The 57563-nt window shown below is 72.3% G+C and carries 50 protein-coding genes and 1 pseudogene (1 of these 51 only partly in view); 17 read left to right on the top strand and 34 right to left on the bottom strand.

Going from position 1 to position 57563, the window contains the following annotated elements:
* From DT019_RS10905 to DT019_RS10835, 15 genes are all read right to left on the bottom strand, one after another.
* A partial coding sequence (locus DT019_RS10905; RefSeq protein ID WP_189389406.1) for a flavodoxin-dependent (E)-4-hydroxy-3-methylbut-2-enyl-diphosphate synthase occupies positions 1-223 on the bottom strand: 223 nt, incomplete at its 3' end.
* 4 nt (positions 224-227) lie between these two features.
* Positions 228-1250 carry an adenosyl-hopene transferase HpnH gene (gene hpnH, locus DT019_RS10900; protein ID WP_114036505.1) on the bottom strand — a complete coding sequence of 341 codons (1023 nt, stop codon included), beginning with the start codon at positions 1248-1250 and terminating at the stop codon, positions 228-230.
* Between the two features lie 5 nt (positions 1251-1255).
* Positions 1256-1906 (bottom strand): 1-hydroxy-2-methyl-2-butenyl 4-diphosphate reductase, encoded by a 651-nt coding sequence (locus tag DT019_RS10895; protein WP_114036504.1) that lies wholly within the window; start codon positions 1904-1906, stop codon positions 1256-1258.
* Entirely contained in the window at positions 1906-3900 is a 1995-nt protein-coding gene (gene shc / locus DT019_RS10890) for a squalene--hopene cyclase (RefSeq protein ID WP_114036503.1), read from the bottom strand. Before shc ends, DT019_RS10895 begins: the two co-directional genes overlap by 1 nt.
* A 108-nt stretch (positions 3901-4008) precedes the next feature.
* Positions 4009-5118 (bottom strand): polyprenyl synthetase family protein, encoded by a 1110-nt coding sequence (locus tag DT019_RS10885; protein WP_114036502.1) that lies wholly within the window; start codon positions 5116-5118, stop codon positions 4009-4011.
* Positions 5115-6497 (bottom strand): hydroxysqualene dehydroxylase HpnE, encoded by a 1383-nt coding sequence (gene hpnE, locus DT019_RS10880; RefSeq protein WP_114036501.1) that lies wholly within the window; start codon positions 6495-6497, stop codon positions 5115-5117. Before hpnE ends, DT019_RS10885 begins: the two co-directional genes overlap by 4 nt.
* Before the next feature lie 136 nt (positions 6498-6633).
* On the bottom strand, positions 6634-7584 hold the full coding sequence (gene hpnD / locus DT019_RS10875; RefSeq protein WP_189389403.1) for a presqualene diphosphate synthase HpnD: 951 nt from the start codon (positions 7582-7584) through the stop codon (positions 6634-6636).
* Positions 7581-8492, bottom strand: a complete 912-nt coding sequence (hpnC, locus tag DT019_RS10870; protein ID WP_114036499.1) for a squalene synthase HpnC — start codon at positions 8490-8492, stop codon at positions 7581-7583. The genes hpnD and hpnC overlap by 4 nt, the downstream gene beginning before the upstream one ends.
* 401 nt (positions 8493-8893) lie before the next feature.
* On the bottom strand, positions 8894-9703 hold the full coding sequence (locus tag DT019_RS10865; protein ID WP_114036498.1) for an ABC transporter ATP-binding protein: 810 nt from the start codon (positions 9701-9703) through the stop codon (positions 8894-8896).
* The gene (locus DT019_RS10860) at positions 9696-10577 is read right to left on the bottom strand and encodes an ABC transporter permease (protein ID WP_114036497.1); all 882 of its coding nucleotides are present in this window, start codon (positions 10575-10577) and stop codon (positions 9696-9698) included. Before DT019_RS10860 ends, DT019_RS10865 begins: the two co-directional genes overlap by 8 nt.
* Before the next feature lie 62 nt (positions 10578-10639).
* Complete coding sequence (locus DT019_RS10855; protein WP_388973959.1) at positions 10640-11512, bottom strand: glycosyltransferase family 2 protein; 873 nt, start codon at positions 11510-11512, stop codon at positions 10640-10642.
* An 8-nt stretch (positions 11513-11520) separates the two neighbouring features.
* Positions 11521-12300, bottom strand: coding sequence for a CDP-alcohol phosphatidyltransferase family protein (locus DT019_RS10850; protein ID WP_114036561.1), 780 nt, complete (start codon positions 12298-12300; stop codon positions 11521-11523).
* Positions 12278-13339, bottom strand: coding sequence for an iron-containing alcohol dehydrogenase family protein (locus DT019_RS10845; RefSeq protein ID WP_114036495.1), 1062 nt, complete (start codon positions 13337-13339; stop codon positions 12278-12280). The genes DT019_RS10850 and DT019_RS10845 overlap by 23 nt, the downstream gene beginning before the upstream one ends.
* Positions 13327-14064 carry a sugar phosphate nucleotidyltransferase gene (locus DT019_RS10840; protein WP_114036494.1) on the bottom strand — a complete coding sequence of 246 codons (738 nt, stop codon included), beginning with the start codon at positions 14062-14064 and terminating at the stop codon, positions 13327-13329. The genes DT019_RS10845 and DT019_RS10840 overlap by 13 nt, the downstream gene beginning before the upstream one ends.
* The gene (locus DT019_RS10835) at positions 14061-15866 is read right to left on the bottom strand and encodes a DUF5941 domain-containing protein (RefSeq protein ID WP_114036493.1); all 1806 of its coding nucleotides are present in this window, start codon (positions 15864-15866) and stop codon (positions 14061-14063) included. Before DT019_RS10835 ends, DT019_RS10840 begins: the two co-directional genes overlap by 4 nt.
* A 411-nt stretch (positions 15867-16277) precedes the next feature.
* Here DT019_RS10835 and DT019_RS10830 point away from each other — a divergent pair, with 411 nt between their 5' ends.
* Complete coding sequence (locus DT019_RS10830; protein ID WP_114036492.1) at positions 16278-17219, top strand: cation diffusion facilitator family transporter; 942 nt, start codon at positions 16278-16280, stop codon at positions 17217-17219.
* Between the two features lie 116 nt (positions 17220-17335).
* Complete coding sequence (gene idi / locus DT019_RS10825; RefSeq protein WP_114036491.1) at positions 17336-17938, top strand: isopentenyl-diphosphate Delta-isomerase; 603 nt, start codon at positions 17336-17338, stop codon at positions 17936-17938.
* Here idi and DT019_RS10820 read toward each other — a convergent pair.
* A complete protein-coding gene (locus DT019_RS10820) occupies positions 17913-18413 on the bottom strand; it encodes an ATP-binding protein (RefSeq protein WP_114036490.1) in 501 nt (166 codons plus the stop codon). The two genes, idi and DT019_RS10820, sit on opposite strands and share 26 nt — an antisense overlap.
* A 135-nt stretch (positions 18414-18548) precedes the next feature.
* On the bottom strand, positions 18549-19226 hold the full coding sequence (locus DT019_RS10815) for an HdeD family acid-resistance protein (RefSeq protein ID WP_114036489.1): 678 nt from the start codon (positions 19224-19226) through the stop codon (positions 18549-18551).
* Positions 19227-19300: 74 nt separating this feature from the next.
* Between DT019_RS10815 and DT019_RS10810 the strand changes: the two genes are divergently transcribed.
* The gene (locus DT019_RS10810; protein WP_114036488.1) at positions 19301-20068 is read left to right on the top strand and encodes an enoyl-CoA hydratase/isomerase family protein; all 768 of its coding nucleotides are present in this window, start codon (positions 19301-19303) and stop codon (positions 20066-20068) included.
* Here the strand turns inward: DT019_RS10810 and DT019_RS10805 are convergent.
* Positions 20040-20678 (bottom strand): DJ-1/PfpI family protein, encoded by a 639-nt coding sequence (locus DT019_RS10805; RefSeq protein WP_114036487.1) that lies wholly within the window; start codon positions 20676-20678, stop codon positions 20040-20042. The genes DT019_RS10810 and DT019_RS10805 overlap by 29 nt on opposite strands.
* 19 nt (positions 20679-20697) lie before the next feature.
* Complete coding sequence (locus DT019_RS10800) at positions 20698-21660, bottom strand: GlxA family transcriptional regulator (protein WP_114036560.1); 963 nt, start codon at positions 21658-21660, stop codon at positions 20698-20700.
* A gap of 120 nt (positions 21661-21780) precedes the next feature.
* On the opposite strand from DT019_RS10800, the gene DT019_RS10795 reads away from it, so the two are divergent.
* Both DT019_RS10795 and DT019_RS10790 read left to right on the top strand, forming a co-directional pair.
* On the top strand, positions 21781-22644 hold the full coding sequence (locus tag DT019_RS10795; protein ID WP_114036559.1) for an SCO6745 family protein: 864 nt from the start codon (positions 21781-21783) through the stop codon (positions 22642-22644).
* 66 nt (positions 22645-22710) lie between these two features.
* On the top strand, positions 22711-25143 hold the full coding sequence (locus tag DT019_RS10790) for a Tex family protein (RefSeq protein ID WP_114036486.1): 2433 nt from the start codon (positions 22711-22713) through the stop codon (positions 25141-25143).
* 132 nt (positions 25144-25275) lie between these two features.
* On the opposite strand, the gene DT019_RS10785 is transcribed toward DT019_RS10790, so the two are convergent.
* From DT019_RS10785 to DT019_RS10765, 5 genes are all read right to left on the bottom strand, one after another.
* Entirely contained in the window at positions 25276-26604 is a 1329-nt protein-coding gene (locus DT019_RS10785; protein WP_114036485.1) for a glycosyltransferase, read from the bottom strand.
* A gap of 60 nt (positions 26605-26664) precedes the next feature.
* The gene (gene wecB, locus DT019_RS10780; protein ID WP_114036484.1) at positions 26665-27792 is read right to left on the bottom strand and encodes a non-hydrolyzing UDP-N-acetylglucosamine 2-epimerase; all 1128 of its coding nucleotides are present in this window, start codon (positions 27790-27792) and stop codon (positions 26665-26667) included.
* A 165-nt stretch (positions 27793-27957) separates the two neighbouring features.
* Complete coding sequence (locus DT019_RS10775) at positions 27958-28650, bottom strand: response regulator transcription factor (protein WP_114036483.1); 693 nt, start codon at positions 28648-28650, stop codon at positions 27958-27960.
* Positions 28647-29774, bottom strand: coding sequence for a sensor histidine kinase (locus tag DT019_RS10770; RefSeq protein ID WP_223279396.1), 1128 nt, complete (start codon positions 29772-29774; stop codon positions 28647-28649). Before DT019_RS10770 ends, DT019_RS10775 begins: the two co-directional genes overlap by 4 nt.
* A 78-nt stretch (positions 29775-29852) precedes the next feature.
* Positions 29853-31490, bottom strand: a complete 1638-nt coding sequence (locus DT019_RS10765) for an ABC-F family ATP-binding cassette domain-containing protein (protein ID WP_114036481.1) — start codon at positions 31488-31490, stop codon at positions 29853-29855.
* A 412-nt stretch (positions 31491-31902) separates the two neighbouring features.
* Between DT019_RS10765 and DT019_RS10760 the strand changes: the two genes are divergently transcribed.
* Together DT019_RS10760 and DT019_RS10755 are read left to right on the top strand one after the other, a co-directional pair.
* A complete protein-coding gene (locus tag DT019_RS10760) occupies positions 31903-32661 on the top strand; it encodes a thioesterase II family protein (protein ID WP_114036480.1) in 759 nt (252 codons plus the stop codon).
* Between the two features lie 66 nt (positions 32662-32727).
* On the top strand, positions 32728-33654 hold the full coding sequence (locus DT019_RS10755; protein WP_189389401.1) for an FAD-dependent oxidoreductase: 927 nt from the start codon (positions 32728-32730) through the stop codon (positions 33652-33654).
* A 1-nt stretch (position 33655) separates the two neighbouring features.
* Here DT019_RS10755 and DT019_RS10750 read toward each other — a convergent pair whose 3' ends face one another.
* On the bottom strand, positions 33656-34933 hold the full coding sequence (locus tag DT019_RS10750) for a M14 family metallocarboxypeptidase (protein ID WP_114036479.1): 1278 nt from the start codon (positions 34931-34933) through the stop codon (positions 33656-33658).
* Positions 34930-36915 (bottom strand): Xaa-Pro dipeptidyl-peptidase, encoded by a 1986-nt coding sequence (locus DT019_RS10745; RefSeq protein ID WP_114036478.1) that lies wholly within the window; start codon positions 36913-36915, stop codon positions 34930-34932. The genes DT019_RS10750 and DT019_RS10745 overlap by 4 nt, the downstream gene beginning before the upstream one ends.
* Positions 36916-37127: 212 nt before the next feature.
* Here DT019_RS10745 and DT019_RS10740 point away from each other — a divergent pair, with 212 nt between their 5' ends.
* Positions 37128-38678, top strand: coding sequence for a M1 family metallopeptidase (locus tag DT019_RS10740; RefSeq protein WP_114036477.1), 1551 nt, complete (start codon positions 37128-37130; stop codon positions 38676-38678).
* A gap of 615 nt (positions 38679-39293) precedes the next feature.
* The gene (locus DT019_RS10735) at positions 39294-40319 is read left to right on the top strand and encodes a LacI family DNA-binding transcriptional regulator (protein ID WP_114036476.1); all 1026 of its coding nucleotides are present in this window, start codon (positions 39294-39296) and stop codon (positions 40317-40319) included.
* A 161-nt stretch (positions 40320-40480) separates the two neighbouring features.
* Here DT019_RS10735 and DT019_RS10730 read toward each other — a convergent pair.
* Both DT019_RS10730 and DT019_RS10725 read right to left on the bottom strand, forming a co-directional pair.
* Positions 40481-41180: pseudogene (locus DT019_RS10730) on the bottom strand (oxygenase MpaB family protein).
* Positions 41181-41349: 169 nt separating this feature from the next.
* Positions 41350-41823, bottom strand: coding sequence for a hypothetical protein (locus DT019_RS10725; RefSeq protein ID WP_114036475.1), 474 nt, complete (start codon positions 41821-41823; stop codon positions 41350-41352).
* Between the two features lie 172 nt (positions 41824-41995).
* On the opposite strand from DT019_RS10725, the gene sph reads away from it, so the two are divergent.
* Positions 41996-42982 (top strand): sphingomyelin phosphodiesterase, encoded by a 987-nt coding sequence (gene sph / locus DT019_RS10720; protein ID WP_114036474.1) that lies wholly within the window; start codon positions 41996-41998, stop codon positions 42980-42982.
* A gap of 200 nt (positions 42983-43182) precedes the next feature.
* On the top strand, positions 43183-43941 hold the full coding sequence (locus DT019_RS10715; RefSeq protein WP_114036473.1) for a MerR family transcriptional regulator: 759 nt from the start codon (positions 43183-43185) through the stop codon (positions 43939-43941).
* Between the two features lie 150 nt (positions 43942-44091).
* Here DT019_RS10715 and DT019_RS10710 read toward each other — a convergent pair whose 3' ends face one another.
* The 4 genes from DT019_RS10710 to DT019_RS10695 are packed head-to-tail and all read right to left on the bottom strand — an operon-like array spanning position 44092 to position 49892.
* On the bottom strand, positions 44092-46284 hold the full coding sequence (locus tag DT019_RS10710; RefSeq protein ID WP_114036472.1) for a 3-hydroxyacyl-CoA dehydrogenase NAD-binding domain-containing protein: 2193 nt from the start codon (positions 46282-46284) through the stop codon (positions 44092-44094).
* A gap of 40 nt (positions 46285-46324) precedes the next feature.
* Positions 46325-47539: an acetyl-CoA C-acetyltransferase gene (locus DT019_RS10705; RefSeq protein WP_114036471.1), complete on the bottom strand. Its 1215-nt coding sequence runs from the start codon at positions 47537-47539 to the stop codon at positions 46325-46327.
* A 60-nt stretch (positions 47540-47599) separates the two neighbouring features.
* Positions 47600-48742, bottom strand: coding sequence for an acyl-CoA dehydrogenase family protein (locus tag DT019_RS10700; protein ID WP_114036470.1), 1143 nt, complete (start codon positions 48740-48742; stop codon positions 47600-47602).
* Position 48743: 1 nt separating this feature from the next.
* Positions 48744-49892: a CaiB/BaiF CoA transferase family protein gene (locus tag DT019_RS10695; RefSeq protein WP_223279395.1), complete on the bottom strand. Its 1149-nt coding sequence runs from the start codon at positions 49890-49892 to the stop codon at positions 48744-48746.
* Between the two features lie 284 nt (positions 49893-50176).
* On the opposite strand from DT019_RS10695, the gene DT019_RS10690 reads away from it, so the two are divergent.
* A complete protein-coding gene (locus DT019_RS10690; protein ID WP_223279394.1) occupies positions 50177-51358 on the top strand; it encodes a saccharopine dehydrogenase family protein in 1182 nt (393 codons plus the stop codon).
* A gap of 22 nt (positions 51359-51380) precedes the next feature.
* Here DT019_RS10690 and DT019_RS10685 read toward each other — a convergent pair whose 3' ends face one another.
* The gene (locus DT019_RS10685) at positions 51381-52088 is read right to left on the bottom strand and encodes an endonuclease V (protein ID WP_114036467.1); all 708 of its coding nucleotides are present in this window, start codon (positions 52086-52088) and stop codon (positions 51381-51383) included.
* A 121-nt stretch (positions 52089-52209) separates the two neighbouring features.
* Here DT019_RS10685 and DT019_RS10680 point away from each other — a divergent pair, with 121 nt between their 5' ends.
* A complete protein-coding gene (locus DT019_RS10680) occupies positions 52210-52629 on the top strand; it encodes a GNAT family N-acetyltransferase (RefSeq protein WP_114036466.1) in 420 nt (139 codons plus the stop codon).
* Positions 52630-52671: 42 nt separating this feature from the next.
* The gene (locus DT019_RS10675) at positions 52672-52971 is read left to right on the top strand and encodes a YciI family protein (protein WP_114036465.1); all 300 of its coding nucleotides are present in this window, start codon (positions 52672-52674) and stop codon (positions 52969-52971) included.
* Here DT019_RS10675 and DT019_RS10670 read toward each other — a convergent pair.
* Complete coding sequence (locus DT019_RS10670) at positions 52968-54041, bottom strand: WD40/YVTN/BNR-like repeat-containing protein (protein WP_114036464.1); 1074 nt, start codon at positions 54039-54041, stop codon at positions 52968-52970. The genes DT019_RS10675 and DT019_RS10670 overlap by 4 nt on opposite strands.
* 347 nt (positions 54042-54388) lie before the next feature.
* On the opposite strand from DT019_RS10670, the gene DT019_RS10665 reads away from it, so the two are divergent.
* The 3 genes from DT019_RS10665 to DT019_RS10655 form a co-directional block, all read left to right on the top strand.
* Entirely contained in the window at positions 54389-54805 is a 417-nt protein-coding gene (locus DT019_RS10665; protein ID WP_114036463.1) for an SsgA family sporulation/cell division regulator, read from the top strand.
* 354 nt (positions 54806-55159) lie between these two features.
* The gene (locus DT019_RS10660) at positions 55160-56800 is read left to right on the top strand and encodes an ABC-F family ATP-binding cassette domain-containing protein (RefSeq protein WP_114036462.1); all 1641 of its coding nucleotides are present in this window, start codon (positions 55160-55162) and stop codon (positions 56798-56800) included.
* 244 nt (positions 56801-57044) lie between these two features.
* Positions 57045-57563, top strand: the 5' portion of a protein-coding gene (locus DT019_RS10655; RefSeq protein WP_114036461.1) for an acyl-ACP desaturase. 450 nt of this gene lie beyond the right edge of the window; only the first 519 of its 969 coding nucleotides appear in the window; it begins with the start codon at positions 57045-57047; its stop codon lies beyond the right edge, outside the window.

Raw genomic sequence — 57563 nt, 5'->3', positions numbered from 1 at the left:
CCACCCGCACGATCTGACAGCCCGACGCCGTCAACTCGGCGATCTGCTGCAACGTCGCACCAATGTCCGACGTCCGCGTCGTCGTCATGGACTGCACCGAGACGGGTGCGTCCCCGCCCACCGCCACCGACCCGACCTGGATGCGCCGCGAGGTGCGGCGCACCGCCGGCGGCCGGGCCGGCAGCACGGGGAGCCCCAGGGAGACCGGCTCTCCGAGGCTCATCACATCACCCGCGGTTTCCCTGGACGGTCTCGCGGACCGCCCTGATCGACTCCTTCAGCGACCCCATGGTCGCGAGCACGGCGGTCGGCTCGTAGCCGCAGTGCGCCATGCAGTTCGCGCACCGCTCGTCCTTGCCGCGGCCGTACTTGTCCCAGTCGGTCTCCTCGACCAGCTCCCGGTACGTCGGCACGTACCCGTCGCTCATCAGGTAGCAGGGCCGCTGCCAGCCGAAGAGCGAGTAGTTGGGGATCGCCCACGCCGTGCACGGGAAGTCGGCCTTGCCCTCCAGGAAGTCCAGGAAGAGCGGCGAGTGGTTGAGCCGCCAGCGGGCGCGGTTGCCGCCCGCGAACGCCTTCTTGAAGAGCTCCCGCGTCTGCTCGACGCCCAGGAAGTGCTCCTGGTCGGGCGCCTTCTCGTAGGCGTACGCGGGCGAGATCATCATCTCGTCGACCTTGAGGTCGTCGTTGAGGAAGTTGAGCACCTCGATGATGGTCTGCGGGGTGTCGGTGTTGAAGAAGGTCGAGTTGGTGGTGACCCGGAAGCCGCGGCGCTTGGCCTCCTTGATCGCCTCCACCGCCTCGTCGAACACGCCCTCCTTCGCCACCGACTCGTCGTGCCGCTCGCGCAGCCCGTCGATGTGCACGGCGAAGGCGAAGTACGGCGAGGGTGTGAACTTCTCCAGCTTCTTGCGCATCAGGAGCGCGTTGGTGCAGAGGAAGACGTACTTCCTCTTCGCCACCAACTGCCGCACGATCTCGTCGATCTGAGGGTGCATCAGGGGCTCGCCGCCCGCGATGGAGACCATCGGCGCACCGGACTCCAGCACCGCCCCGACGGCCTGGGCCACCGGCATGCGCTGCTTCAGGATCCCGGCCGGATGCTGGATCTTTCCGCAGCCCTCGCATTTCAGGTTGCAGGCGAAGAGCGGTTCCAACTCGACGATCAGCGGGAACTTGTCACGCTTGCGCAACTTCTGTTCAAAGAGATAGGTCCCGACCCTGATGGACTGACGAAGCGGCATGGCCATCTGGCTCACCTCCTGGGGAGCAGCAAAGAACGGTGCCATTCAAAGAAAGCGGGAAGGACGGCACGAAGAACGCGGAAGGCTGATATTCCACCGCGCACCGTGCCAATCCGGACGAGTTCATGTTCTGGAGCGTCCACGACCACCCGTACGGCCGCAACCGGGCGGGCTCCGGCCTGCTGGGCGGCCCAGAGCGTGGCGGCGGACTCCATGTCCACCGCGATCGCCCCGGTCGCCCGCAGATCGGCCCGCTCGGGGCCCCGTACGACGTGGTCGGACCCGGTGAGCGGCCCGGTGTGGACGGTGCGGCCCGGCAGCGCCTCGGCGAGCGCCTTGGCCAGCACCTCGGTGTCGGTGCACACCGTGGTGCCCCGCGGGTCGCGGGTTTCCTCGGCGACGACCAGGTCCCCGGGGTGCATTCCGGGGACGAGGCCGGCGCAGAAGCCTGAGGCGATGACCGCCGCGTCGCGCGTCGCGGCCTCGCCGAGGGTGCGCAGGACGGCGCGCTCGGCGGCCCTGGGGCCCATGCCGCTGCGCAGCACGGTGACCGGCGGGCCCGTGCCCGCGCCGGCGCGGGCGCCGCGCAGCGCGAGCCGCTCGATGGTGAGCGCACAGGCGATCACCATCGGTACGGGTTGCGACGCCTGGGGTGTGTCCATCAACTCCCCTTGGTGCTGTTGAGGGAGAACGGTTCTCCATGGACGTAGCGCCCGAGCGCCGTCAGCGGGAACACCTGCCGGTAGAGGTGGTAGTTGATCGAGAAGTCCCACGGGAAGCCCGTACCGGTGAAGTACGGCTCGTCCCAGGAGCCGTCCTCGCGCTGGTTCTCGGCGAGCCAGGCGATGCCGCGCTCGGCCGCCCTGCCGTCCCGCTCCCCCGCGGCGAGGAGCGCCAGCAGCGCCCAAGCGGTCTGCGAGGCGGTCGAGGGGCCCCGGCCCATCCACTCGGTCTCGCCGTAGGAGCGCAGGTCCTCGCCCCAGCCTCCGTCGTCGTTCTGCACGGATTCGAGCCAGCCGACCGCGCGGCGGATCGCGGGGTGCGCGGAGGGGATCCCGGCCGCGATCAGCGCGGGCACCACCGACCCGGTGCCGTAGACGTAGTTGACGCCCCAGCGCCCGAACCAGGCGCCGTTGGCCTCCTGTTCGGCCAGGAGCCACTCGATGCCGCGCCGGGTGCGCGGATCGTGCGCCCTGCCTTCGTAGGCGAGCATCTCCACGACGTGCGCGGTGACATCGGCCGACGGCGGGTCGATGACCTCGCCGAAGTCGCAGAAGGGCAGCCGGTTGGGGAAGGCGCTGGTGTTGTCGGCGTCGAACGCGCCCCAGGCTCCGTTCTTCGACTGCATGCCGAGGTTCCAGCGCACCCCGCGCGCGATGGCGGCCTCGACCTTGTCCTGCTGCGGGTGCTTGACGCGGCGCAGCGCCAGGATCACCTCGGCGGTGTCGTCGATGTCCGGGTAGTTGTCGTTGTGGAACTCGAACGCCCAGCCCCCCGGGGCGAGTTGGGGCCTGCGCACGGCCCAGTCGCCGGGCCGGGTGATCTCCTCGCCCAGCATCCAGTCGGCGGCTCTGACGAGGGCGGGGTGGTCGGCCGGCACACCGGCGTCGGCCAGGGCGATGGCGGCCAGGCAGGTGTCCCACACCGGGGACTGGCAGGCCTCGATCATCCGGGCGCCGTCCTCGCGCCACACCGCGAACCGGTCGAGGGACTCCAACCCGGCCCGCATCACGGGGTGTTGGAGGTCGTAGCCGAGCAGGTGCAGGGCGATCACGGAGTACACGGCGGGCGGCTGGATGCCGCCCCAGCAGCCGTCGTTCTCCTGGCGTTCGATGATCCAGCGGGCGGCGGAGCGCATCGCGGCCCGGCGCAGCTTGCGCGGCGCCACCTTGTGGTAGGCGTGCAACACCTTGTCGAGCCGCTGGAAGGCCCCGTCCCAACTCGCCACGGGGGCAAGGGGTTTGGCCGGATTGGGGTGGCGGGCGTCGGTGTGCAGCTCGTCGAGCGCGAAGGGCGCGGGCCGCACCGGCCGCTTGGCCGAGACCACCGTGAGCGGCACGATGGTCTGGCGGGCCCAGCAGCCGAAGTCGTAGATGTTGAGCGGGACCCACTTGGGCAGGAAGATCAGCTCGGGCGGCAGCTCGGGCAGGTCGTCCCACTTCCACCAGCCGAACAGGGCCAGCCAGATGCGGGTGAACACCCGGCACGCGGCGATCCCGCCGTTGGCCCGGATCCAGGCGGAGGCGCGGGCCATGTGCGCGTCCTCGGGCCGGTCCCCGGCCAGTCGCAGCGCGACATACGCCTCGACGGTGGTGGAGAGCTCACCCGGTCCGCCGTAGAAGGTGGCCCAGGTGCCGTCGTCGCGCTGCTCACCCCGGATGTACAGGGCGGCCGCGTGCAGGGTCTTCTCGTCCTGCACCCCGAGGAACTGACGCAGCAGCAGGTCCTCGGCGTCCATGGTGACGTTGGTCTCCAGGTCGCCCTTCCACCAGCCCTGGGCGTCCTGGCGCGCGAGCAGGTGCTCGACCCCGCGCTCCGCGGCCCGGCGCGCGGCGTCGAGTACCGCCTCCGGGCCGGCCGCGGTCCCGGTTGTCCTTCTGGCCGCGGCGGCCCGGGGCCGCGGGGCCCCGGTGCTTCCGTCGGTCGTCGCTGTCATGGCTTCCCCTTCGTGCAGTAGCTACTTCTGCTGTGCTGGGGTCTCCGTCGGAAGGGGGCCCGGTCTCCCGGGCCCTTCCGGCGACTGCGAGTCATATGGGAATGGTGATCATCTCTTTCGTACGACGACGAAGTCCGCCAGCGCGGTGAGCTGCGCGCGGACCTGTTCCGGCATGTCGACGGCGCTCAGCGCCTCGATCGCGATGGCGTGCTGCCTGCGCGCCTCCTGGGAGGTCCACTCGCGGCCGCCGGCCTCCTCGATCAGGGCGGCCCGGGTGGCGAACTCCGCCTCGGAGAAGCTGTCGAAGTCATTGCTCTTGGCGTCGGCGGCGAGCAGCTCGCCGAGCCGGAGGGAGGCCGGGCCGCCCGCGGCGAGCGCGGCGACGACCGGCAGCGACTTCTTGCGCTGGCGCAGGTCGCTCCAGGTCTGCTTGCCCGTGGCGTCCGGGTCGCCCCAGATGCCGAGCAGGTCGTCGACGGCCTGGAAGGCGAGCCCGAGGTGGTAGCCGTAGGCCTCCAGGGTGTCGGCCGTCCGGTCGTCGGCCCCGCCGAGCACCGCGCCGATGGAGACGGCGCAGGCGAGCAGCGCGCCCGTCTTGTTGCCCTCCATCTCCAGGCACTCCTCGACGGTGACCCGCTCGCGGTGCTCGTAGGAGATGTCCTGGGCCTGACCGTCGATCAACTTCCGTGTGGCGGTGGTGAGTCGGCGGGTGGCGCGGCCCGCCTCGACCGTGCCGAGTTCCAGGAGGACCTCGTTGGCGAGCGCGAACAGGGCGTCGCCCACGAGGATCGCCTGCGCCGGGCCGTGCACCTTCCACACCGTGTCGCGGTGGCGGCGCTGCTCGTCACCGTCCATGAGGTCGTCGTGCAGGAGCGAGAAGTTGTGCACGAGCTCCACCGCGACCGCGCCGGGCACCCCGACCTCGGCGGCGGCCCCCGCCGCCTCCGCGGAGAGCAGCGCGAGCGCGGGCCGGACGGCCTTGCCGCCGTCGCCGGCCGCCGGGCGGCCCTGGGCGTCGATCCACCCGAAGTGGTAGGCGGCGACGGTGTCCATGGGAGCCGCGAGCCGGTCGACGGCCGCGCGCAGCTCCGGTGTCGACAGCGCACGCCCCCGCTCCAGCAGGGCGTTGACGTCCACGGTGTCCACAGCCGGATTCGCCGAAGCCGAAGGCACAGTCGGCACAGTCTCTCCTCTTGTTCCAGTACTGCTAACAGTCATGCCGCCTCCTGAAGCGGATGAACGTGGGGGCGGCCGAGGGCGGAGAGAGCGGCACCGGCGGCGCTGAACCCGCTGCGCACGGCGCCCTCCATGGTCGCGGGCCAGCCGGTCGCGGTCCACGCGCCGGCCAGGTACAGGCCCTGCGCGCGGGTCCGCGCCGACGGCCGTAGCCGTCCTACGCCGGGGGTGGGGGCGAACGTCGCTGTCCGCTCCCGGGTGACGAAGAAGTCGAGGATCTCCGCGCCGCGCGCCGCGGGCAACAGCTTTTCCAGCTCCGGGAGGTAGCGCCCGCGCAGTTCGGCCACGGGCAGGTCGATCTCGTCCTCGGCGGCCGACTGGGAGATGGCCAGATACTGCCCCTCGCCCTGGAGGCCGGAGGAGTCCGTGCGGTCGAAGACCCACTGCACCGGGCTGCCGAGCGCGGCGAAGAAGGGCCGGCGCAGCACCTTGCGGTCGTAGACGACATGGACGTTGAGGATCGGCGCGGTCCCGATGTCGAGCAGCTTGCCCGGGTCGTCGAGCGCGCCCTCGGGCAGCAGGTCGTACGTCTCGTGCTGGGGCACGGCGAGCACCACGACCTCGGCGTCCAGCGTCTCGCCGGCCATCCGGACCTGCCAGCCGCCGCCCTCGGTACGGGAGACGGACTCGGCCTTGGCGCGTGTCTCGGTGCGCACGCCCGCCGATTCGAGGGCCTTGCGGGCCAGCGTGTCGTGGAGGTGGCCGAGCGGCACGCGGGCCCATCCGATGTCGGCCGCGCCCGCCTCGGAGAGCAGGCCGGTCTTGAAGACCATGGCGGCCAGGCCCAGCGAGGCGTGCGGCGCGGTGGCGTTCAGGGTCGCCACGCCGACCAGGTCCCACAGGGCCTCGATGGTGCGGTCCGACTGGCCGTGCCGGCCCAGCCAGGTCGCGAAGTCCACGCCGTCCAGGGCCGGGTCGGCCGGGTCCAGGCGCTTGAGGGCGAGGGCGGCGCGCCCGACGGAGGCCCGCTCGGCGAGCGAGAGGTGCGGGTAGGTGGCCAGGCTGCGCCCCAGGTGCAGCGGTACGGGCAGCGCGTCGCGGCGCAGCCGGCCGAGCCGGGGGCCCCTGGGGTGCGCCACGTCCAGGACGGGAACGTCCAACCTGGCCTGGACCGGGGCGAGTTCGGCCCCGCCGACGCGGTCGAGGAACCACCGGTAGGCGGTGCAGCAGCGCAGGTAGACGTGCTGCCCGTTGTCCACGGTGAGTTCGCCGCGCCGGAAGGAGAACGCCAGGCCGCCCAGACGCGGGCGGCCCTCGATGAGGGTCACGTCCAGGCCGGCGTCGGCGAGTTCGAGCGCCGCGGTGATCCCGGCGAGCCCGCCGCCGATCACCACCGCGCGTGTGGGCCGCGCGTCGTTCATGCGCCCTCCCCTGGTGCCGCGCCGGCGGGGTGCGCACGGCGGGCGGATGCAGTCAGGGACGTCTCGAAGCGCCGGGAAGTTGCACGTCGGGCCTGCGTAATGGTCCTCAGCCCTTCGTCCGGGTACGCGTGGTGCATCAGGCGCGCCTCCTGGCGGTCTGACGGGAGACATGCCGCGTGTCCAGACCCGACAGTCCGCGTACCGCGACGTACGCCTTCTCCCGGCCGGGCAGGGAGACCCGCCCGCGCAGCACCGCCTCGGGATCGCGCTCGATGCGGTCGAGCAGCCGCCGGTAGATTCCGGCCATGGCGGCCACGCAGGCGCCGCTGCGCCGGTCCAGCATGGGAAGCAGCCGGTAGCCCTCGGCGAACAGGGCCCGGGCGCGCCGCACTTCGAAGTGGACGAGCCCGGCGAAGTCGGAGCCGGCCGGCGGCACGGAGCTGTTGAAACCCGTGGAGCAGCCGAACTTGGCGAGGTCGTCGGAGGGAAGGTAGGTCCGCCCGTTCCCGGCGTCCTCGCGAACGTCCCTGAGGATGTTGGTGAGTTGCAGGGCGAGCCCCAGCGTGTCGGCGTACTCGGGGGCGCGTTCGCTGCCCGGCGCGCCCGGTTGTGTGCCGAAAACGCCCAGGGAGAGGCGGCCGATGGCGCCTGCGACACACCGGCAGTAGACCTTCAGGTCGTCCCAGGTCTCGTAGCTCTCGCCGCGCACGTCCATGAGGACGCCGTCGATGAGCTCGTCGAGGCCGCCGAGCGGGATCGGGAAGCGGCGCGCCGCATCCGCGAGCGCCACCGCGACCGGGTCGGTGTCGTCCTCGTCGACCTCGCCGTCGCGGATGCGCCCGAGCAGGGCCCGGGTCTCCTCCAGGCGGGACGTCTTGGCGTCGTGGGCCAGCGTCCCGTCACCGATGTCGTCGACCCGGCGCGAGAACGCGTACAGCGCCGACATGGCCTGCCGCTTGTCGGCGGGCAGCAGCCTGATGCCGTACGCGAAATTGCGCGCCTGCTGACCGGTCACGGCCTCGCAGTAGCTGTATGCGGCCTGTACCGGTGCGGACACGGGTGCCTGTGCCTCCACTGTCCGGCTCACCCCTCTCTACGCGCTCTTCGCAAGACGGCTCCCACCTCGCGCATCAGCCTTGCCTTGGTGGGCTTGGGCGGCCCCGGGAGTACGTCGTGGCCGGCGGCAGCGACCGCGTCGAGCGCGGCGCGTCCTCCGGCCACGAATCCGGCCAGCAGCAGCTTGAGTCTGCCGTGGACGCTACCCACCAGGGGGGTGCCTTCATTCAGCAACGACCCGGCGCGTTCCGCTTCGAACGCGACCAGGGCACGCACCGAGGCGCTCCCGCTGGGGGCGGCCAGATCGGCCCGCGTGACGTGGAACCGTGCCATGTCCTCGGCGGGCAGATAGATCCGGTCCCGGCCGAGGTCCTCCTTCACGTCCTGGAGGTGCTCGACGATCTGCAGCGCCGTGCAGACGGCGTCGGAGCGGCGCACGCGTTCCGGGCTCGCGGTGCCGGTGATGGCGAGGACGAGCCGCCCCACGGGGTTGGCCGAGAGCTCGCAGTAGGCGAGGAGGTCCTCGTACGTCTCGTACCGCCGGACCCGCTGGTCCTGGCGGTTGGCCGCGATCAGCCCGAGGAACGGCTCGGGGGTCAGCGCGCAGCGGCGCACGGTCGGCCGCAGGGCGGCGAGCAGGGGGTGGCGCGGGCTCCCGTCGAAGACGCGGCGCAGATCCGTCTCGAAGGCGTCGAGCAGGGCGAGCCGGTCGTCCGCGTCGGCGGGGTCCACTCCGAGGTGGCGGGCGTCGGCGCCGCCGGGGGCGAGGTCGCCGTCACCGATGTCGTCGACGAGCCGGGCGAAGCCGTAGACGGCCATCAGGTCGTCGCGCCAGGCGCGCGGCAGGAAGAAGGGGGCCACCGGGAAGTTCTCCTCCGTGGCCTTGTCGAGCGTGGTGCGCGAGGAGGGTCCGGTGCGCGCGTCCCGGACTGGGGTCACCGGGTACCGCCCGGCGCGGGAACGGCGGCCGTCCCTTTGAGCTGGAGATTTTCCGTAGCCATGGCCGTCACATCTCCCGTTCTACACCGCCGACCCAAAACATCCTATTTCGGACACGCCGCCTGACCTCCCCGGACGGGGCGGCCCGTCACGCGAGGAGCCCGGGGCGTATTACCCCACTTGCCGCGAATCAGCACCGGTACAGCTTACGTTGTACAACGGCCGACAACACGTCGGGGTGTTGCGAGCATTACAACAACACTCCAATCCGGCCCAACCTTCCCCGCACACTGGCAACTTGACGGGATCTTGACTGTCCGGGCACACCCTAGGACGCGGAAACCCCTGCCGGGGTTGATCGACAGGGGCTCCGGATCACGTGTGGACCGGGTGACGGGGCGTCAGCGGCCGGATTCCTTCTGGTAGGCCTTGACGACCTCGTCGGTCGGCCCGTCCATGAGGAGCTCGCCGCGCTCCAGCCACAGGACCCGGTCGCAGGTGTCCCGGATGGAGCCGATGCTGTGGCTCACCAGGAAGACCGTTCCGGCGTGCTTGCGCAGCTCCCGGATGCGCTCCTCGGAGCGGATCTGGAACTGGCGGTCACCGGTGGCCAGCGCCTCGTCGATCATGAGGACGTCGTGGTCCTTGGCCGCCGCGATGGAGAACCGCAGCCGGGCCGCCATGCCGGAGGAGTACGTCCGCATCGGCAGGGAGATGAAGTCGCCCTTGTCGTTGATGCCGGAGAAGTCGACGATCTCCTCGTAGCGGGCCTTGACCTCCTCGCGCGACATGCCCATGGCCAGGCCGCCGAGGATCACGTTGCGCTCGCCGGTCAGGTCGTTCATCAGCGCCGCGTTCACGCCGAGCAGCGAGGGCTGGCCGTCGGTGTAGACCCGGCCGCTCTCGGGCGGCAGCAGGCCCGCGATGGCCCGCAGCAGCGTCGACTTGCCCGAGCCGTTGGAGCCGATCAGGCCGATCGCCTCGCCGCGGTAGGCGGTGAACGACACGCCCTTCACCGCGTGCACCCGGCGCATGCCCCGGGAGGCTCCGCCGGTCTTGTCCCGCTTGACTATGCGGCTCAGGGCGGCGGTCGCGCTGCCCTTCCCGCCGCCGCCACCGTTGACGGTGTACACGATGTGCACGTCGTCGCAGATGACGGTGGGAATGCGCGCGTCCTCGACCGCGACGCGGTCCTTGATGTCCTCAGCCACGGCCGTACCGCTCCTCAGCCTTCCAGAAGTACACGAAGCCCAGCCCGCCGACGACGACCGCCCAGCCGACCGCGAGGGCCCACACGTGCGGGGGCAGCGCGTGGCCGCCGTAGCCGTCCATCAGGGCGTAGCGCGCCAGGTCCATGTAGACCGCGGCGGGGTTGCACTGAAGGATGTCCTTCAGCCAGTGGGGTTTGCCCTTGAGCACCGTGGCGAGGCTGAACATCACGCCGGACGAGTACATCCACGTACGCATGATGAACGGCATCAGCTGGGCGAGGTCGGGCGTCTTGGCGCCGAGCCGGGCGAAGATCAGCGCCAGGCCGGTGTTGAAGACGAACTGCAGCGCGAGCACCGGAATGATCAAGGGCCAGGTCATGCCCGGCATGAAGCCGGAGGAGACCACCACGATCATCAGGACGATCATCGAGAAGAGCAGCTGCTGGAGCTGCTGCAGCGCGAAGGAGACGGGCAGCGAGGCGCGCGGGAAGTGCAGCGCCCGCACCAGGCCCAGGTTGCCCGAGATCGCCCGTACGCCGGCCATCAGCGAGTTCTGCGTGAAGGTGAACAGGAACACGCCGGTGACCAGGAACGGGATGTACGCGTTCGCGTCGATGCCCCGCTTCGCGTTCATCAGGACGCCGAAGATGAAGTAGTAGACCAGCGCGTTCAGCAGGGGCGTCGCCACCTGCCAGATCTGGCCGAGCTTCGCCTCGCTGTACTGCGCGGTGAGCTTGGCCGACGAGAACGACAGGATGAAGTGGCGCCGGCCCCACAGCTGCTTGATGTAAGCGGAGAGCCCGGGCCGGGCCCCGCTCACCGACAGCCCGTGCTTGGCGGCGAGGTCCGCCGGGGACAGGGTTGTGTCACTCACAAGTGAAAACTTTCGTGTTCAAGAAGTACCCGATGGTCTCAGAGGTCTCAGAGCCGAGAGTCTCAGATGACGGGGGGACGGCCCAGCCGGGTCAGCCTGAAGACCGTACGCCACTTCATGGGCCGCCTCGGTCCGCAGGGCGTCGTCCAGCCCTCCTTGAAACCGCCGAACCACGCCTTGAGCGCCGGGCCGGACGGCTTGCGCGCCAGTGTCAGCAGGAGCCAGACGCCGAGGTAGACCGGGACGAGCGGCGCGGGCAGGTTGCGCCGGGCCAGCCAGACCCGGTTGCGGGCCACCATCCGGTGGTAGACCGCGTGCCGGGAGGGGGCGGTCGCCGGGTGGTGCAGGACCATGTCCGCGCGGTAGTCGATCATCCAGCCCGCGTCGAGCGCCCGCCAGGCGAGGTCGGTCTCCTCGTGGGCGTAAAAGAACTCGTCGGGCAGCCCGCCGACCTCCGCGAACACCCGGGTGCGCACGGCGTTGGCGCCGCCGAGGAAGGTCGTCACGCGCGAGGAGCGCATCGGATCGGCGGCGCGCAGCCTCGGCACGTGGCGGCGCTGGGTGACCCCGGTCTCCGGGTCGGCGATCCGGAAGCTGATGATGCCGAGCTCCGGGTCGGCCGCGAAGGCCTGGCGGCACAGCTCGGCGGTGTCGGTGTGGGCGAGCAGGCCGTCGTCGTCGAGGAAGAGCAGCACGTCGACCTGGGCGCCCGAGGGGCCGAACGCCTCGATGCCGACGTTGCGTCCGCCGGGGATGCCCAGGTTCTCGGGCAGTTCGACGGTGCGTACGCCCTCGGGGACGTCCGGGACGGGCGCGCCGTTGCCGACCACGACGACCTCGACAGGGTCGCCGTCCTGCTTGGCGACCGAGTCGAGCAGGGCGCGCAGCTCGGCGGGGCGGTTGCCCATGGTGATGACGACCGCGCCGACCTTCATCGGGGCGCTCACTTCAGCCTGCTGGAGGCGAGGATGGACACGAGGTGCAGCAGCGTCTGCAGGAGCGCGATGCCGGCCAGCACCGCCACGCCCAGGCGCGAGAAGTACAGGTCGCCCCGGATCTGGTCCACGATCGCGAGGACCAGGATGAGCAGCGACGCCTCGATGCCGAGGACCAGCCGGTGGAACTTCAGCGCGGCGGCGGCCCTGCGGGCGAGCGCGACGCCGGAGGAGCGCGGAGTCGCCGCCGCGTCCTTGACCACGGGCAGCCCGCCCTGGTGCCGGGCGACGCCGACGAGGTCGGTCTCGGCCTTGATCAGGATCGCGCCGAGCGCCGCGAGCGTACCGAGGAAGGCCCACAGCCAGTCGATCCGGCCGCCGCCCCAGAGATCGGCGGCGCGCAGGCCGAAGCCGACCAGGACCGCCGCGTCGCACAGATAGGCCCCGACCCGGTCCAGGTAGACCCCGGAGAGCGAGAACTGCCGCTTCCAGCGGGCGACTTCGCCGTCGACGCAGTCGAGCAGCAGATAGCCCTGGACGGCCACGACGCCGAGAACAGCACCCCACACGCCCGGCACGAGCAGCGCCGGGGCGGCGAGGACACCGCTGAGGGTCATCAGATAGGTCAGCTGGTTCGGGGTGACCTTGGTGGTGACCAGGAGGCGGGTGATGCGCAGCGAGATCTCGCGCATGTACAGGCGGCCGCCCCAGTGTTCTCCGCTGACCCGGTCCTTCACACCCGCCGGGTGCACGACCGGGCGGAGCTCAGCTACGGATGGTCTTGGCATAGTCGGCGTACGCGTCCCTGATCTGGTCGGTGGACAGGTCGAGGTGCTCGAGGATGGTGTAGCGGCCGGGGCGGGTCTGCGGCGCGAACTCGACGGCCTGGACGAACTCCTCGGCGGTGAAGCCGATTTCCTCCGCGGTCACCGGCAGCGCGTGGCGGCGCAGCACCTCGGCCATGAGAGCGGACTGGTCCTTCGCGCCGCGCAGGTGCATCGCGAACGCCGCGCCCAGGCCGCACTGCTCGCCGTGGCTGCCGGCGCGCCGCGGGAACATCAGGTCGAACGCGTGGCTGATCTCGTGGCAGGCGCCGGACGAGGGCCGGCTGTCACCGCTGATCGACATGGCGATGCCGGACATGACCAGGCCCTCGGAGAGGGTGACCAGGAAGTCGTCGTCGCCGACGGTGCCCGGGTGGCGCAGGACCGCCTCGCCGGCGCTGCGCGCCATGGCGGCGGCCAGGCCGTCGACGGGCTCCCCGGTCTCGCGGTGCGAGAGCTCCCAGTCCGCGATCGCCGACAGGTTGGAGATCGCGTCGCCGATGCCCGAGCGCACGAAGCGCGCGGGCGCGTCCCGGATCACGTCCAGGTCGATCAGGATGGCCAGCGGGGTGGGCACGCCGTAGGAGCCGCGCCCGTTGTCGTTGTCCAGGGTCGAGATCGGCGAGCAGATGCCGTCGTGCGAGAGGTTCGTGGCGACCGCGACCATCGGGAGCCCGACGCGGGCCGCCGCGTACTTCGTGACGTCGATGATCTTCCCGCCGCCCAGCGCCACGACCGCGTCGTACCGCTTGCCGCGGATCTGGTCGGCGAGCTTGACCGCCGCGTCGATGGTGCCGCCGTCGACCGCGTACCACTCGGCGCCCGGCAGCAGCGGGGCGAACCGCTCGCGCAGCTTCTGCCCCGAGCCGCCGCTGACCGCGATGGCCAGGTTGCCGTTGGCGGAGATGCGCTGGTCGGCCAGGACGACCGCGAGGTCGTCCAGCGCCCCCCGCCGGATGTCGACGACAACCGGCGAGGGGATGAGGCGCGTCAGTACTGGCACGCGATCTCACGGCCCTTCGCGAGGTCGTCGTGGTTGTCGATCTCGACCCACGACACCTCGCCGATGGGGGCCACGTCGACGGTGAAGCCGCGGTTGACGAGCTCCTGGTAGCCGTCCTCGTAGTAGAGGTCGGGGTCGCGCTCGAAGGTGGTCTTCAGGGCGTCGGCGAGCTCCTCGGCGGCCTCGGCCTCGATCAGCGTGACGCCGATGTACTCACCGGTGGCGGTCGCCGGGTCCATCAGCTTGGTGATGTGCTGGACGCCCTTGCCCTCGGCGGTGATGACCTTCATCTCCTCGTCGGCGAGGTTCTTCACCGTGTCGAGGGCGAGGATGATCTTCTGGCCGTTGCCGCGCGCGGCGAGCAGGGTCTTCTCGACGGAGACGGGGTGGACCGTGTCGCCGTTGGCGAGGATCACACCGCGCTTGAGGACCTCGCGCGCGCACCACAGGGAGTAGGCGTTGTTCCACTCCTCGGCCTTGTCGTTGTCGATGAGCGTGATCGCGACGCCGTACTTGGCCTCCAGGGCCTCCTTGCGCGCGTAGACGGCTTCCTTGCGGTAGCCGACCACGATGGCGACCTCGGTGAGGCCGACCTCGGCGAAGTTCTTCAGCGCGATGTCCAGGACGGTGGTGTCACCGTCGACAGGCACGAGGGCCTTCGGGAGCGTGTCGGTGTAGGGGCGCAGACGCCGTCCGGCACCGGCTGCCAGTACGAGGCCAATCATGCTGTTTCTCCTTCGTCATGTACGGCAGGTGCTCCGGAGGACACCCAGAAGCGGATGGACTCCACAAGCACCACGAGCGCGATGGCCGCCGCGAGGGCGGTGAGCGCCAGGGTGAAGTCTGTGTCTCGCGTGGCGAGGACGGCGGCGAGCACCGTCACCACGAGCGTGCGGCCCTCGTGGCCGCCGATCAGCCGCACCAGCCACTGCGGCGGCGCGCCGGAGCCGCCCTTGATGCGGTAGACCGTGTCGTAGTGATGGTAGGCGACGGCCGCGACGAGCCCGAAGGCCGCGGGAAGCGCCCCGTCCACCTCCGACCGGGCCGCCAGGACCAGGACCGTGCAGTATTCGGCCACCCGGAAGAGTGGCGGCACGAGCCAGTCGAGGGCGCCCTTGAGGGGGCGGGCGACGGCGAGGCCGGACAGGATCGCGTAGAGGACGGCGGCGACGATCATCCGGCGGCTGCCGACGGGCTGGGTGAGGGCCGTGGCGACGAGGGCCGCCGCGCCGACGGCCGCGACCACGGGGGCGCCCGGGATCCGGGGCGCCTTCGCCGCGACCAGCTGCGCGAGCGGCCCGCTGTCCGCGAGCTCGGCGAGCGCCCGGGCCGCGCGGTCGGTGCGGGTGGCGCGGCGGGTGAGCGAGCGCAGCACCCGGCCCGCGGTGGTGTAGCAGGCGGCGAAGGCGCAGCCGATGAGCAGCGCGTAGAAGACGATGCGGGGCGTGGCGAGAGCGGTCAGTACGGCGATCATCGCCCAGCGCTCGCCGATCGGCAGCACGATCATGCGCCGCACCCAGACCGTCCAGCCGACCGAGTCGAGCTTGGTGGAGAGGGCTGCGGTGGGGCTGGTGTTGGCGGACGCGTCGGTGCCCACGACGTGCGCCTCGTTGAAGGAGAAGTCCACGACGTGGCGGCAGGTCTGGAGGACCATCGCGCCGAGCGCCAGCGCCCATACGTCGTCGCCGCCCCGGGCCGCGCCGAGGGCGAGGCCCGCGTAGTAGGCGTACTCCTTGGCGCGGTCGAAGGTGGCGTCGAGCCAGGCGCCCATCGTCGAGTACTGGAGCGAGTAGCGGGCGAGCTGCCCGTCGGTGCAGTCCAGGACGAAGGAGAGGATCAGCAGCAGTCCGGCCGCGACGAAGCCGCCGCGCGTCCCGGTCGCCGCGCAGCCGGCCGCGATCAGCGCGGTGATCAGCGAGGCGGTGGTGACCTGGTTGGGGGTCAGCCCCCGGCGGGCGCACCAGCGGGCGATGTAGCGGGAGTAGGGGCTGATGAAGTGCGTGGTGAAGAAGCCGTCGCGGGACTTCACGGCGTTGCGCAGCCGGACGGCCTCGTCGTCGACGGCGGCGACGGCCTGGCTCGCGGCGACGGCGGCGGCCTCGTCCGCGGGGACGGTCGCGACCAGCGAGCCCAGCTCGGGGCGGTGCACCGCGACGCCGTCGGCTTCGAGGGCCGCGGCGATGTCGTCGGTGAGCACCGAGGTCGTACGGGTGCGGGCCGCGGGCGCCGCGGGGCCGCTGGCCAGGGTGCGGGCGAGCGCCGCGCGGGCCTCGGCCTGGACGGTGAGGGCCCCGGTCACGGCGGCCGCCGGGAAGCGGGGGTCGGTCAGGGCGAGACGCAGCGCGTGGACGTGGCCGAGGAAACGCGGGTCGACCAGGGCGACACGTTCACCGGCCGGCACCTCGGCGAGCAGGCGGGGCAGGTCGTCGGGGAGGAAGGCGTTCTGCACGTCGAATCCCAGCGCGCGCAGATCGGGTCCGAGCTGCGATCCGGGCACCGGCGGACCGGTAAGGATGGCGGTCGACAGACGAACTCACTCCTTGCGACTGACATGGCTGGCGTCCAACGGCCCGGCCCGGCACGGGGCGGGCGGCACGTCGGCAGAGGCTATCGGATGCACGGAAGCGGGAATTCACTGGCCGTTCGCGCCCACCGCGGCCGGGGAGCGCCCAGTGCGCGGGCGCCGCGATCATCATCGTCGATCAAGGGCGCAGCCCACAAACCGCGTTCGAACACCGCCGCCCCGCCCGCCGCTCCGGGCGACCCTCCAGGAGGACGCGGCGATCTCCCCGGCGCTCTGACCTGCGAGCATTTCCGCAGGTCAGAGCACATGACAACGGTGTTCAGTCCCGTGTTGCACATACCCCCTACCCGTAGTTCACTGGCCCCTCGTACACCGACGTCACCACTGATCACCCACGGATCCGGGAGGGCCTTCATGGGGGCTGGGCACGACCACGGACACACGCACGGCAGCCCGCCGCCGACCGGCACGGCGGCGCTCGCCTACCGGGGGCGGCTGCGCATCGCACTCGGCATCACACTGACCGTGATGGTCGTGGAGATCGTCGGCGGTCTGCTCGCGGACTCCCTGGCGCTCGTCGCGGACGCGGCCCACATGGCGACGGACGGCCTCGGGCTCGCGATGGCGCTCCTCGCCATCCACTTCGCCAACCGCCCGGCCGAGGGCAACCGCACCTATGGGTACGCCCGCGCCGAGATCCTCGCCGCGCTCGCCAACTGCCTGCTGCTGCTCGGGGTGGGCGGATACGTCCTGTTCGAGGCGGTCAGCCGCTTCGTCGAGCCCGCCGACACCGCGGGCGGCACGGCCGTCGTCTTCGGCCTGATCGGCCTGGTGGCGAACTCGGTGTCGCTCTCGCTCCTCATGAAGGGGCAGCAGGACAGTCTCAACGTGCGCGGCGCCTTCCTCGAGGTGCTCTCGGACGCGCTCGGCTCGGCGGCCGTGGTGGCGGCGGGCCTGGTCATCATGACCACCGGCTGGCAGGCGGCCGACCCGATCGCCTCCCTGGTGATCGGCCTGATGATCGTGCCCAGGACCGTCAAGCTGCTGCGCGAGACCCTCAACGTGCTCCTGGAGTCGGCGCCCAAGGGGGTGGACATGGCGGAGGTGCGGGCGCACATCGTGGAGCTGCCCGGCGTGGAGGACGTGCACGATCTGCACGCGTGGACGATCACGTCCGGGATGCCGGTGCTCTCGGCGCACGTGGTGGTGAGCCAGGAGGTGCTCGACTCGGTGGGCCACGAGAAGCTGCTGCACGAACTGCAGGGCTGCCTGGGCGACCACTTCGACGTCGAGCACTGCACCTTCCAGCTGGAGCCGGGCGGCCACGCCGAGCACGAGGCGAGGCTCTGCCACTGACGGCGCACGGTTCCCCGGGCCCCGCGTGGGGCAGGACATGCGGATGCCGGTCAATGGCGGACACGCCGCTTTTGTACGGCAGACTGGGCAGCCGAGGACCGAAGCGAAGGATGGTTATGCCGAGCACACCAGCCACCACGGCGAACAACTCGTCGAACGGGACCGCGGGCGCCGCACCAGAGATCTTGCTCGAACTCGTCGACGAGAGCGGCAACACCATCGGAACCGCGGAGAAGCTCTCCGCCCACCAGGCGCCCGGTCAGCTGCACCGGGCGTTCTCCGTCTTCCTCTTCGACCCGGCCGGCCGGCTGCTCCTCCAGCGCAGGGCGCTCGGCAAGTACCACTCCCCCGGCGTCTGGTCCAACACCTGCTGCGGCCACCCCTACCCCGGCGAGTCCCCGTTCGCGGCGGCCGCCCGGCGCACCTACGAGGAGCTCGGCATCTCCCCGACGCTGCTCGCGGAGGCGGGCACGGTGCGCTACAACCACCCGGATCCGGACTCGGGCCTGGTGGAGCAGGAGTACAACCACCTCTTCGTGGGCCTGGTGCAGTCCCCGCTGCGGCCGGACGCGGAGGAGGTCGGCGAGACGGCGTTCGTGACGCCGAAGGAGCTCGCCGAGCGGCACGCCCGCGCCCCGTTCTCGGCGTGGTTCATGACGGTGCTCGACGCGGCGCGGCCCGCGGTCAAGGAGCTCACGGGGCCCGACGCGGGCTGGTGATCCCGGGCAGGGGGGCCAGCGGGAGTGCGGCCCAGACGATCTTTCCGCCGTTGGCGGTCTGCTCGACGTCGCACACCCCGCCGGCCTCCTCGGTGATCTCCCGCACGAGGAGCAGCCCCCTGCCGCCGGTCTGGCCGTAGTCGGTCTCCAGGGCCTTGGGGCGGTAGGGGTGGTTGTCCTCGACGGACACCCGGATCCACTCGGCGCCGATGGCCACCTCGACGGCCACCTGCGGGGAGAGCAGGGCCGCGTGCCTGACCGCGTTGGTGACCAGCTCCGAGACGATGAGCAGCAGCCCCTGGACGAGGTCGTCGTGGGCCGGTACGCCCTGTCGGCGCAGCAGGTCGCGCACGGCGTGCCGGGCCTGGGGGACGGAGACGTCGACGGCGGGAGCGGTGAAGCGCCACACGCCCTCGTACGACTGCTGTCTGGCCGGAGCGGCGGGTTCGGGCGGCAGGCTCCCGCGGATCTCCATGTTCCGGCACCCACCCTCGCGGCTCGACAGCACACCCGTCTGCTGAAAAGTGTCGGGAATGCCTGCGTCCGACCCGACCGACTGACCAGAAGTCAGCGTCTATCGCCGCCTTTTGACCCCCAACGCCTGAGAACGTCATCTCTCCGGCGGGTTCTGATCCCCCTCTGAGGGCTTTGCCATGGCTTGCGGGGGTGTCGGAGACATCGGATGTGTGCCGTTCCCGGCCTCCGGCGGGGTCACCGCGTCACTCACAAGAGTGACGATTCTGCGTCCGCCCAGTCCGATGGCGATCAGCCCGAGCCCGTCGAACAGAAGGGCGAGCGAGAAGAAACAGCCGATGACGTACCGGCTGTTGCTCGGCCAGTTCGCGAGCACCAGAATCCCCAGGAGCACCCCGAACGCGCCCTGCACCAGCGTCCAGCCGAACTGCGGCCCGCGTACCACCACGCTGCCCGCGAGGCGGAAGACGCCGCCGGTCAGGAACAGCAGGGCGGCGAACATCGTGAGCGCCTCGGCGCTGCCCTCGGGACGGCGGATGATCACCACCCCCGCGGCGAGGTTCAGCGCCGCGACCACGACACCGAGCCAGAAGAAGCTGGAGCCGCGCGACTGGATCGCGTGGGCCAGGCCCACGACGCCGCCGACGAGCAGCAGCCAGCCGAACAGCAGCATGGTGGTCAGGGTGGCGAATTCGGTGTAGCCGAGACCCACAAGACCGGCCAGGACCAGGATCGCCCCGAGCACGGCGAGGACGCCGAAGCCGCGGCTCAGCTTCCTGCCCTCACGCCCGACGTTCTGCTTCGTTCCGGCCATCGGCGTCTCCTCGGTGATCCGCGAGCGGCCCCCTTGTGATCATAGGTTTCGGGTGCCCGGATAGCATCCCGCGCATGCAGCCGCAGCTGGAGCAGAGCCTCGTCGAGGGCGTCGCCACCGTCGTCATCAGCAACCCCGCCAAGCGCAACGCGATGACCTCCGCGATGTGGCGCGCGCTGCCGCCGCTGCTCGACACCCTGGCCGCCGATCCGGGCGTAGGGGCGCTGGTGCTGACCGGGGCGGGCGACACGTTCTGCGCGGGCGCCGACATCTCGACGCTGCGGGAGCCGGGCGAGGACCCGCGGGCGCTCGCGGTACGGGCCGAGGAGGCGCTGGCGGCCTTTCCCCTGCCGACGCTGGCCGTCGTGCGCGGCCACTGCGTGGGCGGCGGCAGTCAGCTCGCGGCCGCCTGCGACCTGCGGTTCGCGCGCGAGGACGCCCTGTTCGGCATCACGCCCTCGAAGCTCGGCATCGTCTACCCGGCGTCCTCCACCCGGCGGCTGGCCACCCTGGTGGGGCCCGCGACCGCCAAGTACCTGTTGTTCTCGGGGGAGTTGATCGACAGCGGCCGGGCGCTGCGCACCGGTCTGGTGGACGAGGTGCTGGCGGAGGGTGAACTGGAGCGGCGCGTGGCCGAGTTCACCCGGGTCCTTCTCTCGCGCTCCCGGCTCACCCAGGCCGCCGCCAAGGAGTTCGCGGACGGCAGGACCGACCGGGACGCGCACTGGGCGGGCCAGGAACGCGCGAGCGGTGACACCGCGGAGGGCATCGCCGCCTTCCTGGAGCGCCGCGCCCCGCGCTTCACCTGGCCGCTCAGTCCTGAGGGAAGCCCTTCGTCCTGAAGTGCTCCACCAGGTCGGCGGGGGCCTTGTCGGGCGAGCCCGCGTCGTAGGGCGGCTGCGGGTCGTACTCCACGAGGAGCTGGACCGCCTGGGCGTAGCGGTCCCCGACGATCCGCCCGATCAGCGCGAGCCCCATGTCGAGGCCGGAGGAGACGCCGGCCGCGGTGACGTACTTGTGGTCCATGACGACCCGCTCCCCCGTCGGCGTCACGCCGAACGCGGCGAGCCGGTCCAGGGCCAGCCAGTGCGAGGTCGCGCGGCGGCCCGTGAGGAGCCCGGCCGCGGCGAGCAGCAGCGAGCCCGTGCACACCGACGTCGTCCAGGTCGAGGCGGCGTCGGCGACGCGCAGCCAGTCGAGGAGCGGCCCGCCGTCGAGATGCGGCTCGACGGCCTCGGGCGGCCCGCCCGGCACGATCACGAGGTCGGGCCGGGTCACCTCGGCGAAGGACTTCTCGGCGACCAGGGTCAGGCTCCCGCTCTCGTTGCTCACGGGTCCGGCCTGCTCGGCCACGAACACCGTCTCGGCGCCGGGGAGCCGGCTGAGGGTGTCATAGGGACCGATCGCGTCCAGGGCGGTGAAGCCGGGATACAGGACGACGGCTATCTGCATGGGACTCCTCTTCGGTGAGCTACGCGGGGGCGGGGCGGAAGCGGCGGCGGTACTCGGCGGGGGCCGTGCCCAGCGTCTTGACGAAGGCGCGCCGCATCGCCTCGGGGGTGCCGTAGCCGGCGGCGCGGGAGACCTCCTGGACGCTGCCCTGGCTCTCTTCGAGCAGACGGCGGGCGTGTTCCAGGCGGACGCGCTCGACGTAGCGGCCGGGGGTGATCCCGGTCTCGGCGTGGAAGGCGCGGGCGAAGTGGCGGGGCGAGAGGCTGGCCCGCTGGGCGAGGGCCGCCACCGAGAGGTCGCCGTCCGGATGCTCGGCGATCCACCGCTGGAGTTCGCGCAGCGGCTCGCGGCGGGCGGTCTGCGCGGCGAGCTGGACGCTGAACTGGGCCTGGTTGCCCGGGCGGCGCAGGAACACCACGAAGTTGCGGGCGACGGTCAGGGCCACCTCCCTGCCGTGGTCCTCCTCCACCAGGGCCAGCGCGAGGTCGATGCCCGCGGTGACCCCGGCCGAGGTGGCGATGTTGCCGTCCCGCACGAAGATCGGGTCCGGTTCGACGTCGACGGCGGGGTGGTTCCGGGCCAGCCGGGAGCACAGCGCCCAGTGCGTGGTGGCCCGGCGCCCGTCGAGCAGCCCGGCCTCGGCGAGCAGCAGCGAGCCGGTGCACACGGAGACGAGCCGGTGGGCCCGGGGGCCGTGCTCCCGCAGCCAGTCGAGCAGGGCCGGGTCGGGCGCGAGGGCACCGTCGCCGCCCGGGACGAGCAGGGTGTCGGCCGGTCCGGCGTCCGTGAGCGCGGAGTCGGCCATGAGCCGCAGCCCGCTGTGCGAGGTGACCGGGGCGCCGTCGAGCGAGGCGAAGCGCACCCGGTAGGCGGCCCGGTCCCCGACGGCGCGGCCCGCGGCGCCGAACACCTCGGCCGGTCCGGTCACGTCGAGACTCTGGACGTCGTCGAAGAGGACGACCAGGACGGAGCGCTGCGTCATGTCCTCATCCTGGTCGCGGCCCACGATGGCCGCAATGACGAGAAGCCCACCTTTCCTGCCACCGCCCGGGCATCCTCCCACCCCTTCCCGCCGTACCGACCAGTCGGTAACGTGCTGGGCATGAGTTCTCTCCCCCCGCGCGCCGGACGCCACTGCCACAGCCCCCTCAACTCCCTGCACGCCACGGTCTACTTCTCGCCGGACTTCACCAAGGAGCTCGCCGGGCTCGGCATCGAGGACCGCGGCGCCGCCTACTTCGCGGGGCGCGCCGCCGCGATGGGCGCCGTGGGCCCCGGGGTCGTGGCGGCCACCTTCTACAACTTCCGCCACGACCTGATCGCCCGGCACCTGCCCGCCGTGTGGCGCACCGCCTCCCCCGAGGCCGTGCTCGCCGCCCGCCTGAGGGCCGTCGACAGCACGCTGCGCAGGCTGCTCGGCGAGGAGGCCGTCGCCTCGGACGAGATGGCGGAGGCGGCCCGGCTCGCCCTGCGCGCCGCCGAGGGCTGTACCCGCCACGCCCGCCCCCTGTACGCCGCGCACGCCGACCTTCCCGTGCCCGAGCAGCCCCACCTCGCCTACTGGCACGCGGCCACGCTGCTGCGCGAGCACCGGGGCGACGCCCACCTCACCGCCCTGCTCGCTCTGGAGCTCGACCCGCTGGAGGCGCTGGTCAGCCACACCGCGACCGGCAAGGGCATGGCCCGCACCTGGGTCATGGCCACGCGCGGCTGGGAGCAGTCGGACTGGGACGCGGCGGCCGGCCGGCTCCGCGCGCGCGGACTGCTGGACGGCGAGGGCGAGTTGACCGAGGCGGGCGTGGCGCTGCGCGCCGACCTCGAGGACCGCACCGACCGCCTCGACCTCGCCCCGTACGAACTCCTCGGCGAGCGGGACGTGGCGCGGCTCACCGAACTCGCCAAGGGGTTCCTGGTGACGGCGGCGCTGGCGGGCGGCTTCCCGGCCGACCTGGTCGGCAAGGGCTGATCGTCGATTGTCGGCGCCGCCTGCCACAATGGCGCCTCAGGCTCAGCGAGAAGGCGGTACGGCAACGTGACGACGTCCATCGAAGGCAGGATCGCCGAGGAACTCGGCGTACGGGAGCGGCAGGTGAAGGCCGCCGTCGAGCTGCTCGACGGCGGGTCCACCGTCCCGTTCATCGCGCGCTACCGCAAGGAAGCGACCGAGATGCTGGACGACGCCCAGCTGCGCACCCTGGAGGAGCGGCTGCGCTACCTGCGGGAGCTGGAGGACCGGCGCACCGCCGTCCTGGAGTCCGTACGGGAGCAGGGCAAGCTCACCGAGGCCCTCGCGGCGCAGATCCGGGCCGCCGACACCAAGGCCCGCCTGGAGGACATCTACCTGCCCTTCAAGCCGAAGCGGCGCACCAAGGCGCAGATCGCGCGCGAGGCGGGTCTCGAACCGCTCGCCGACGGCCTGCTCGCCGACCCGTCGGTGGACCCGCTCGCCGCGGCCGCCGCGTTCGTGGACGCGGACAAGGGCGTCGCCGACCCGGCCGCGGCCCTGGAGGGCGCCCGCGCCATCCTCGCCGAGCGGTTCTCGGAGGACGCCGACCTGATCGGCGAGCTGCGTGAGCGCATGTGGACCAAGGGCCGGCTGGCCGCGAAGGTCCGCGAGGGCAAGGAGGAGGCGGGTGCCAAGTTCGCCGACTACTTCGACTTCACCGAGCCGTTCACCGCGCTGCCCTCGCACCGGGTGCTCGCGATGCTGCGCGGCGAGAAGGAGGAGGTCCTCGACCTCGTCCTGGAGCCCGAGGAGCCCTCGGCACAGCCCGGCCCCTCGACGTACGAGAACATGGTGGCGCGCCGCTTCGGCGTCAACGACCGGGGCCGTCCCGGCGACAAGTGGCTCGCGGACACGGTGCGTTGGGCCTGGCGCACCCGCATCCTGGTGCACCTCGGCATCGACCTGCGGCTGCGGCTCCGTACGGCCGCCGAGGACGAGGCGGTCCGCGTCTTCGCCTCCAACCTGCGCGACCTGCTGCTCGCCGCCCCGGCGGGCACCCGGCCCACGCTCGGCCTCGACCCCGGTTTCCGCACCGGCGTGAAGGTGGCCGTCGTCGACGCGACCGGCAAGGTCGTGGCCACCGACGTGATCCACCCGCACGTGCCCGCGAACAAGTGGGACCAGGCGCTCGCGAAGCTGGCCGGGCTCTGCGCGGAGCACGCGGTCGAGCTGATCGCCATCGGCAACGGCACCGCGTCCCGCGAGACGGACAAGCTCGCCGGTGAACTCATCGCGCGCCACCCGGAGTTGAACCTCGCCAAGGTGATGGTGTCGGAAGCCGGCGCCTCGGTGTACTCGGCCTCCGCGTTCGCCTCGCAGGAGTTCCCGGACATGGACGTGTCGCTGCGCGGCGCGGTCTCCATCGCCCGCCGCCTGCAGGACCCGCTGGCCGAGCTGGTGAAGATCGACCCGAAGTCCATCGGCGTGGGCCAGTACCAGCACGACCTGTCCGAGGTGAAGCTGTCGCGCTCGCTGGACGCGGTCGTCGAGGACTGTGTGAACGGCGTGGGCGTCGACGTCAACACGGCCTCCGCGCCGCTGCTTTCGCGGGTGTCCGGCATCGGCTCCGGCCTCGCCGAGAACATCGTGGCGCACCGCGACGCCAACGGCCCCTTCCGCTCGCGCAAGGCGCTGAAGAACGTCGCGCGCCTCGGCCCGAAGGCGTACGAGCAGTGCGCGGGCTTCCTGCGGATCCGCGACGGCGAGGACCCGCTGGACGCCTCCAGCGTGCACCCCGAGGCCTACCCGGTGGTGCGGCGGATGGTGAAGACGACGGGCAGCGAGGTCGCCTCCCTCATCGGCAACACGGGGGTGCTGCGCTCGCTGCGCCCCGACGACTTCGTGGACGAGACGTTCGGCCTGCCCACGGTCACCGACATCCTGCGCGAGCTGGAGAAGCCGGGCCGCGACCCGCGACCGGCGTTCAAGACGGCCACCTTCAAGGAGGGCGTCGAGAAGATCGGCGACCTGGAATCCGGGATGGTCCTCGAAGGCGTGGTCACCAACGTGGCGGCGTTCGGCGCGTTCATCGACATCGGTGTGCACCAGGACGGCCTCGCGCACGTCTCGGCGCTGTCGAAGACGTTCGTGAAGGACCCGCGGGACGTGGTGAAGCCGGGCGACATCGTCAAGGTGAAGGTCCTGGACGTGGACGTGCCGCGCAAGCGGATCTCGCTGACCCTGCGGCTCGACGACGACGCGTCGGCGCCGGGCGGCGCGCCCGGGCGGGACCGCGGCGAGCGGGGCGGCCCGGCTCGGGGCCGGGGCAACCGGCCGCCGCAGCAGCGGCAGGACCAGGCCCGGCAGCGCCGCGGGAACGGCGGCGGGGAGGCCCGCGGCGGCAACCGGCAGGGCGGCGGCCAGGGCCGCGGCGCGGCACCGGCCCCCGCGAACGGCGCGATGGCGGACGCCCTGCGCAAGGCGGGCCTGCTCGACCCGAAGGGCCGCGGCGGCCGCTGAGGCACCCCGGGCGCGAGCCGGGAGGCGGGACCCGCCACCTCCTCGCGCCCGCGCCGACACCCGGGTCTGGGCGTGACCTCCGCACGCCCGGCCCCTCGGTCAACTGCCGTACGCCCGGCCCTTGTCGGGGGTTCAGCCTTCCAGCGCGACCGGGCCCGCGGTCACCGGTTCGGCGTTGCGCCGGGTCTTGGCCCAGCCGGTGCGGCCGCGCAGGCTGCGCACGAAGCCCCGTGCCGAGACCACGAACAGGTGGTACGCGTACAGCCACAGCACCAGCCCCCACAGCAGCCCGGTGAGCCGGGAGGCGTCCGGGGCGTGGTCGCGCCGGTAGACCGGGCCCCACAGGACGAACGGGCCGATGGAGAGCACCGCGAGGACCAGCGTGAGCGGCCAGAGCCCGAGCGAGCCGAGGCCGCCCAGGACCAGCATCGCGGCGCACAGCACGAGCGTGAGCAGGTGCGCGACGGGCTGGAAGAACGTGTACAGCGTCTCCAGGACGCCCGCGCCGGTGTACTGGCGCGAGGAGACGATCCGGCTCGCGTAGCGCACGCACTGGAGGTTGCCCTGGGCCCAGCGGGTGCGCTGGGTGAGCAGGCGCCGCACGTGCGGGAGGCCCTCCTGGGAGACCCAGGTGTCGGCGATGTGCGTGACGCGGTGGCCCGAGAGGATCATCTGGAGGCCGAGCTCGTAGTCCTCCAGGAGCGCACCGCGCTGCCAGGGGCGCCGTTCGGCGGCGGCGATCCGGTCGAGCGCGGAGAGCCGGGTGAACTGGCCGTTGCCACCGAGCCCGACGGAACCGGTCCGCACCCGGAGCAGCTGCATGCCCGCGTTGGACACCGCGAACTCCATGTCCTGGACGCGGACCAGGAGCCGCGCGAAGGCGTTGGCGAGGCGGCCCCGGCCGGGCAGCGGGCGTTCGTCGTCGACATTGCGCATCCGCACACCGACCTGGACCCCGCCGACCTCCGGGTCGGCGAACGCGGCCGGTCCCGAGACGAGTTCGAGGGCCCGCGGGTCGAGCCGCCCGTCGGCGTCGACCACGCAGACCACGGTCCGCTCCCGGTCGGCTCCGGCCGGCAGGAAGTCACCGAGCTGCTCATAGGCGGCGTTCAGGGCGTCCCCCTTGCCCGTGCGCGCCTCGGGCCGCACCCGGCGCACCAGGTGGACCCGCCGGTCGTGCTCGGCGAGCGCGGCCACGATGAGGCCGGTCCGGTCGTCGCTGTCGTCGTCGATGACCCAGACGTGGGCGGCGGGAAAGTCGTCCCGCAGCTGCGCGACGGTGGCTCCGACCACGGCCTCCTCGTCCCGGCAGGGCACGAAGAAGTGCCAGTCGAGCGCGCCGGGATCCCCCGCCTCGGTCTCCGGCCGGCCGAGGTAGGCGCGCCGGGCCCCGGCCCAGTAGAGCAGAAAGCAGCCGAGGAGGAAGAAGGGGAAGAGGAACAGGAAGAGGCTGTTGGGCATGGAGGTGTCCTTGGCGGTGGTTCGCGGGAAGGCGGGGCTTGTCCGGGGCGGGTCGGGCGGTTACGCCGCGGCCTCGTACGCCTGGCGCGTCGCGAGACCGGCCAGCAGGGCGACGATGCGGCGCGAGGCGAGGCCGTCACCGAAGGGGCTCGCCAGCGCGGCGAGGCGGGCCCGTCCGGGCGCCCCCTCGGCGAGACGGCGGCGGGCCGCCATCCCCAACTCGGGCCCGGGGCGCACCAGTTCGGCGAAGTCGACCATCGCCTCGGGCCGCTCCGTGGAGTTGCGTACGACGACGAGGGGGCGACCCACCACCGTGACCTCCTCCTGCACGCCTCCGGAGTCGGACACCAGCAGCGCCGCGTGCTGGGCGAGCGCGAGGAAGGTGCGGTACCCCAGCGGCGGGGTGACGAGCAGGGGTTCCAGGAGCCCGGCGAGGTCCGCGGCCTCGATGCGGGCCCGGGTGCGCGGATGCAGCGCCAGCACCACCGGCAGGTCGGCGGCGAGTGCGGCGAGTTCGGTGAGGACGGCGCGCAGCGCGGCGGGGTCGTCGGTGTTCTCGGGCCGGTGGACGGTGGCCAGGACGTACCCGTCGCTCGCCAGCCCGAGCCGCTCCAGCTCGGCGAACCGCTGGGCGCTGGTGGGCAGCTGAGCGCGGACGGCCTCGACGACCGTGTTGCCGGTGACTTCGACGCGGCCCGCCGCGATGCCCTCGGCGAGCAGGTTGTCGCGGTTCCCGGGGGTCGCGGCGCACAGCACGTCCGCGATCCGGTCGATCAGCACCCGGTTGTGCTCTTCGGGCATGTTCCGGTCGTGGCTGCGCAGGCCCGCCTCCACGTGGACGAGCGGGATGGCGCGCGCGTTGGCGGCGAGCGCGCCGGACAGGGCCGCGTTGGTGTCGCCCTGCACGACGACCGCGCGCGGCGGTTCGGCGCCGAAGACCGCGTCGAGCTGGGCCAGCGCCGCGGAGATCTGGACCGCCCGGGGCTGTCCGCCGACGCCGGTGAGGTAGGTCGGCTCGGGGATGCCGAGGTCGGCCAGGAAGCGGCCGGAGAGCTCCTCGTCGTAGTGCTGCCCGGTGTGCACGACGTGGGCGGCGGGCCCGAGGAGGCGGATCAGCTCGGTCAGCTTGACCAGCTCGGGACGGGTGCCGAGGACGACGGCGATGCTGCGGGGCGGCAGGGCGGACACGAAGACTCCAGGAACGGACCGGCGGGGCGTCCTTGAGGATGTCCGGCGTGCGTTGCGCACCCGGATGGTGTTCGGTTGCGCAACGGTTGCGAAGCCGCCATTCGGACATTCCCGGGCCTTTCGCCCCCCGCGCGGCCGGGACCTTCGGCCCCCTCGAGCGCCGGGTCAGCCGCCCTGGTCCCCCCGGTAGCGGTAGCCGAGGCCCCGTACCGCTTCGAGGGGGTCGGATTCGAGACTGCCCGCGGCCTGCTGGAGCTTGCGGCGCACCCGCAGCACGGCGAACTTGACCCGCTCGCGGCCGACGCCCTGGGGGTCGTCCCACACCTGGTCGAGCAGCTGGTCGGTGGTGACGACGCGGCCCCGGTTGCGGACCAGGACCTGGAGCAGCCGGTACTCGATGTCACTGAGCCGCACCTCTTCGCCGCGCCACAGGGCCGAGCGCCGCTCGGGCACGAGCCGCAGGGCCTCGTCGTGCGAGGCCCCGGCCCAGCGGGCGGGCGAGGAACGACGCAGCAGCGCCTCGACGCGGGCGAGCAGCTCCTCGTTGCCGAACGGTTTGGGCAGGTAGTCGTCGGCCCCGGCGCGCAGCCCGCGCACCCGGTCGCTCTCGGCGCCGCGGGCGGTGAGCAGCAGCACCGGCAGGTCGGTCATGTCCCGGGTGCGCTCCAGGACCTGCCAGCCGTCCAGTTCCGGCAGGCCGACGTCGAGGACCATCAGATCGGGGCTGTCCGCGAACAGCCGCCGCAGCCCCTCGCGGCCGTCCGCCGCCGCCACCACCTCGTACCCGGCCCGGGTGAACAGGATGCGCAGGGCCATCGCCACGTCGGGGTCGTCCTCGACCACCAGGAGCCGGGTCACCGCGGGGACCCTTCGGCGGGCGGTCCCGCGACGGGCAGCCGGATGGCGAACACCGCTCCCCCGCCCTCGGCGTCCGAGACGGTGAGCTCGCCGCCGTGCCGGCGCACGATCTCGCGGCTGATCGTGAGGCCGAGGCCGGTGCCGGGAAAGCCGCCGGCCTCGGCGTTGGGGGCCCGTACGAAGCCGGAGAAGATCTCCTCGCGGTACTGCTCGGGCACGCCGATCCCGGTGTCGGCGACGGCGATGTGCCACTGGTCGCCGTGCGGGGCGGCGTCGATGTCGATGCGGCCGCCGGGCGGGGTGAACTTGGCGGCGTTTTCGAGGAGGTTGGCGAGCACGTGCTCCAGGCGGTGCTCGTCCCCGTGCAGCGGCGGGCCCGGCGCGCAGCGCAGCGCCACGAACACACCGGCCTCGGCGGTGCTGGACATCCGGTCGAGCACCGCGTGCTGGAGCATCCGGGCCATGTCCACCCGGTCGAACTCCAGCCTCAGCTGCGGGGTGCGCAGCCGGGCCGTGTTCATGAGGGTGGTCATGACGCCCTCCATGCGCTGGGCGTTGCGCCGGATCGCGGCGAGCAGGGCCCGCTGGTCGGCGTCCAGCGGCCCGGAGGCGGGGTCGGCGAGGAGCTCGCAGAAGCTGAGAATGGAGGTGAGCGGGGTGCGCAGGCTGTGCGAGGCCAGGGCGAGGAATTCGTTGCGCTGCCCGGCGAGCTCGGCCAGGGCCGCGTTGTCGCGCTGGAGCGCGTGCTCGCGGCGCTTGTCTTCGGTGATGTCCTCCGCGGTCCACAGCGAACCGAACGGCACGCCGTCGGCGTCGTACAGCGGCTCCACGTCCCGCCGGATCACCCGTCCGTCGGTGAGCGCGATCTCGGCGGCCCGGTGGATGTGCCGGGCGGCGATGGCGTGGGTGGTGTCGACGACCCAGGAGGGCCGTTCGGTGAAGGTGTCGCACACGGCGTCGACGACCGGGCCGAGCGGTGCGCCCGGGCTGTGGTCGACGCGGCCTTCGAGGGCGAACATGTCGGTGAAACGCCGGTTGACGGCGATCACGACCTCGTCGCCGCCTTGCACGATGGCCGCCCTGGGCAGTGCCTCCAGGACGGCCTCCAGTCGGTCACGGTGCACCCGACCACCGTACGCTCGGGCCGCCGCACATCGCAGTCGCGAACACGCGCGCCCGCAAGCCCGGCGGCCCGGGCTGCGTCAGTGCTCGGTGACCTTTCCGTCCGCGACTTCCAGGCGGCGCGTGGTGTGCACGGCGTCGAGCATCCGGCGGTCGTGGGTGACCAGGAGCAGGGTGCCGGTGTACGAGTCGAGCGCGGACTCCAGCTGCTCGATGGCGGGCAGGTCGAGGTGGTTGGTCGGCTCGTCGAGGACCAGGAGGTTGACGCCCCGGCCCTGGAGCAGGGCGAGCGCGGCACGGGTCCGCTCGCCCGGCGACAGTGAACCGGCGGGCCGCAGCACGTGGTGCGCCTTGAGGCCGAACTTGGCGAGCAGCGTCCGCACCTCGGCCGGTTCCGTGTCGGGCACCGCCGCGCAGAACGCGTCGAGCAGCGACTCCTCGCCCAGGAACAGGCCGCGCGCCTGGTCGACCTCGCCGACGACGACACCGGAGCCGAGGGTGGCGTGGCCCGCGTCCAGCGCCAGCCGGCCCAGGAGGGCGGCGAGCAGGGTGGACTTGCCGGAGCCGTTGGCGCCGGTGATGGCGACCCGGTCGGCCCAGTCGATCTGGAGCGAGACGGGACCGAAGGTAAAGCCCTCACGGCGCACCTCGGCATCCCGCAGCGTCGCGACGACCGCGCCCGAGCGGGGGGCGGCGGCGATCTCCATGCGCAGCTCCCACTCCTTGCGGGGCTCCTCCACAACGTCGAGGCGCTCGATCATGCGCTGGGTCTGGCGGGCTTTGGCGGCCTGCTTCTCGCTCGACTCGCTGCGAAACTTCTTTCCCAGCTTGTCGCTGTCGGTGGCCTTGCGGCGGGCGTTCTTGACGCCCTTGTCCATCCAGGAGCGCTGCATCTGGGCGCGGCCTTCGAGGGCGGAGCGCTTGTCGGCGTACTCCTCGTAGTCCTCGCGGGCGTGCCGGCGGGCGGTCGCGCGCTCTTCGAGGTAGCCCTCGTAGCCGCCGCCGTACAGGTTGATCTGCTGCTGGGCGAGGTCGAGTTCGAGCACCTTGGTGACGGTGCGGGCGAGGAACTCGCGGTCGTGGCTGACGACGACCGTGCCCGCGCGCAGCCCCTTCACGAACGCTTCGAGCCGCTCCAGACCGTCGAGGTCGAGGTCGTTGGTCGGCTCGTCGAGCAGGAAGACGTCGTAGCGGGACAGGAGCAGCGAGGCGAGCCCGGCGCGGGCGGCCTGGCCGCCGGAGAGCGCGGTCATCGGCTGGTCGAGGCCGGTGGTGAGGCCGAGCGAGGCGGCGACCTCCTCGGCCCGCTCGTCGAGGTCGGCGCCGCCGAGGGCGAGCCAGCGTTCCAGGCTGTCGGCGTACGCGTCGTCGGCGCCGGGGGCTCCGTCGACCAGCGCCTGGGTCGCGGCGTCCATCGTCTCCTGGGCCGCGGCGACACCGGTGCGCCGGGCCAGGAAGGCGCGGATCGTCTCGCCGGGCCGCCGGTCGGGCTCCTGCGGGAGGTGGCCGACGCTCGCCCCCGGCGGGGACAGGCGCAGCTCGCCCTGTTCGGGGGTGTCGAGCCCGGCGAGCAGGCGGAGCAGGGACGACTTGCCCGCGCCGTTGGGCCCGACGAGGCCGATGACGTCGCCGGGGGCGACCACCAGGTCGAGCCCGGCGAACAGGGTGCGGTCGCCGTGGCCGGCGGCGAGGTCCTTGGCGACGAGGGTTGCAGTCATGAGATGACCGATCTTAAGGCGTCCCCGGGCCCGCGCCCATGCCCGCCCTGCGCCCGCGCACCGGGCTCGCGGTCTTCGGGTACCGGGGCGGACCGGTGCTCCCTCCTTCTGCTCCGCGCCGCTGCTCGACGGGCCCTCGGGCCGGGCTCGTGGACCGCGCCCGCTTCGGCGGCCCCGCGGCCACCGCAGTGCCTGGGCGGGCCTCGCCCACACCGGCAACGATGCCCAGAACAAGGCGTCTGGGACGGGACGCGATGCGAGACTGCTCGGCGGGCGGCGAAGCGGCACCTGCCGGGCGGCCCGGAGCACACCGAACCAGCCGTCCGAGCCGCCCGGCCTGCCCCACCACGACGACCGGCCCGGGCGAACACCCGCCGCCGCACCGACCCACCTTCCCGGAGGTCTCCGCACCATGAACGCTGCCGTGCCGCCCCGCTGGCTCATCGCCGGGACGCCGCGCCCGGGCGCCCCCACGCTCTACTGCTTCGCGCACGGCGGCGGCTCGGCCACCGAGTACCTGCGCTGGGGCCGCGACGTGCCGGGCGCCGAGTTCCAGGCGGTGCAGCTGCCCGGCCGCGGCTCGCGGTACGGGGAGCCCCCGTTCGACTCGATGGAGGCCCTGGTGGCGGCGTTCCTCGACGAGGTGCCGCTCAGCCGGGCGCCGTACGCCTTCTTCGGGCACAGCCTGGGCTCGCTCGTCGCGTACGAGATCACCCGAGCCCTGCGCGACGCGGGACGGCCGCTGCCCGCGCGGCTGATCCTCTCCGGCTACCCGGCGCCGCACCACCGCCACGTCCGGGCGGACGACCCGGTGCACCAACTGCCCGACGACGAACTCATCGAGCGGATCGCGAAGATCCACGGCGGCATCCCGCAGGAGGTGCTGGACTCGGCGGAGCTGCGGGAACTGGTCGTCGGCGCGCTGCGGGCCGACTACCGCGTCCTGGAGACGTACACCTGGCGTCAGGCGCCCCCGCTGCCCGTGCCGATCACCGTGTTCGGTGGCAGCGCCGACCATCCGCGCGAGCAACTGGACGCCTGGCAGCAGCACACCACCGCGGACGTGACGGTACGTCAATTCCCCGGCGGACACTTCTACTTGCGCGAGGAGCCCGAACCCGTGCTGCGGGCGCTGGAGAGCGCGCTGCGCGAGGTGCGCACGCCGGGCTGACCTCCCGCACCCGTCCGCGGGAGACGGGACCGGCGGGGGCGGCGCGGGGTGGGCTACCGTCCCGGCATGAGCGACGACGTGATCGTGGTGGGCGGCGGGGTCATCGGTCTGACGACGGCGATCGTCCTGGCGGAGTCGGGCCGCCGGGTGCGGGTGTGGTGCGGGACGCGGCCGCAGGAGTCGACGTCCGCCGTGGCGGGTGGACTGTGGTGGCCGTACCGCATCGAACCGGAGACACGGGTCGGCGCCTGGTCGCTGGCCTCCCTGCGAGTGTACGAGGAACTGGCCCGGCGGCCGGAGGAGAGCGGGGTGCGCCTGGTCGGCGGGCTGCACGCCGGGGCCCGGCTCGACGGGCTCGGCCCCTGGGCGGCGCACGTGGCGGGCCTGCGCGAGAGCCCCGAGGGGGTGGCGGCCGTGCTCCCGCTGATCGACATGCCGACATATCTGCGCGGGCTGGAACGGCGCCTCACGGCCGCGGGCACCACCATCGAGGTGCGGCGGGTCGAACGGCTGCCGGACGCGCCGCTGGTGGTCAACTGCTCGGGGCTCGGGGCACGCGACCTCGTCCCGGATCCCCAAGTACGCCCCGTGCGCGGCCAGTTGGTGGTGGTGGAGAACCCGGGGGTCCGGGAGTGGTACACCTCGACCGAGGAGCGCGGCGGGGAGACGACCTACTTCTTCCCCCAGCCCTATGGCCTGCTCCTCGGCGGCACCGCCCAGGAGGGCGACTGGAACCTGGCGCCCGACCCGGCGACGGCCGAGCGGATCATCGCCCGCTGCGCACGGATCCACCCGAAGATCGCGGACGCCCCCGTGCGCGCCCACCGTGTGGGACTGCGCCCCGCCCGCGACCCGGGGGTGCGGGTGGAGCGAGAAGTCACCGCGCGGGGCGGGGTGCTGGTCCACAACTACGGACATGGCGGGGCCGGGGTGACGGTCGCCTGGGGCTGCGCGGAGGAGGCCGCGGCGCTGGCCGCGCCCCCCTCCGGGTGAGTCAGCAGCGGTCGGCGGTCGCGGCGGATACCAGGTGGTACCGGGCGCGGCCGTCGAGCAGCAGGGGCACCAGATCGCGCAGCGACTGCCGCATCGGCACGAAGGCTCCGCCGCCCTCCGTCCGCCGCAACTGAACTCCGTGCAGCGCGAGTTGATCCCTGACCCGGTCGTACTGGGCGGGACTCAGCCGGTAGCCGCAGGGCGGATCCCGCAGGATCTCCGCGGGAGTCGGGGGCGTGTTGTCCGCGCCCCCGAGGTGGACGGGCCCCTGGTCGCGGTACCCGGCGGCGCGCGCCGCGCCCGTGGCCGCCCGGATACTGGCGCGGCGCTCCGCCACGAAGTCGAACAAGCCGCTGAGACCGGTCAGTTGGGAGTCGACGCGGCGCCGGTTGTTGACGGCCGGGTCGGCCTTCTCGGCGTCCGTCGTCGCGTCCACCCGGCTCTCGACGAGCAGGGCGACGGCATGTTTGATGCCCGCCGTGTTGCGCAGGATCCGCTCCTGGCCGTCACCCGCGACCTGCTTGACCGGCCGACCGGTGACGGGGTCGGTCCAGATGCCGTACGTGCCCGTGCGGTACCCCTCCGCCCGGGCGGCGCCGCGGACGTAGTCGGCGGACAGCGTCCGGGACTCCTCGCGCACCCGCGGATCGGTGTTGAGGTTGCGCGGCCACAGGTCGAACAGGTCCTTGTCGTAGTACCGCGGTGTGATGCGGTACTCGTGCACGTCATAGACGACATCCGGGTGTTCGTCACGCAGCACGGTCGCGACGGCGCGCGCCTCGGCCGTCCTCAGCGCGATGTGGTCGCGGTTGATGTCGACGCCCTCGGAGTTCTCGCGGGTGTCGGCGGCCCGGCCGTCCGGGTTGGCGGTCGGGACGACCACCACGGTGGTGCGTTCCAGGAAACGGAGCGTGGTCCGGTCCTGGGTCAGGGCGAGGTCCCGGAGGGTGGTGAGGCACGCCTCGCGTCCCGCCGGCTCGTCACCGTGCTGACTGCACACGAGAAGTACGGTGCTGGTGGTGTGGTGCCCGCCGATGCGCACCTCCTGGAGCGGGCGCCCCTGGCGGGTGGTGCCGATCCGGCGCACCGAGGTCCGCTCACTGAGCCGGTCCACGGCGGCGAGGAAGGCCTGCTCCTGCGGCTGCCCGGTCCAGCGCGCCCCGTCACTGGCCTCGAAGCCGGTGCGGGGCTCGGTGGAGCGGGCCGTCGCGGGCGCCGTGGCCAGGGGGACGGCGACCGCGGCCGCCGCCACCCCGAGCACGAGCAGTCGTGCCCTCACCGGCGTACGTCCCCCGGGAGCCGCCGCGTCATGTGCGGCACCGGCACGCCCTCGGTGGCCCTCGCGCCCGCCGACAGCCGCGGAGGCGTACCGGAGGTGGCCCGTACGAACGCCCCGGCGCCGCCGACGAACGGCACCCTGGCCCCCGTGCGCGCCAGGTCCACGGTCAGGGTCGGCCTGCTCACCGGCGGCACGATGAGACCGTTGTCGGTGCCCGCCACGATCAGCGCGAGCCGGTGCCCGGCCGGTACGACGTGGTCGGTCGCGGCCAGGTCGAGCGTGATGGTGTACGACCTGCCGGGCGTGAGCGGCACGCCCTTCGCGAGGGACGCGTAGTGGCCGAGGTCGGCCCAGCCGCGGCTGAAGACGGTGTAGCCGACGTCGGTCCGGTCCGCGGACGTCGTCAGGAAGCAGGAGCTGTCGCCGGCCGTGCTCGCGCCCCAGCAGGTACGGTCGGTGCCGGTCTGGATGCCTTCGCCCGCTGCGGCGTAGTTGCGGATCGTGTCCGGCCCGAGGTCGACGAGGACCGCCGAGAGGTGGGCGTCGGCGGTGGTGGGGGTCGCGGTGACGGTCACCCTGGACGAGCCGGAGACGCGCAGGTCCCGGGTCAGCGGCTGGGTGACGAAGCCCGCCTTGTCGGGCGTGGACGTGTCGACCTGGGCGGCCCAGCTCGTCTCGTCCAGGGCGGGGTTGTCGGTGAAGGACGCGGTGGTTCCGGCCGGCGCGGACGTCAGGGAGAGCCCGCCGACGCCCGGGGCCGGGCCGCTCACGGGGTGCACCACGGTCGCCGCGGTCCCCGACGGCGGCCACACCTTGTCGGTGCTCCACTGGTCGGGGTGGCGCTCGATGTCGGCCATCGGCTGCCGCTCGATGCCGTTGTCGTAGCCGAGGAGATAGTGGTCGAACCAGTGGTGCAGGGTGTCCACCCACTCGGCGCGCCGGTAGTCGAACGGGTCGACGTGGCCTGTCTGCGACAGCCAGATCTTGCGCTCGACCCCGTTCGCGGCGAGGGCGTCCCACCACTGGCCGAAGTTCTTCGTACGGACGTTGAGATCCTGCATGCCGTGCACAACGAAGACGCTGGCCCTCACGTTGTCCGCCCGGCCGACATAGTCCCGATCGGCCCACAGCCCGGTCCAGTCGCCGGTGCGCGGGGAGCCGTCGACCAGCTTCCGCTGCACCGCGGCGCAGCGCGCCCGCGCGTCCGGGCTGTCGACGTATCCGGCGAGCTCGGCCGGACCTCCGTCGTACAGCGCGGCCCCCTTGGCGAAGTAGTAGTCGTACCAGGACGAGATGGCGCTGATCGGCACGATCGTCCTGAGGCCCTCGACCCCGGTCGCGGCGACGCCGTTGGCTATGGTGCCGTCCCAGCTCTTGCCGATCATGCCGGTGCGGCCGTTGGTCCATCCCGCGGTGGCGAGCCGGCTTCCGGTACGTGTGGTGTAGGCGCGGGCCCGACCGTTGAGCCAGTCGACCACCGCCTTCGCGGACAGGACGTCGGAGCGCCCGCCGACGTCCACGCAGCCGTCCGAGCGATTGGTTCCGGCCAGGTCCACGCCGACGAAGGCGTAGCCGCGCGGCACGAAGTAGTTGTCGTAGAACAGCGGCATCTGCACGACGTTGCCGTTGGCGTCGTACGTCTTGAGCTGGCTCTCGTTGCCGCGCCCGCAGCAGGAGTAGTAGGGGCTGGCGTCCATGATGACCGGAACCTTGCGGCCCTGCTGCGCGGGCTCGCGCGGCCGGACGATGTCGACCGCGACCCGGTCGCCGCGGCCGTCCCCGTCGCCGTCCAGGCCGGTGTCGACCCAGACGGCCTCGCGTATCGCGTTCTCGTACGAGTAGACCGGGCGGCTCTCCCTGGCATGGGCCGCCTGGGCGCCCGCCGGAGCGAGGAGCACGGCCGTCAGGGCGGCGACGGCCGCGACGACGAACGATCTGAGGGATCTGGACCTGAGGCGGGTGCCCCGCGCGCGTATCGGCATGGGCGGAAGGTACTCCGGTCAACTCCCGCGCAAAAGAGGGCAGTCGAGGTGGCAAAGCGAACGAAGCCGCACAAGTCAACATGTCGGCCGAATGGCGATCGTGTGACAGATGGAGCCATGGACATGACCGGGACGGCGAGGGCTGAATAGGGTCCGAAGAGATCGTTCACCATCGTTCACCCCACGACGACACTGACGACTTGGAGCTTGTTGTGCACCGCAGAATCATTGCCCCGAGCGTGCTCGCCGCCTCCCTGCTGCTGGTGATCCCGGCATCGGCCGCGGACTTCACTCCGGGCGCCCCGGGCATCGGCGACCCCTACTACCCGGCCAGCGGCAACGGCGGTTACGACGTCTCGCACTACGACCTGAAGCTCAGGTACCAGCCCGCCACGGACCTGCTCGAGGGCACGGCCACGCTGCTCGCCACCACCCAGCAGGACCTCTCCCGCTTCAACCTGGACTTCGGTCTCGCGGTCAGCGAGGTGCGGGTGAACGGCACCAAGGCGACGTTCGCCACGTCGGGCAGCCACGAACTGGAGATCACCCCGGCCACCCCGCTGCCCAAGGGCAGGTCCATCACCGTGGTGGTCAAGTACGCGGGCAAGCCCTCCGAGCTGAAGGTCGACGGCTGGACGGCCTGGCAGCGCACCCCGGACGGCGGGGTCGCGGCCCAGGAGCCGGACTCGGCCGTGTGGTGGTTCCCGTCCAACGACCACCCCCTGGACAAGGCCACCTACGACGTGTCGGTCAAGGTCCCCGACGGCACCCAGGCCATCAGCAACGGCGTGCTGCAGAGCCGGACTTCGAAGCTGGGCTGGACCACGTTCAACTGGCGCTCCAACAAGCCGCAGGCTTCCTACCTCGCCACGCTCGCGGTCGGCAAGTTCGACATCACCACCGACAAGACCGCGAGCGGCCTGCCGGTGCTCAACGCGTACAGCAAGGACCTCGGCGACAACGGCGACGCCGCGCGCTCCAGCATCGAACGCACCAAGGACGTCGCGGAGTGGCTTGAGAGCGTTTTCGGCACGTACCCCTTCAACGCGCTGGGCGGCTACGTCCCGAACGTGCCGAGCCACTTCGCGCTCGAAACCCAGACCCGCCCGTTCTACAGCCCGGCGCAGTTCGCCAACGGCTCCAACGTGTCCGTGGTCGTCCACGAGTTGGCGCACCAGTGGTACGGCGACAGCGTCTCGGTCAAGGGCTGGAAGGACATCTGGGACAACGAGGGCTTCGCGTCCTACGCCCAGTGGCTCTGGTCGGAGAAGGAGGGTGACGGCACCGCCCAGCAGCTGGCGGACTGGGTGTACGCGCAGCACCCCGCCGACGACCCGTTCTGGAAGGTGAAGCCGGGCGACCCGGGCCCGGACAACCAGTTCGACGCCGCCGTCTACGACCGGGGCGCGCTCGCCATACAGGCCCTGCGCAACACGGTCGGCGACACCTCCTTCTTCAAGATCCTTAAGGGCTGGCCCACCGAGCACGCCTACGGCAACGCGTCGGTCAACGACTTCGTGAAGTACGCGGAGAAGGTCTCGGGCAAGCCGCTGGCGGAACTCTTCGACACCTGGCTGTTCCAGCCCTCCAAGCCGTCCAACTCGGCTGCCGCCAAGGCCAAGTTCGGCCCGCGCGCGGGCGTCGCGGCCAACCCGTCCGCCCAGCAGGCGCAGCCGGTCGGCCCGGTGGAGCCGAAGTCGTGGAAGAAGATCACGGAATCCCACTCGGCACACTCGCCGCACGGGGCAGGCGGCCTGCGCTGAGCCGAGGGCACTGGGGGCGGGTCCGTGATGCGGATTCCTGATGCGGGTCCGTGATGCGGATTCCTGATCCGGGTCCGTCATGCGGGTCCCTGACGGGAGGCGCGCAGAGCGCCCTCGGGGGCGGGCCTCGGGGCGGGCCGGGGGCTGCCCCTCTCCGCTCACCGGGGCGGGCGCGGGAGCGCTCTCGCGGATTCGGGGCACGCGCAGGTTTCCCGGGTGGTCGCGCGCGAGAGTGCTCTCGCGGGTCCGAGGCACGGCGCAAGGCTCCCCGGGCGGGCGCGTGAGAGCGTTCTCGCAGGTCCGAGGCAAGTCGCGGGGCGTCACCGAGGCAGGCGCGCGAGAGCGCTCTCGCCAAGGCAGGGCAGGGTGCGAGACACCCCCCTGCCCGCGCGTGAGAGCGCTCGCGCCGGTTCCGCGGCGGTCAAGGCGTTCACGTCCCCCAAAGGGTGAGAGCGCTTCCGCCGCCGCCCCCGCAGCCGGGCCCACGCCTCCCCGCCCGGACCGGGTGAGAGCGCTCTCGCAGGCGGATCCGCGCCCGGTACCCTGCCGGTACGCTGCCGGGCAGAGCAGTTCCGCCAGGGTCTGTCAGCGATCCGCCGATGAGGAGAACCTGCCTTGACCGAGCAGTACTTCGGCACGCGGCCCACACTGGAGGCCGTCGCCGCGCGCGCCGGTGTTTCCCGGGCCACCGCGTCCCGGGTCGTCAACGGCGGCACGGGGGTGCGGCCGCCCCTGGTGGACAAGGTGCGTCAGGCGGTCGAGGAGCTGGGCTACATCCCCAATCAGGCGGCCCGCTCGCTGGTCACCCGGCGCACCGGCGCGGTCGCCGTGATCGTCGCCGAGCCGGAGACCAGGTTCTTCTCCGACCCTTTCTTCTCGCGACAGATCCGCGGCATCAGCAAGGAACTCGCCTCGCACGACACGCAGTTGGTACTGCTGCTCGTCGAGGGTCCGGACGACTACGGCCGGATCTCCCGCTACCTGACGGGCGGTCACGTCGACGGGGCGCTCGCCTTCTCGCTGCACGACGACGACCCGCTCCCCGCGATCACGCGCGGCGCCGGCATGCTGACGGTGTTCGGCGGGCGGCCCGGCTTCCCGACGGCCGTTCCCTATGTCGACGCCGACAACCGCGGCGGTGCGCGGGAGGCCGTGCGTCATCTGCTCTCCCTCGGCCGCACGCGCATCGCGCACATCGCGGGCCCGCTGGATCAGACCGCCTCCACCGATCGTCTCGACGGGTATCGCGACGTACTCCCGGAGGCCGATCCCACGCTGGTGGTGGAAGGCGCATTCACGGCCGAGAGCGGCGCCCACGCGATGGCCGAACTACTCGCCCGGCGGCCGGACCTGGACGCCGTGTTCGCCGCCAACGACCTCATGGCGTCGGGCGCCCTGCGGGTGCTGCGCGAGCGGGGCCGACGGGTACCGGACGATGTCGCCCTCGTCGGCTTCGACGACATGGCCTCCGTGGCCGAAGCCACCGACCCGCCGCTGACGACCGTACGTCAACAGATCGAGGAGATGGGCCGCCTGATGGCGCGCCTGCTGCTGCGCGGGCTCGACCAGAGCGGCGACGAAGGGGCCCCGCCCGCCTCCGTGATCACCCCGACAGCCCTGGTGCGGCGCGCGTCGGCCTGAGGCCACAAGTCGCCTCGGTGGCACGGCGGTTCAGCGGCCCGGAAGGTCGGCGCGACGGCCGCGGTCCGCAGGGGCGGCGCCGGTTGGTGATCGCCCGGAGGTCGGCCCTGGCGGGGCGGCCATGACGGGGCCGGGCGCTTCGGCCGCGCGGCGTCGGGAGGTCAGTGAGAGCGCTTCGTCCGGCCTGTCGCGCGCCGGTGTTCCGCACGGGCCGCGCGGGCGAGCGGCAGGTAGCGCAGGCGCTCGGGCAGCAGGGGCACCACCGCCCGTACGACCCGGCCGAAGCGGCGCAGCTTGCGCTCCTGCTCGTCCGTCCAGTCCAGGCCGATCGCCTCGCGCGCGTCTGGCGGCATGAAGCCGATGGTGACGAACCTGCGGAAGCGGGCGAGGGGCGGCAGCAGTACCGGCCAGAGCGCTCTCAGGAGCAGCCGCAGGGGCAGCGGGCCGCGGTCGGGGGCCGGGACGGGACGGTCGGTGGCGACGAGCTCCTCGACCACGGAAGACGGGATAGCCGGTGGCGTGCACCCACGCGTAATAGGCGGGGGTGAGCGCGTGGTAGCGCCGGCCGGTGGCGTCCGTGCCCTGGATGGTCTTGTGGAGTTCCCGGAGCCGGCGCCCTTCCTCGGCGGCCTGCTCGCCTCCGTACACCCAGAGCTGGACCGACCGCAGAGAGCGCTCTCCGCGCCCCCACGGATCGGTGCGGAACACCGAGTGCTCATCCACCCCGGCGCCGACCGCGGGGTGGGCGACCTGCATGGTGAGGGCGGCGGGCAGGGTGAGGAGCATCCTGATGTCTCCGGCGAGGCTCCACAGCACGCCGCCGGGCGGGGGCGGCACGGGCGCGGCATCGCGGCGGCTCATGGCGGGCTCCCTGAGGCTGGTGGGTCTGTGCGGCACTGCCGTGTTTGTAGTGATTCCAGTATGCAATCACTACAGGTCACAGCGGCACACAGGGTCCTCAGGGTCCTCAGGGGCGTGACGATGCCCCCGGCGAAGCCCGTTCGCCGGGGGCATGGTCAGGCGGTCCGGCTCAGCGGCCGGCGGAGGCCCCCAGCGGCTCGCCCAGGATGCGGCCGGCCAGTTCGGCGGCCAGGGAGTCGACGTACGGGCGCAGTTCGGCCTCGGCGGCCGCGCGGGCCTCGGCGATCCTGGCGGCGCCGGTGGTGAGGATCTCGTCGCGCTCGCGGACGCCCTCGGCGCGGGCGGCGGCTATCGCGGCCGCGCCCTCCTCCTTGGCCTGCTGGCGGATGCGGGCCGCCTCGTGCCGCGCCCCGGCGAGCTCGGCCTCATAGCGGGCGCGCACCTCGGCGGCCTCCGCGAGGATCGCTTCGGCCTCGTGGGCGCGGCCCGTCGTCAGCGCCTCGCGCTCCTCCAGCGTCCGCCTGATGCGGGGCAGCAGCACGCCCGCCACCACACCGAAGCAGAGCAGGAACAGCACGAAGCCCACCAGGAGATCGGGCACCGTGGGATTGAGGGGGCCCACATTGATGGGGAGAAGCTTCACGCCTGGCACCTTCTCTCGCGCACACGCCCGTGACGGGTGTTGTCCGAGCGTTCGTACTCCTGATCGTACGGCAGGGGTAAGACAGGCGGTGCAGGGAGGTTACCTCTAGGTAATCGTGGCTGCTTTGCTGTGGGCGCCGGTCCCAATTGCCGCTCCCGACCCAGGAGTTCATGTGCCGCTCCCCTCACTCCGCCAGGCCCCCGCCGCGGCTCTCGCCGCCGTGCTCGCCGCCGTCACTCTGACCGGCGCCGCTCCCGCGTCCGCCGCGGCCGCCGAGCCGCCCCGGCTGAAGGTGCTGACGTACAACACCTTCCTGATGAGCCAGAGCCTGTACCCGAACTGGGGCCAGAACCACCGGGCGCAGGCGATTCCCGCCGCGCCCTTCTTCCAGGGCAACGACGTCGTGGTGCTCCAGGAGGCCTTCGACAACTCCGCGTCGGACGCGTTGAAGCGGAACGCCTCGGCCCAGTATCCCTACCAGACGCCCGTGGTGGGCCGCGGCAGGGAGGGCTGGGACGCCACGGGGGGCTCGTACTCCTCGACCACTCCCGAGGACGGCGGCGTCACCCTGCTGAGCAGGTGGCCGATCGTGCGCAAGGAGCAGTACGTGTACAAGGACGCCTGCGGTTCGGACTGGTGGTCCAACAAGGGCTTCGTCTATGCCGTATTGGACGTGAACGGCACCCGGGTGCACATCGTCGGCACGCACACGCAGTCGACGGATTCCGGGTGCGGCGCGGGCGAGGCCGTCAAGGATCGCGCTCTCCAGTTCCGGGCGATCAGGTCCTTCCTGGAGGCCAAGCACATTCCGGCGAGCGAGGAGGTCATGGTCGCGGGCGACTTCAACGTGGACTCGCACGGCTCGGAGTACGCCTCTATGCTGGCGAACGGCGGCCTGGTCGCCGCCGATGCGCGGACGGGGCACGCGTACTCCTTCGACACCGCCGAGAACTCGATCGCGCGCTACCGCTACCCCACGGATCCGCGCGAGGACCTGGACTACGTCCTCCACCTGGCGGGCCACGCCCGTCCGTCCAGCTGGACCAACAAGGTGGTGGTGGAGTCCACGGCGCCCTGGACGGTACGCAGTTGGGGCACCGACTACACGTACACGAATCTGAGCGACCACTACCCGCTCCAGGCGGGCCGCACCCCGTAACCCACGCGCCCGGGCACGCTCGGCCCGGCCCCGGCCGGTCGGCGCCCGCCGTCCGCCCGGGGCCTTCGCGTGCCGCCCCGGCGCGCGGCCGGGCCCGGCACCGGGGACGTATTGAGCAGTGCTGGTGAGACAGCAATACTGTTGCACCGGATCGGCCGCGCACCCGGCGGCCGGGAGCACCGGGGAGGCGAGGCACTGCCATGGCGACGGAGACCGAGGAGCCGACACTCACGGTTGACGAGCTGGCCGCGCGGGCCGGTGTCACCGTGCGGACCATCCGCTTCTACGGCACCCGGGGGCTGCTGCCGCCCCCGGTGATCGGACCGCGCCGGGTGGGGCACTACGGGCCCGTGCACCTGTCCCGGCTCGCGCTGATCGAGGAGTTGCAGCACCACGGGATGACGCTGGCCGCCATCGAGCGCTACCTCCAGCAGCTGCCGCCCGATCTGAGCGCCCATGACCTGGCCATCCACCGGGCCGTGGTCGCCTCCTGGGCGCCCGACTCGGCGGACGACGCGAGCCGCGCCGAACTGGAGCGCCGGGCCGGGCGCGCGCTGTCCGCCACCGACATCGACCGGCTCGCCGCGATGAACGTCCTGGAGCGGATTCCCGGTTCGCCCGACACCTTCCGCGTGGACCCGGGACTGCTGGCGCTGGGCGTCCAGCTCCTGGACGTGCCCATCGCGCACGAGACGATCCTCGCGGCCCGCACGGTCCTCATGGAGCACACCCGCTCGGCCGCGCACGAGCTGACCCGCCTCTTCCGCGACGAGGTCTGGAACCCCTACCGGGAGCGGGAGTCGGACCCCGACCATGTGGAGGCGATGAAATCGCTCTCCGCGCATATGCAGCCCATGGTGCTCCAGGCGCTGGTCACGGCGTTCCAGCGGTCGCTGAAGGAGGAGCTGCGCGAGGCCTTCGGCACGCCGGATCCCGCATCCCGCCAGGGGCGCGGGTAACTGCGCGACCAGTCTCCAGCGGCCCGAGGGCAAGGCGCGGCACCCGCCGGAACGCCCGTACGAGCCGACCCGGAAGGGCGGCCGTGCCAGAGGCATGGGGGAGCCGCGCACTCGGCCCAGCTCCCCCACGTCCCGAATCCCGCGGAGCGCCTACGCGTCCTTGAAGGTCTCGCCGTTCTCCGCCTTCCGCACCAGGAGCGCGGGCGGCTGGAAGCGCTCTCCGTAGCGCTCGGCGAGCTCGCGGGCCCGGGCCACGAAGCCGGGCAGGCCGACCCTTCCTTCGGCGCCGCCGTCGTAGCCGTTGATGTACTGGAGGACGCCGCCGGTCCAGGCGGGGAAGCCGATGCCCATGATCGAGCCGATGTTGGCGTCGGCGACCGAGGTGAGGACGCCCTCCTCGAAGAGGCGGACCGTGTCCAGGGACTCCGAGAAGAGCATCCGCTCCTTCATGTCCTCGAACGGGATCTCGTACCCGGGCTTGGTGAAGTGCTCGCGCAGGCCGGGCCACAGCTTGCCCCGCTTGCCGTCCTCGCCGTACTCGTAGAATCCGGCGCCGCCGCTGCGGCCGGTGCGGCCGAACTCGTCGACCATGCGGTCGATGACCGCGTCCGAGGGGTGGCCGGGCCAGACGCCGCCGGCCTCCTCGACGGCCCGCCGGGTCTCGTTGCGGATCTTGCGGGGCAGGGTCAGCGTCAGCTCGTCCATCAGGGACAGGACCTTGGCCGGGTAGCCGGCCTGGCCCGCCGCCTGCTCGATGGACGCGGGCTCGATGCCCTCGCCCACCATCGCGACACCCTCGTTGATGAACTGGCCGATCACGCGGGAGGTGAAGAAGCCCCGCGAGTCGTTCACGACGATCGGTGTCTTCTTGATCTGGCGTACGAGGTCGAAGGCGCGGGCCAGCGCCTCGTCGCCGGTGCGCTCGCCCTTGATGATCTCGACCAGCGGCATCTTGTCGACCGGCGAGAAGAAGTGCAGGCCGATGAAGTCTTCCTGGCGCGCGACCCCTTCGGCGAGACCGGTGATGGGCAGCGTCGAGGTGTTGGAGCACAGCAGCGCGTCGGGGGCGACGATGTCCTGGATCTCCTGGAACACCTTGTGCTTGAGGGAGGTGTCCTCGAAGACCGCCTCAATGACGGCGTCGCAGCCCGCCAGGGCCCCCGGGTCGGCGGTCGGCGTGATCAGCGCGAGCAGCGCGTCCCGCTGGGCCTCGGTGGTGCGGCCCCGTGAGAGCGCTTTCGCGAGGAGCTTCTCGGAGTAGGCCTTGCCCTTCTGGGCGGCCTCGGGCGACACGTCCTTCAGGACGACCTCGATGCCGGCCCGGGCGCAGGAGTAGGCGATGCCCGCGCCCATCATCCCGGCGCCGAGGACCGCGACCTTGCGGACGGGGCGCGGCTCGATGCCCTCGGGGCGGCTGACGCCGGAGTTGACGGCCTGGAGGTCGAAGAAGAACGCCTGGATCATGTTCTTCGCGGTCTGTCCGGTGACCAGTTCGGTGAAGTAGCGGGCCTCGATGGTGAGAGCGCTCTCGAAGTCGACCTGGGATCCCTCGACGGCGGCCGCGAGGATGTTGCGCGGCGCCGGGTAGGGCGCGCCCTGGAGCTGCTTCTTCAGGTTGGCCGGGAACGCCGGAAGGTTGGCGGCGAACCGCGGGTTGGACGGCGTACCGCCGGGGATCTTGTAGCCCCTGACGTCCCAGGGCTGCTGAGACTCGGGGTGTGCGTCGATGAACGCGCGCGCCTGGGCGAGCATCTCCTCGCGCGTGGCGGCGACTTCGTGCACGAGACCGTTCTCGAGTGCGCGCCGCGGGGAGTACTGGGTGCCCTGGAGCAGCACCTTGAGCAGGGCGTCGGTGATGCCCATGAGGCGTACGGTGCGGGTCACGCCGCCGCCCGCCGGGAGCAGGCCGAGGGTGACTTCGGGCAGGCCGATCTTGGAGCCGGGTGCGTCGAGCGCGATGCGGTGGTGGGAGGCGAGGGCGATCTCGTAACCGCCTCCCAGGGCCGCGCCGTTGATGGCGGCGACGACCGGCTTGCCGAGCGTCTCGATGCGGCGCAGCGAGTTCTTGATGGCGGTGCCGGTGTCGAAGGCCTGCTGGGCGCGGTCGGGGCCGACCTGGATCATGTCCTTCAGGTCGCCGCCGGCGAAGAAGGTCTTCTTGGCGGAGGTGTAGATGATGCCCCGGATGGAGTCCTTCTCGGCCTCGGCGCGGTCCGCGATGGCCGCGATGGAGTCCTTGAAGGCCTGGTTCATGGTGTTGGCGGACTGGTTGGGGTCGTCCAGTACGAGGGTGACGACGCCGGTCTCGTCCTGTTCCCAGCGGATGGTCGTGCTCTCGGTCATTGCTGAATTCTCCGTATGAGGGGGTGCCGGGACGGGACGGTCAGACACGCTCGACGACGGTGGCGATGCCCATGCCGCCGCCGACGCAGAGCGTGGCGAGTCCGTAGCGCAGCTCGCGCCGCTCCAGCTCGTCGACGAGGGTGCCCAGGATCATCGCGCCGGTCGCGCCGAGGGGGTGGCCCAGGGCGATGGCGCCGCCGTTGACGTTGACCTTGTCGAGGCTGAGGCCCATGTCCCTGACGAAGCGGAGCACGACCGCGGCGAAGGCCTCGTTGATCTCGACGAGGTCGATGTCGTCGATGGTCAGGCCGGCCTTGGCGAGCGCCTTGCGGGTGGCGGGCGCCGGGCCGGTCAGCATGATGGTGGGCTCGGATCCGGAGACGGCCGCGGAGACGATGCGGGCTCGCGGGGTCATGCCGTAGCGCTCGCCGACCTCCTTGGAGCCGATGGCGACGAGGGCCGAACCGTCCACGATGCCGCTGGAGTTGCCCGCGTGGTGGACGTGGTTGATCTCCTCCACCCAGTGGTACTTCTGCAGCGCCACGGCGTCGAAGCCGCCCATCTCGCCGATGCCCGCGAAGGACGGCTTGAGGCCCGCGAGGGAGTCGGCGGTGGTGCCCGGGCGCATGTGTTCGTCGTGGTCGAGGACGACGAGGCCGTTGCGGTCCTTGACGGGGACGACGGAGCGCGCGAACCGGCCGTCCTTCCAGGCCTCGGCGGCCCGCGCCTGGGACAGCTCCGCGTATGCGTCGACGTCGCGTCGCGAGTAGCCCTCGATGGTGGCGATGAGGTCGGCGCCGATGCCCTGCGGGGCGAAGTTGGTGGAGAAGTTGGTCATCGGGTCGGCGAACCAGGCGCCGCCGTCGGAGGCCATGGGGACGCGCGACATGGACTCGACACCGCCCGCCAGGACCAGGTCCTCCCAGCCGGAACGGACCTTCATCGCCGCCATGTTGACGGCTTCGAGGCCGGAGGCGCAGAAGCGGTTCTCCTGGACGCCGGCGACCGTGTCGGGCAGTCCGGCGGCGATCGCCGCGATCCGGGCGATGTCGGAGCCCTGGTCGCCGACCGGGCCGACGACACCGAGCACGATGTCGTCGATGGCCGCCGGGTCCAGGCCCGGGAAGCGTGCCTGGATCTCGTGGATCAGGCCGACGACCAGGTCGATGGGCTTGGTGGCGTGCAGGGCGCCGTTCGCCTTGCCGCGACCGCGCGGGGTGCGGATCGCGTCGTACACATACGCTTCGGTGCTCAACGTCAGCAGCCTTTCGGATGAGGGTGGTTCGTGAGGCCGGGTGGTGGGGTTGGGGTCGGGTCAGCCGAGCAGGGAACGGCCGATGATCTCCTTCATGATCTCGGTCGTGCCGCCGTAGATCGTCTGGATCCGGCCGTCCGTGAAGGCCCTGGCCACCCGGTACTCGGTCATGTAGCCGTAACCGCCGTGCAGTTGGAGGCAGCGGTCGGCGACGCGTTTTTGCAGTTCGGTGGCCCACCACTTGGCCATCGAGGCGTGCACGGCGTCGAGTTCCCCGTTGGAGTGGTCGACGATGCACCGGTCGAGGAAGGTGCGGGTGACGGCGCACTCGGTGGCCATCTCGGCGATCTCGAAGCGGATGTGCTGGAGCTTGGACAGCGGCCGGCCGAAGGCCTCGCGCTCCTTGACGTAGTTCGTGGTGATCTCCAGGAGGTGTTCGGCGGCGGCGATCCCGGCGACCGCGATGCCCATCCGCTCCTGTGCGAGGTTGGTCATCAGGTGGACGAAGGCCCCGTTGAGTTCGCCGAGGAGATTTTCCTTGGGGACGCGTACGTCGTGGAAGAACAGCTCGGCCGTGTCCTGCGCCTTCTGCCCGATCTTGTCGAGGTTGCGGCCGCGCTCGAAGCCCTCGGCGCCGCGCTCGACGACCAGCAGGGACAGCCCCTTGGCGCCGCCCTCGGGGGTGGTCTTGGCGACCACGACCACCAGGTCGGCGAGGATGCCGTTGGAGATGAACGTCTTGGAACCGTTCAGCAGCCAGTAGTCGCCCCGGTCCTCGGCGGTGGTGCGGATGCCCTGGAGGTCGGAGCCCGCGCCCGGTTCCGTCATCGCGATCGCGGTGATCAGGGAGCCGTCGCAGAAGCCCGGCAGCCAGCGCCGCTTCTGCTCCTCGGTGGCCAGCCCGGTCAGGTAGGGGCCGATGATGTCGTTGTGCAGGCCGAGCGCGAGCCCGGCCGCCCCCGCGCGGGTGAACTCCTCGGCGAGGACGGCGCTGTAGCGGAAGTCGGCGTTGCCCCCGCCCCCGTACTCCTCGGGCACGGCGAGCCCGAGCAGGCCCTGCTTGCCTGCCGCGAGCCACGCCTGCCGCGAGACGATGCCGTCCTTCTCCCACTGCTCGTAGTGCGGCAGGACCTCCTTGGCGAGGAAGGTGCGGACGGTCTCGCGGAACGCCTCGTGCTCGGCGGTGAAGATCTGCCGTTTCAACTCAAGCCTCCTGTACGGGAGTTGGCGCCGGTCCCGCCGAGAGCGACGGAAGGTCCCAGTCGCGGGCGACCTCCGCCGTGTGGGCGCCCGGGAGCGCGGGGGGCCGGTGGACGGAGCCGGGGGTGGCGGAGAAGCGGGGTGCGGGCGCGGGCTGGGTGAGGCCGCCGTGCCCGGTGAAGGTGGCGCGGGCCGCCAGATGCGGGTGGTGCGGCGCCTCCTTCAGGGACAGGACGGGTGCCACACAGGCGTCCGAGTCCTCGAAGACGGCGGTCCACTCCTGCCGGGTCCTGGTGCGGAACCGGTCGGCGATGGTGGTGCGCAGATCGGCCCAGCGGGCCAGGTCCTTGCGGGCGGGCGCCTCGTCGCCGATGCCGAGGAGGCGGATGAACTCGTCGTAGAACCGCTGCTCCAGGGCGCCGACCGCCATGTACTGGCCGTCCGAGGTCTCGTATGTCCCGTAGAAGGGGCAGCCGCCGTCGAGGAGGTTGACGCCGCGCCGGTCCTGCCAGCCGCCGGCCGCCAGCATGCCGTGGATCATCGTGGTGAGGTGGGCGGTGCCGTCGACGATCGCCGCGTCCACGACCTGGCCGGCTCCCCCGCCGCGGGCGTGCTGGAGCGCGGCGAGGACGCCGATGACGAGGTAGAGGGAGCCGCCCGCGTAGTCGCCCACGAGGTTGGCGGGGACGGTGGGGCCCGCGTCGGCGGCGCCGATCATGCCGAGGGTGCCGGTGATGGCGATGTACGCGATGTCGTGACCGGCCCGCTGGGCGAGCGGGCCGTCCTGGCCCCAGCCGGTCATCCGCCCGTACACGAGGCGTGGGTTGCGGGCCAGGCACTCCTCGGGACCGACGCCGAGGCGCTCGGCGACGCCGGGCCGGTAGCCCTCGACGAGGATGTCGGCCCGCTCGACGAGGTCGAGGACCAGGCCCGGGCCTTCAGGCGCCTTGAGGTCGACGATCACGGAGCGCTTGTTGCGGTTGGTGAGGTCGTGGTCCGGATCCACGCCGAGGCCGGCGCCGCCCGGACGGTCCACCCGCACCACGTCGGCGCCGAGGTCGGCGAGGAGCATGGCGGCGAACGGGCCCGGCCCGATGCCCGCCAGCTCGACCACGCGCACCCCGGCCAGCGGGCCGGTTCCTGTCGCTGCCATCAAGCCCCCAGCACTGTGACACAACTGATGTAACATCAATGATGCTAAGAACACGTTCCACTCCGCACAAGCCCTGATGAGCAACCGCTCAGCGCGCACGGTCAACGGACCGGGACCGGTTGCCCCGATACGCCGGGCTTGCCCGCACCATGCGTCTCCGGGGACACCGCCAGGGATCATCCGCCACCCCGGGTCCGGGTGCCCCGGGCGGGGGCCGCACGCTAGCCTCACAACCCGGCACCGGCCGACGGCGTCACCAGGCAGCTCAAGTGCGGAGGCACACGGTGGAACCCTCGAAGCGGAATTACGACATCGTGCTGTTCGGCGCGACGGGTTTCGTCGGCTCGCTGACCGCGCAGTATCTCGCGACCCACGCGCCCGAGGACTGCCGGTGGGCGATCGCCGGGCGCAGCCTCACCAAGCTGGAGCGGCTGCGCGAGCGGCTCGCGGAGCTCAACCCCGCCTGTGCCACGCTGCCCCTGGTCACCGCCGACTCCACCGACGCCGCCTCGCTGCGTGCGCTGGCCGCCTCGACGCGTGTCCTCGCCACGTCCGTCGGCCCCTACGTCTGGTACGGCGAGGGCCTGGTCGAGGCGTGCGCCGAGGCGGGCACCGACTACCTCGACCTGACCGGTGAGCCGGAGTTCGTCGACACGATGTACGTGCGCCACGACGCGCGGGCCCGCGAGAGCGGCGCCCGCCTGGTGCACGCCTGCGGGTTCGACTCGGTGCCGCACGACCTCGGTGTCCTGTTCACGGTGCGCCGGCTCCCGACGGGGGTGCCGCTGCGCATCGACGGCTTCGTCAGGACCAACGCGACGTTCTCCGGCGGGACGCTGGCCTCCGCGCTGACCGCGCTCGGGCGCGGCGCGCAGACCGCGCGGGCCGCCCGGGAGCGCCGGCTGCACGAGCCGCGCCTGGTGGGGCGCCGGGCCCGCGCCCCGCTCGGCGCCCCGCACTTCAGCAAGGAGACGGGCACCTGGGCGCTGCCCATGCCCACCATCGACCCGCAGGTCATCGCCCGCTCGGCGGCGGCCGACGAGCGGTACGGGCCGGACTTCCGCTACCGCCACTTCGCCGCGGTCAAGCACCTTCCGGTGGCCATCGGCGGGGTGGCGGCGTTGGGTGCCGTCGCCGCTGCCACCCAACTCCCGCCCGCGCGCGCCTGGTTGATGAGCCGCTACGAGGCCGGGCAGGGCCCGGACGAGGCGCGGCGCCGGCGCAGCTGGTTCACCGTGCGGTTCGTCGGCGAGGGCGGCGGCCGCCGGGTCTTCACCGAGGTGTCGGGGGGCGACCCCGGTTACGACGAGACGGCCAAGATCCTCGCCGAGGCCGCGCTCAGCCTCGCCTTCGACGAACTTCCCGCCCTTTCCGGGCAGTTGACGCCAGCGACCGCGATGGGCGCGGCTTTGACCGACCGGCTCCAGAAGGCCGGGATGCGCTTCCGCGTCGCCGATACCCGCTGACCCCGCCGCGCGAGAGGCTCGACTACGGCTGCACGAGCGCCTGTTGGGCCTCCTTCAGCGCCCGGCGGCACAGCGAGTCGGCCCGCCGGGTGGACTCGGGGATGCGGTAGCGCCGGGCGAGGTCGAGGGTGTGGGCGCAGGCGCCGTCCAGGCTCACCCGGTGCCCGACCGACACGAAGACGGGCTTGGTGGCGTCCTGGGTGCGCAGGGCGCGCCCGACCTCGGTGCCGTCGTCGGCGACCAGCGTGGAGCTGTCCCCGCGGCGGGGCCCGGGCTGCTCGTAGGTGAAGGTGAACGGGTTCTTGGCGACGCCCATGACGGGCAGCCCGGTCAGGACGCCGAGGTGGCTCGCGAGGCCGAAGCGGCGGGGATGGGCGAGCCCGTAGCCGTCGCAGATCACCATGCCCGGACCGCGGGCGAGCCGTTCCAGGGCGGCCAGCACGGTGGGGATCTCCCGGAAGGCCAGCAGGCCGGGCACATAGGGGAACGCCACCCGGCCGACGGCGGTGGCCTCCTCGACGACCTCCAGAGTCGCCGCGTCGAGCACGACGGCGGCGGCGACCACGAGGTCCCGTTCGTCGTCGTACGCCACGTCGACACCGGTGACGAGCCCGCTGCCCGGCGGCGGCCCCGGCTCGTCGAGCACGACCCGCCCGCGCAGCTCGTCCTGTACGGCCAGGGCGGCCGCCTCGCTGTCCGGCCAGGCGGCCGGAATCCCCGTGATCTCCATGGCGCCCACCCTAGGCCGCCCCGCGGCCGGCCGGAACGGGGGTCCGCCTGCGGACTCCGGGGCCGATGGCGCGCTCCCGGCACGTTGCCGCGGGCCCGCGCCCCCCTCTAGCATGTAAGGCATGAGTGACGCTATCGACTCTTACGAGCTGCGCGAGGGCGTGCCCTCTCCCGAGACCTTCCGGCACCTGCGCACCAGCGCGGGCATGTCCGACCGCTCGGCCGAGGCGGTCGCCCTCGCGCTGCCCCACACCTGGTACGGCGTGGTCGTCCACCAGGGGCGGGAACCGGTCGGGATGGGCCGGATCATCGGCGACGGCGGCACCGCGTTCCAGATCACCGACATCTGCGTCCTCCCCGCCCACCAGGGCCGCGGCCTCGGCAAGCGGATCATGGCGGCGCTCACCGCGGAGCTGGAGCGCAGGGCCCCGGCCACCGCCTACGTGTCGCTGATCGCCGACGGTGAAGCACACCGGCTCTACCGGCAGTTCGGGTTCACCGAGACCGCGCCCGCCTCGGTGGGCATGGCCCGCACCATCTGAGGCCCCGCTGCCGCCGCGGTCCGGGCGAGTAGCGTGGGGATCATGTTCATACTTGAGTTGACCTACATCGTTCCGCTCGACCGCGTCGACGAACTGATTCCCGACCACGTCGCCTGGCTCGACGCCCAGTACGCGGCGGGCGTCTTCATCGCCTCCGGGCGCAAGCAGCCGCGCGACGGTGGGGTCATCCTGGCCGCCGGGGACGATCGCGCGGCCATCGAACGGCTCGTCGCGACCGACCCCTTCCTCGTCAACGACCTCTGCACGTACCGGATCACCGAGTTCCTCGCCACCAAGGTGGCGCCCGAACTCGCCGCGTACCAGCAGGCGTTGCCGGACTAGTCGGCCAGGCGCGCCACCCGGCCCCGCTCCCCCGCCGCCCAGCAGCCGCCGTCGGGCGTGCAGTCGACCGTGTCGTACGAGCCGGTGTCCACGGTGTGCCAGGTGCGGCCGCCGTCGCGGGTCAGGTCGGTTCCGGTCGGTCCAACGGCCAGGGCTGCCGAGTGCGTGTGCGTCAGCCAGGCCACGCCCGAACGGTAGGCGGCAACCGGCGTGGCCGCCTGGTGCCAGGTGCGGCCGCCGTCGCGGGTGACCGCCGCGGCCCGCGGCGAGGCCTGGCCCGCCCGGTAGTCGCCGCCGACCGCGAGTCCGTGCGTCCGGTCGCGGAAGGCGAGGGCGAACACCCCGCGGGCCGGGTCGCCGGCCGGGATGGTCGACCCGGCGGCCGTCCAGGTGAGCCCGCGGTCCGAGGAGTGCAGCACGCGGGCCGTGGCGCCGCCTCCGGTGGCGAGCCAGGCGTCGCGGGGTCCTGAGCTCACCAGGCACTGGCCGCTCGCGGCGAAGCCCCCCTCGCCGGGCTGGGCGGCGGGCATCCCCGCGTTCGGCAGCACCGTCCAGGAGCGGCCGCCGTCGGCGGTGGACAGGATGCGGTACTTGCCGTCGACCGGGTCGCTCACCGCGAGGCCGTGCCGCGGGTCGAAGAAGGTCAGGCAGTCGTAGAACGCCTTCGGGTCGGTGTTGCGGAACGACTCGCTCCAGGTGGCCCCGCCGTCCTCGGTGCGGTAGACGCGGGAGGCCTCGCCCTCGCCGATGGCCAGCACGACCGCGCGCCGCCCGTCGAAGGCTTCCACGTCCCGGAACTCCAGACCGGCCGCGCCGGCCGGCGACACGTTCTTCCAGCTGCGACCGCCGTCGGAGGTCCGCAGGACCGTCCCCTTCGTGCCCGCCACCCACGCGGTGGACCGGCTGACCGCGGCGAGCCCGCGAAAGCGCGCGTCGGTACCGGTGTTCTTCAGCTCCCACGTCATGTGCCCGTGCCCGCTCGCCTGGGCCGGGACGGCCAGTGCGGCCGCCAGGGCCAGCGCGCCCAGACCCACCGACAGCATGCGTCTCGTCTTCCCCATGGACCTCATGGGCTCGGAAGCTAGCCCCCGCCCGCCCCACGCGTCCAGAGTGCCTACGTCGCCCGCCCCGGGAGGCCGGTCGGCGAGACGTACGCGCGGCGCGACGGCCTACGCCCGATGCCGCTCGCCGGACCCGTCGAAGGGGCCGAAAAAGATGAGGCACTCCGAGGCGGTGGTGACCGGTGTGGCCGGGGTGACAACGGGAATCCGTCCTATTGCGAGCATTCCGGGTCGAGCACGGGGCCCAGGCGGTCGGCAGTGACACAGGTCACGTGAACCTCGGGTGCACGGAACACTGAATTTCGACGTCTCTCCGGGCGGCAGGAGAGAACCCCCGAGGCTGAGGGAGCAGGGCTTTGTCCACCGTCATCGAGCAGCCCGTCCAGGTGCGCCTGATCGCGTCCGCACCCCGCATGGAGACCGTGCCCGCGACCCTGCGCTACGACTCCCGTGACCCCTTCGCCGTGCACATGGCGTTCCCCGCTCCGGCCACTCTCGAAGGCACCGAGGTCTCCTGGGAGTTCGCCCGCGAGCTGCTCGAAGTGGGCATCGAGGCGCCCTCCGGGGTCGGCGACGTCCGGGTGCGGCCCTACGGCTACGACCGCACGGTCCTCGAATTCCACGCCCGCGAAGGCGTCGCCATGGTCCACATCCGCACCTCCGAGGTGCGCCGCTTCCTCAAGCGCGCCCAGCTCCTGGTGCCCGCGGGCCGCGAGCACCAGTACCTCGACCTGGACGGAGACCTCGCGGCGCTGCTGCGCGACGCCTGCTGAACCCTCCCCCGCGAGGAGGCGACGCCTCCCCCGCACCGCCTCCGCTCCTGCCCGGTCGCGGCGGTGCGCCGCCCTCACGCGCCGCCGGTGCCGCGTGCGCCCCTTAAATCGTTTGCGGGGCCGCGCGGCGGCGGCGTAGCTTCGTACCTGGCCCTGTTGTCGTCGAACGGAGTAGGACGTTGCTCGTCTGAGGCCCCTGAGACACCGTCTCGCGCACTCCCTTCCGTGTCGCGCGTCCCGGTGTGACCTCTGCCTCCGAGCCATGTCCTCCACGACCAGGGCCTTTTTCCTGCCCTGAGCGGTGTCTCAGAACCCCCGTTGCCCTCGTTCCTTCCCCGCAACCGGGAGACCCGTATGTCCATGTCACCCCCTCAGATCAGCTCGGCCGCGCTGTCCTTCGCGTGGCCCGACGGCACCGTCGTCTTCGAGGACCTCCAGCTCGCCGTCGGCCCCGGCCGCACCGGCCTCGTCGGCCTCAACGGGTCGGGGAAGTCAACCCTGTTGAAGCTGATGGCCGGTGCCCTCACGCCCACCGACGGGCACGTCATGGTCGCGGGCGAGATCGGATACCTGCCGCAGAACCTGGTCCTGGACACCTCTCTCCGGGTGGACCAGGCCCTCGGTATCGACGCGGTCCGCGCCGCCCTGCACGCCATCGAGAGCGGCGACGCCGACGAGCGGCACTTCGAGACGGTCGGCGACGACTGGGACGTCGAGGAGCGGGCCCGCGCCGCCCTCGACCAGCTCGGCCTGGACGGCATCGGCCTGGACCGCACGATCGGCGAGGTCTCCGGCGGCGAGTCGGTGCTCCTGCGCCTGGCCGCCCTGCTGCTGAGGCGCCCGGACGTCCTGCTGCTCGACGAGCCCACCAACAACCTGGACCTGCCCGCACGGCAGCGCCTCTACGCGGCGGTCGACGCCTGGAGCGGAGTGCTCCTGGTGGTCAGCCACGACCGGGAGCTCCTCGACCGGGTGGACCGCATCGCCGACCTGCGCGAGGGCGAACTCGCCTGGTACGGCGGCAACTTCACGGTGTACGAGGAGACGCTGCGGGCCGAGCAGGAGGCGGCCGAGCGGATGGTGCGGGTCGCCGAGGCCGACGTACAGCGCCAGAAGCGCGAACTGTCCGACGCCCACGTCAAGTTGGCGCGGCGCCAGCGGTACGGGCAGAAGAGCTACGACAACAAGGTGGTGCCGAAGATCGTCGCCAACAACCGCAGGCGCGAGGCACAGGTGTCGGCGGGCAAGCACCGCATCCTGCAGACCGAGCGCCTCGACCAGGCCCGCGAGCGCCTAGACCAGGCGGTGGAGGCGGTGCGCGACGACGAGGAGATCCGCATCGAGCTGCCCCGCACCAAGGTGCACCCGGGACGCGCCGTGCTCACCCTGCGGGAGCTCCAACTCCCTTACGGGGCAGGGGCGCGGTGCGAGCTCGATGTGCACGGGCCCGAGCGGATCGCGCTCGTCGGGCGCAACGGCTCGGGCAAGACGACCCTGCTCAGGACGCTCGCCGGGCAGCTGGAGCCGGTGGCGGGCGAGGCGGTGGCCCACGTGCCCCTGCGGTTCTTGCCGCAGCGCCTGGACGTGCTCGACGACGAGCTGAGCGTGGTGGAGAACGTGACCCGCTACGCACCGGGGGCCACGGACAACGCCATCCGGGCGCGGCTGGCGCGCTTCCTGTTCAAGGGAGCCCGGGCGGGCCGGCCCGCGGGGACGCTCTCGGGCGGCGAGCGGTTCCGTGCCGCGCTGGCCGCACTGCTGCTCGCGGAGCCCGCGCCGCAGCTCCTGATGCTGGACGAGCCGACGAACAACCTCGACATGGCGAGCGTGCGCGCCCTCAGGGCCGCGCTGGACGCCTACGAGGGCGCCCTGATCGTGGCGAGCCACGACGTGCCGTTCCTGGAGTCGATCGGGGTCACGCGCTGGCTGCTTCTGGACGGCGGGCTCACGGGCACCACGGCGGAGGAGGTCAGGAGCGGTCTGCCCGTGCGGTGACCCTCGCCCAGGGGCCCGGCCCGGTCGGATCCGACCGGGCCGGGCCCCGTGCCGTGCGGGCCCGCGCGAGGTGACTCGCCTCTCGTCGGACCTCTGGGACCTGCACATATAGCAGAACGTAACCGGACGAAGGGGAAGCAGGACTTGGCTTGGACTTACGGCCGCCTTAACCTACGGTCTCGTAACCTACGTTTGCGTAGGTAAGCCTGCCGTCCCCCCGTTCCCGTCCCCCTGGAGCACCCCCGTGACGATCACTTCTCCCCACCTCGGCAGCACGGACGCGTGGACCGACGCCCGGCTGCTGTTCGCGCTGGAAGAGGTAGTCGAAAAGGAGCTCAACCGGCACCTCAAGGTCGCCAAGGACTGGATGCCGCACGACTACGTGCCGTGGTCGGACGCGCGCAACTTCCCCGGCTTCTTCGAGGACGGCGAGGCCTGGGACCCGCAGCAGTCCAAGGTCACCGACCTCGGGAAGATCGCCCTGGTGGTCAATCTGCTCACCGAGGACAACCTGCCCAGCTACCACCACGAGATCGCCTCGCTGTTCGGCCGTGACGGCGCCTGGGGCACCTGGGTGCACCGCTGGACCGCCGAGGAGGGCCGGCACGGCATCGTGATGCGCGACTACCTGCTCGCGTCCCGCGCGGTGGACCCGGACAAGCTGGAGCAGTTCCGGATGGCGCACATGAGCGAGGGCTTCGAGTCGGACAACCGGCACTCGATGCTGCACTCGGTCGCCTACGTCGCCTTCCAGGAACTGGCG

It is taken from the genome of Streptomyces sp. SDr-06, assembly GCF_003324565.1.
GTDB lineage: Bacteria > Actinomycetota > Actinomycetes > Streptomycetales > Streptomycetaceae > Streptomyces.
This window is presented reverse-complemented; position numbering and strand designations above follow the sequence as displayed.

Excerpts from the sequence above, each read along its gene's own strand:
- hpnH (WP_114036505.1), bottom strand. The coding sequence starts at position 1,250 with ATGGCCATGCCGCTTCGTCAGTCCATCAGGGTCGGGACCTATCTCTTT.
- DT019_RS10895 (WP_114036504.1), bottom strand. The coding sequence starts at position 1,906 with ATGGACACACCCCAGGCGTCGCAACCCGTACCGATGGTGATCGCCTGT.
- shc (WP_114036503.1), bottom strand. The coding sequence starts at position 3,900 with ATGACAGCGACGACCGACGGAAGCACCGGGGCCCCGCGGCCCCGGGCC.
- DT019_RS10885 (WP_114036502.1), bottom strand. The coding sequence starts at position 5,118 with ATGACTGTTAGCAGTACTGGAACAAGAGGAGAGACTGTGCCGACTGTG.
- hpnE (WP_114036501.1), bottom strand. The coding sequence starts at position 6,497 with ATGAACGACGCGCGGCCCACACGCGCGGTGGTGATCGGCGGCGGGCTC.
- DT019_RS10855 (WP_388973959.1), bottom strand. The coding sequence starts at position 11,512 with ATGAAGGTCGGCGCGGTCGTCATCACCATGGGCAACCGCCCCGCCGAG.
- DT019_RS10850 (WP_114036561.1), bottom strand. The coding sequence starts at position 12,300 with ATGCCAAGACCATCCGTAGCTGAGCTCCGCCCGGTCGTGCACCCGGCG.
- DT019_RS10840 (WP_114036494.1), bottom strand. The coding sequence starts at position 14,064 with ATGATTGGCCTCGTACTGGCAGCCGGTGCCGGACGGCGTCTGCGCCCC.
- DT019_RS10830 (WP_114036492.1), top strand. The coding sequence starts at position 16,278 with ATGGGGGCTGGGCACGACCACGGACACACGCACGGCAGCCCGCCGCCG.
- idi (WP_114036491.1), top strand. The coding sequence starts at position 17,336 with ATGCCGAGCACACCAGCCACCACGGCGAACAACTCGTCGAACGGGACC.
- DT019_RS10820 (WP_114036490.1), bottom strand. The coding sequence starts at position 18,413 with ATGGAGATCCGCGGGAGCCTGCCGCCCGAACCCGCCGCTCCGGCCAGA.
- DT019_RS10815 (WP_114036489.1), bottom strand. The coding sequence starts at position 19,226 with ATGGCCGGAACGAAGCAGAACGTCGGGCGTGAGGGCAGGAAGCTGAGC.
- DT019_RS10810 (WP_114036488.1), top strand. The coding sequence starts at position 19,301 with ATGCAGCCGCAGCTGGAGCAGAGCCTCGTCGAGGGCGTCGCCACCGTC.
- DT019_RS10805 (WP_114036487.1), bottom strand. The coding sequence starts at position 20,678 with ATGCAGATAGCCGTCGTCCTGTATCCCGGCTTCACCGCCCTGGACGCG.
- DT019_RS10800 (WP_114036560.1), bottom strand. The coding sequence starts at position 21,660 with ATGACGCAGCGCTCCGTCCTGGTCGTCCTCTTCGACGACGTCCAGAGT.
- DT019_RS10795 (WP_114036559.1), top strand. The coding sequence starts at position 21,781 with ATGAGTTCTCTCCCCCCGCGCGCCGGACGCCACTGCCACAGCCCCCTC.
- DT019_RS10785 (WP_114036485.1), bottom strand. The coding sequence starts at position 26,604 with ATGCCCAACAGCCTCTTCCTGTTCCTCTTCCCCTTCTTCCTCCTCGGC.
- DT019_RS10765 (WP_114036481.1), bottom strand. The coding sequence starts at position 31,490 with ATGACTGCAACCCTCGTCGCCAAGGACCTCGCCGCCGGCCACGGCGAC.
- DT019_RS10760 (WP_114036480.1), top strand. The coding sequence starts at position 31,903 with ATGAACGCTGCCGTGCCGCCCCGCTGGCTCATCGCCGGGACGCCGCGC.
- DT019_RS10755 (WP_189389401.1), top strand. The coding sequence starts at position 32,728 with ATGAGCGACGACGTGATCGTGGTGGGCGGCGGGGTCATCGGTCTGACG.
- DT019_RS10745 (WP_114036478.1), bottom strand. The coding sequence starts at position 36,915 with ATGCCGATACGCGCGCGGGGCACCCGCCTCAGGTCCAGATCCCTCAGA.
- DT019_RS10715 (WP_114036473.1), top strand. The coding sequence starts at position 43,183 with ATGGCGACGGAGACCGAGGAGCCGACACTCACGGTTGACGAGCTGGCC.
- DT019_RS10710 (WP_114036472.1), bottom strand. The coding sequence starts at position 46,284 with ATGACCGAGAGCACGACCATCCGCTGGGAACAGGACGAGACCGGCGTC.
- DT019_RS10695 (WP_223279395.1), bottom strand. The coding sequence starts at position 49,892 with ATGGCAGCGACAGGAACCGGCCCGCTGGCCGGGGTGCGCGTGGTCGAG.
- DT019_RS10685 (WP_114036467.1), bottom strand. The coding sequence starts at position 52,088 with ATGGAGATCACGGGGATTCCGGCCGCCTGGCCGGACAGCGAGGCGGCC.
- DT019_RS10680 (WP_114036466.1), top strand. The coding sequence starts at position 52,210 with ATGAGTGACGCTATCGACTCTTACGAGCTGCGCGAGGGCGTGCCCTCT.
- DT019_RS10675 (WP_114036465.1), top strand. The coding sequence starts at position 52,672 with ATGTTCATACTTGAGTTGACCTACATCGTTCCGCTCGACCGCGTCGAC.
- DT019_RS10670 (WP_114036464.1), bottom strand. The coding sequence starts at position 54,041 with ATGAGGTCCATGGGGAAGACGAGACGCATGCTGTCGGTGGGTCTGGGC.
- DT019_RS10660 (WP_114036462.1), top strand. The coding sequence starts at position 55,160 with ATGTCCATGTCACCCCCTCAGATCAGCTCGGCCGCGCTGTCCTTCGCG.